53 protein-coding genes, 1 tRNA gene and 1 pseudogene (2 of these 55 running past the window's edge) are annotated in these 57,671 nt (G+C 35.9%); 24 read left to right on the plus strand and 31 right to left on the minus strand.

The genetic code is table 11. The features are described from left to right. The 4 genes from J2X31_RS07340 to J2X31_RS07355 form a co-directional block, all read left to right on the plus strand. Window positions 1-1,222: the 3' portion of a 3-hydroxyacyl-CoA dehydrogenase/enoyl-CoA hydratase family protein gene (locus J2X31_RS07340; RefSeq protein ID WP_310025648.1), read on the plus strand. It extends 1,169 nt beyond the left edge of the window; only the last 1,222 of its 2,391 coding nucleotides appear in the window; its start codon lies off the left edge, out of view; its stop codon occupies window positions 1,220-1,222. 145 nt (window positions 1,223-1,367) lie between these two features. Next, window positions 1,368-1,625 carry a four helix bundle protein gene (locus tag J2X31_RS07345; RefSeq protein ID WP_310025649.1) on the plus strand — a complete coding sequence of 86 codons (258 nt, stop codon included), beginning with the start codon at window positions 1,368-1,370 and terminating at the stop codon, window positions 1,623-1,625. Window positions 1,626-1,735: 110 nt separating this feature from the next. Then, a complete protein-coding gene (locus J2X31_RS07350; protein WP_310025650.1) occupies window positions 1,736-2,917 on the plus strand; it encodes an acetyl-CoA C-acyltransferase in 1,182 nt (393 codons plus the stop codon). Between the two features lie 175 nt (window positions 2,918-3,092). Continuing rightward, on the plus strand, window positions 3,093-4,898 hold the full coding sequence (locus J2X31_RS07355) for an acyl-CoA dehydrogenase FadE (RefSeq protein WP_310025652.1): 1,806 nt from the start codon (window positions 3,093-3,095) through the stop codon (window positions 4,896-4,898). A gap of 90 nt (window positions 4,899-4,988) precedes the next feature. Here J2X31_RS07355 and J2X31_RS07360 read toward each other — a convergent pair whose 3' ends face one another. Further along, window positions 4,989-5,159, minus strand: coding sequence for a lmo0937 family membrane protein (locus tag J2X31_RS07360; protein WP_310025653.1), 171 nt, complete (start codon window positions 5,157-5,159; stop codon window positions 4,989-4,991). A 134-nt stretch (window positions 5,160-5,293) separates the two neighbouring features. Continuing rightward, window positions 5,294-5,743: an META domain-containing protein gene (locus tag J2X31_RS07365; RefSeq protein WP_310025655.1), complete on the minus strand. Its 450-nt coding sequence runs from the start codon at window positions 5,741-5,743 to the stop codon at window positions 5,294-5,296. A 141-nt stretch (window positions 5,744-5,884) separates the two neighbouring features. Here J2X31_RS07365 and J2X31_RS07370 point away from each other — a divergent pair, with 141 nt between their 5' ends. Beyond that, complete coding sequence (locus J2X31_RS07370; RefSeq protein WP_310025658.1) at window positions 5,885-6,409, plus strand: DUF8685 domain-containing protein; 525 nt, start codon at window positions 5,885-5,887, stop codon at window positions 6,407-6,409. A 251-nt stretch (window positions 6,410-6,660) separates the two neighbouring features. Here the strand turns inward: J2X31_RS07370 and J2X31_RS07375 are convergent, their stop codons facing one another. From J2X31_RS07375 to holA, 9 genes and pseudogenes are all read right to left on the minus strand, one after another. Continuing rightward, window positions 6,661-6,822 carry a lmo0937 family membrane protein gene (locus tag J2X31_RS07375; protein ID WP_310025660.1) on the minus strand — a complete coding sequence of 54 codons (162 nt, stop codon included), beginning with the start codon at window positions 6,820-6,822 and terminating at the stop codon, window positions 6,661-6,663. A gap of 92 nt (window positions 6,823-6,914) precedes the next feature. Beyond that, the gene (locus tag J2X31_RS07380) at window positions 6,915-7,853 is read right to left on the minus strand and encodes a YihY/virulence factor BrkB family protein (RefSeq protein WP_310025661.1); all 939 of its coding nucleotides are present in this window, start codon (window positions 7,851-7,853) and stop codon (window positions 6,915-6,917) included. Window positions 7,854-7,955: 102 nt separating this feature from the next. Further along, window positions 7,956-10,130 carry a tetratricopeptide repeat-containing hybrid sensor histidine kinase/response regulator gene (locus J2X31_RS07385; protein WP_310025663.1) on the minus strand — a complete coding sequence of 725 codons (2,175 nt, stop codon included), beginning with the start codon at window positions 10,128-10,130 and terminating at the stop codon, window positions 7,956-7,958. Window positions 10,131-10,197: 67 nt separating this feature from the next. After that, complete coding sequence (gene ettA, locus J2X31_RS07390) at window positions 10,198-11,892, minus strand: energy-dependent translational throttle protein EttA (RefSeq protein WP_310025665.1); 1,695 nt, start codon at window positions 11,890-11,892, stop codon at window positions 10,198-10,200. 226 nt (window positions 11,893-12,118) lie between these two features. Next, window positions 12,119-14,917 carry a T9SS type A sorting domain-containing protein gene (locus tag J2X31_RS07395; protein ID WP_310025666.1) on the minus strand — a complete coding sequence of 933 codons (2,799 nt, stop codon included), beginning with the start codon at window positions 14,915-14,917 and terminating at the stop codon, window positions 12,119-12,121. Between the two features lie 257 nt (window positions 14,918-15,174). Then, the gene (locus J2X31_RS07400) at window positions 15,175-15,357 is read right to left on the minus strand and encodes a CAL67264 family membrane protein (protein ID WP_310025667.1); all 183 of its coding nucleotides are present in this window, start codon (window positions 15,355-15,357) and stop codon (window positions 15,175-15,177) included. A gap of 466 nt (window positions 15,358-15,823) precedes the next feature. Continuing rightward, window positions 15,824-15,967: pseudogene (locus J2X31_RS18225) on the minus strand (IS3 family transposase); the annotation flags it as partial. A 15-nt stretch (window positions 15,968-15,982) separates the two neighbouring features. After that, on the minus strand, window positions 15,983-17,278 hold the full coding sequence (locus J2X31_RS07405; RefSeq protein WP_310025668.1) for an immunoglobulin domain-containing protein: 1,296 nt from the start codon (window positions 17,276-17,278) through the stop codon (window positions 15,983-15,985). Between the two features lie 46 nt (window positions 17,279-17,324). After that, entirely contained in the window at window positions 17,325-18,326 is a 1,002-nt protein-coding gene (gene holA / locus J2X31_RS07410; protein WP_310025669.1) for a DNA polymerase III subunit delta, read from the minus strand. Between the two features lie 131 nt (window positions 18,327-18,457). Here holA and J2X31_RS07415 point away from each other — a divergent pair, with 131 nt between their 5' ends. From J2X31_RS07415 to J2X31_RS07425, 3 genes are all read left to right on the plus strand, one after another. After that, window positions 18,458-18,907: a type I restriction enzyme HsdR N-terminal domain-containing protein gene (locus J2X31_RS07415; RefSeq protein WP_310025672.1), complete on the plus strand. Its 450-nt coding sequence runs from the start codon at window positions 18,458-18,460 to the stop codon at window positions 18,905-18,907. A gap of 46 nt (window positions 18,908-18,953) precedes the next feature. Beyond that, window positions 18,954-19,946 carry a glycosyltransferase family 2 protein gene (locus J2X31_RS07420; RefSeq protein WP_310025673.1) on the plus strand — a complete coding sequence of 331 codons (993 nt, stop codon included), beginning with the start codon at window positions 18,954-18,956 and terminating at the stop codon, window positions 19,944-19,946. A gap of 83 nt (window positions 19,947-20,029) precedes the next feature. Continuing rightward, entirely contained in the window at window positions 20,030-20,863 is an 834-nt protein-coding gene (locus J2X31_RS07425) for an OmpA/MotB family protein (protein WP_310025675.1), read from the plus strand. A 124-nt stretch (window positions 20,864-20,987) separates the two neighbouring features. Here J2X31_RS07425 and J2X31_RS07430 read toward each other — a convergent pair. The 11 genes from J2X31_RS07430 to J2X31_RS07480 all read right to left on the minus strand — a co-directional run bounded on the left by J2X31_RS07430 (window position 20,988) and on the right by J2X31_RS07480 (window position 31,670). Beyond that, window positions 20,988-21,071: transfer RNA gene (locus J2X31_RS07430), tRNA-Tyr, on the minus strand. 176 nt (window positions 21,072-21,247) lie between these two features. Continuing rightward, window positions 21,248-22,369, minus strand: a complete 1,122-nt coding sequence (locus J2X31_RS07435) for a redoxin domain-containing protein (protein WP_310025677.1) — start codon at window positions 22,367-22,369, stop codon at window positions 21,248-21,250. 55 nt (window positions 22,370-22,424) lie between these two features. Next, window positions 22,425-22,838, minus strand: a complete 414-nt coding sequence (locus tag J2X31_RS07440) for a peroxiredoxin family protein (protein WP_310025782.1) — start codon at window positions 22,836-22,838, stop codon at window positions 22,425-22,427. After that, window positions 22,835-23,578 (minus strand): DUF4369 domain-containing protein, encoded by a 744-nt coding sequence (locus J2X31_RS07445; protein ID WP_310025679.1) that lies wholly within the window; start codon window positions 23,576-23,578, stop codon window positions 22,835-22,837. The genes J2X31_RS07440 and J2X31_RS07445 overlap by 4 nt, the downstream gene beginning before the upstream one ends. 101 nt (window positions 23,579-23,679) lie before the next feature. After that, window positions 23,680-25,092 (minus strand): MBL fold metallo-hydrolase, encoded by a 1,413-nt coding sequence (locus J2X31_RS07450; RefSeq protein WP_310025681.1) that lies wholly within the window; start codon window positions 25,090-25,092, stop codon window positions 23,680-23,682. Between the two features lie 118 nt (window positions 25,093-25,210). Then, the gene (locus tag J2X31_RS07455) at window positions 25,211-25,651 is read right to left on the minus strand and encodes a KTSC domain-containing protein (protein WP_310025683.1); all 441 of its coding nucleotides are present in this window, start codon (window positions 25,649-25,651) and stop codon (window positions 25,211-25,213) included. A gap of 146 nt (window positions 25,652-25,797) precedes the next feature. Then, window positions 25,798-26,751 carry a Fic family protein gene (locus J2X31_RS07460; protein ID WP_310025684.1) on the minus strand — a complete coding sequence of 318 codons (954 nt, stop codon included), beginning with the start codon at window positions 26,749-26,751 and terminating at the stop codon, window positions 25,798-25,800. A gap of 63 nt (window positions 26,752-26,814) precedes the next feature. After that, window positions 26,815-28,599: a chloride channel protein gene (locus J2X31_RS07465; RefSeq protein WP_310025685.1), complete on the minus strand. Its 1,785-nt coding sequence runs from the start codon at window positions 28,597-28,599 to the stop codon at window positions 26,815-26,817. Window positions 28,600-28,639: 40 nt separating this feature from the next. Continuing rightward, entirely contained in the window at window positions 28,640-29,362 is a 723-nt protein-coding gene (locus J2X31_RS07470; protein WP_310025687.1) for a DNA alkylation repair protein, read from the minus strand. Window positions 29,363-29,406: 44 nt separating this feature from the next. Then, the gene (gene ggt / locus J2X31_RS07475; RefSeq protein ID WP_310025689.1) at window positions 29,407-31,089 is read right to left on the minus strand and encodes a gamma-glutamyltransferase; all 1,683 of its coding nucleotides are present in this window, start codon (window positions 31,087-31,089) and stop codon (window positions 29,407-29,409) included. Beyond that, window positions 31,086-31,670, minus strand: coding sequence for an acyl carrier protein phosphodiesterase (locus J2X31_RS07480; protein WP_310025691.1), 585 nt, complete (start codon window positions 31,668-31,670; stop codon window positions 31,086-31,088). The genes ggt and J2X31_RS07480 overlap by 4 nt, the downstream gene beginning before the upstream one ends. 94 nt (window positions 31,671-31,764) lie before the next feature. Between J2X31_RS07480 and glmM the strand changes: the two genes are divergently transcribed. The 3 genes from glmM to def all read left to right on the plus strand — a co-directional run bounded on the left by glmM (window position 31,765) and on the right by def (window position 34,441). Then, the gene (gene glmM / locus J2X31_RS07485; RefSeq protein WP_310025692.1) at window positions 31,765-33,153 is read left to right on the plus strand and encodes a phosphoglucosamine mutase; all 1,389 of its coding nucleotides are present in this window, start codon (window positions 31,765-31,767) and stop codon (window positions 33,151-33,153) included. Window positions 33,154-33,274: 121 nt separating this feature from the next. Further along, the gene (locus J2X31_RS07490) at window positions 33,275-33,787 is read left to right on the plus strand and encodes a hypothetical protein (protein WP_310025694.1); all 513 of its coding nucleotides are present in this window, start codon (window positions 33,275-33,277) and stop codon (window positions 33,785-33,787) included. Window positions 33,788-33,790: 3 nt separating this feature from the next. Continuing rightward, window positions 33,791-34,441 (plus strand): peptide deformylase, encoded by a 651-nt coding sequence (def, locus tag J2X31_RS07495; protein WP_310025696.1) that lies wholly within the window; start codon window positions 33,791-33,793, stop codon window positions 34,439-34,441. 42 nt (window positions 34,442-34,483) lie between these two features. Here the strand turns inward: def and J2X31_RS07500 are convergent, their stop codons facing one another. The 5 genes from J2X31_RS07500 to J2X31_RS07520 form a co-directional block, all read right to left on the minus strand. Beyond that, the gene (locus tag J2X31_RS07500) at window positions 34,484-35,653 is read right to left on the minus strand and encodes a proline dehydrogenase family protein (RefSeq protein WP_310025698.1); all 1,170 of its coding nucleotides are present in this window, start codon (window positions 35,651-35,653) and stop codon (window positions 34,484-34,486) included. 75 nt (window positions 35,654-35,728) lie between these two features. After that, complete coding sequence (locus J2X31_RS07505; protein ID WP_310025700.1) at window positions 35,729-37,156, minus strand: SDR family oxidoreductase; 1,428 nt, start codon at window positions 37,154-37,156, stop codon at window positions 35,729-35,731. Between the two features lie 23 nt (window positions 37,157-37,179). Further along, window positions 37,180-37,317, minus strand: coding sequence for a DUF2256 domain-containing protein (locus tag J2X31_RS07510; protein ID WP_310025702.1), 138 nt, complete (start codon window positions 37,315-37,317; stop codon window positions 37,180-37,182). Next, window positions 37,314-37,745, minus strand: coding sequence for a DUF2452 domain-containing protein (locus tag J2X31_RS07515; protein WP_310025703.1), 432 nt, complete (start codon window positions 37,743-37,745; stop codon window positions 37,314-37,316). The genes J2X31_RS07510 and J2X31_RS07515 overlap by 4 nt, the downstream gene beginning before the upstream one ends. After that, a complete protein-coding gene (locus tag J2X31_RS07520; protein WP_310025705.1) occupies window positions 37,746-38,030 on the minus strand; it encodes a TIGR03643 family protein in 285 nt (94 codons plus the stop codon). 158 nt (window positions 38,031-38,188) lie between these two features. Here J2X31_RS07520 and aroB point away from each other — a divergent pair, with 158 nt between their 5' ends. From aroB to J2X31_RS07550, 6 genes are all read left to right on the plus strand, one after another. Next, a complete protein-coding gene (aroB, locus tag J2X31_RS07525; RefSeq protein WP_310025706.1) occupies window positions 38,189-39,256 on the plus strand; it encodes a 3-dehydroquinate synthase in 1,068 nt (355 codons plus the stop codon). A 57-nt stretch (window positions 39,257-39,313) separates the two neighbouring features. Beyond that, window positions 39,314-39,493: a hypothetical protein gene (locus J2X31_RS07530; protein ID WP_310025707.1), complete on the plus strand. Its 180-nt coding sequence runs from the start codon at window positions 39,314-39,316 to the stop codon at window positions 39,491-39,493. Window positions 39,494-39,549: 56 nt separating this feature from the next. Further along, window positions 39,550-40,956, plus strand: coding sequence for a type III PLP-dependent enzyme domain-containing protein (locus tag J2X31_RS07535; protein ID WP_310025710.1), 1,407 nt, complete (start codon window positions 39,550-39,552; stop codon window positions 40,954-40,956). A gap of 86 nt (window positions 40,957-41,042) precedes the next feature. Next, window positions 41,043-42,017, plus strand: a complete 975-nt coding sequence (locus J2X31_RS07540; protein ID WP_310025711.1) for a deoxyhypusine synthase family protein — start codon at window positions 41,043-41,045, stop codon at window positions 42,015-42,017. 7 nt (window positions 42,018-42,024) lie between these two features. Continuing rightward, on the plus strand, window positions 42,025-42,429 hold the full coding sequence (locus J2X31_RS07545; protein WP_310025712.1) for a DNA primase: 405 nt from the start codon (window positions 42,025-42,027) through the stop codon (window positions 42,427-42,429). Window positions 42,430-42,505: 76 nt separating this feature from the next. Further along, on the plus strand, window positions 42,506-42,982 hold the full coding sequence (locus tag J2X31_RS07550) for a DNA-deoxyinosine glycosylase (protein ID WP_310025713.1): 477 nt from the start codon (window positions 42,506-42,508) through the stop codon (window positions 42,980-42,982). Here the strand turns inward: J2X31_RS07550 and J2X31_RS07555 are convergent, their stop codons facing one another. From J2X31_RS07555 to J2X31_RS07565, 3 genes are all read right to left on the minus strand, one after another. Then, complete coding sequence (locus J2X31_RS07555) at window positions 42,983-43,501, minus strand: DinB family protein (RefSeq protein ID WP_310025714.1); 519 nt, start codon at window positions 43,499-43,501, stop codon at window positions 42,983-42,985. Window positions 43,502-43,511: 10 nt separating this feature from the next. Beyond that, a complete protein-coding gene (locus J2X31_RS07560) occupies window positions 43,512-46,094 on the minus strand; it encodes a phosphoenolpyruvate carboxylase (protein WP_310025783.1) in 2,583 nt (860 codons plus the stop codon). Window positions 46,095-46,176: 82 nt separating this feature from the next. Next, window positions 46,177-46,629 (minus strand): response regulator, encoded by a 453-nt coding sequence (locus J2X31_RS07565; protein WP_310025715.1) that lies wholly within the window; start codon window positions 46,627-46,629, stop codon window positions 46,177-46,179. A gap of 558 nt (window positions 46,630-47,187) precedes the next feature. On the opposite strand from J2X31_RS07565, the gene J2X31_RS07570 reads away from it, so the two are divergent. The 5 genes from J2X31_RS07570 to J2X31_RS07590 are packed head-to-tail and all read left to right on the plus strand — an operon-like array spanning window position 47,188 to window position 54,095. Further along, entirely contained in the window at window positions 47,188-48,747 is a 1,560-nt protein-coding gene (locus J2X31_RS07570) for a hybrid sensor histidine kinase/response regulator (protein ID WP_310025717.1), read from the plus strand. Window positions 48,748-48,771: 24 nt separating this feature from the next. Beyond that, complete coding sequence (locus J2X31_RS07575; protein ID WP_374725216.1) at window positions 48,772-52,347, plus strand: response regulator; 3,576 nt, start codon at window positions 48,772-48,774, stop codon at window positions 52,345-52,347. 9 nt (window positions 52,348-52,356) lie between these two features. After that, entirely contained in the window at window positions 52,357-52,719 is a 363-nt protein-coding gene (locus J2X31_RS07580; RefSeq protein ID WP_310025720.1) for a response regulator, read from the plus strand. A gap of 6 nt (window positions 52,720-52,725) precedes the next feature. Next, complete coding sequence (locus tag J2X31_RS07585; RefSeq protein WP_310025723.1) at window positions 52,726-53,535, plus strand: CheR family methyltransferase; 810 nt, start codon at window positions 52,726-52,728, stop codon at window positions 53,533-53,535. Next, on the plus strand, window positions 53,517-54,095 hold the full coding sequence (locus J2X31_RS07590) for a chemotaxis protein CheB (RefSeq protein ID WP_310025725.1): 579 nt from the start codon (window positions 53,517-53,519) through the stop codon (window positions 54,093-54,095). The genes J2X31_RS07585 and J2X31_RS07590 overlap by 19 nt, the downstream gene beginning before the upstream one ends. Before the next feature lie 33 nt (window positions 54,096-54,128). Here J2X31_RS07590 and J2X31_RS07595 read toward each other — a convergent pair whose 3' ends face one another. Next, the gene (locus J2X31_RS07595; RefSeq protein ID WP_310025726.1) at window positions 54,129-55,154 is read right to left on the minus strand and encodes a quinone-dependent dihydroorotate dehydrogenase; all 1,026 of its coding nucleotides are present in this window, start codon (window positions 55,152-55,154) and stop codon (window positions 54,129-54,131) included. A 263-nt stretch (window positions 55,155-55,417) separates the two neighbouring features. Between J2X31_RS07595 and J2X31_RS07600 the strand changes: the two genes are divergently transcribed. Then, window positions 55,418-55,885 carry an OsmC family protein gene (locus J2X31_RS07600; protein WP_310025727.1) on the plus strand — a complete coding sequence of 156 codons (468 nt, stop codon included), beginning with the start codon at window positions 55,418-55,420 and terminating at the stop codon, window positions 55,883-55,885. Window positions 55,886-56,135: 250 nt separating this feature from the next. Next, window positions 56,136-57,671, plus strand: the 5' portion of a protein-coding gene (locus tag J2X31_RS07605) for an alpha-ketoacid dehydrogenase subunit alpha/beta (protein ID WP_310025729.1). It continues 870 nt past the right edge of the window; the window shows 1,536 of its 2,406 coding nt (coding positions 1-1,536); it begins with the start codon at window positions 56,136-56,138; the stop codon falls past the right edge of the window.

Here is a 57,671-nt window from a genome sequence, read left to right on the forward strand (position 1 = left end):
GAAAGCCGGTTTTGGATGGGAAAATGGTCCGTTTGAAATCTGGGATGCCATCGGTGTTGAAAAAGGAATCGAATTGATGAAAGCCGAAAATCTGGAACCTGCAACTTGGGTGACAGAAATGCTGGCTTCTGGAAACAAATCGTTCTACACAATTAAAGACGGAGCTACTTATTATTATGATATTGCTTCAAAATCTCAAAAGAAAATTCCGGGACAAGATTCATTTATCATTTTGAATAATATCCGCGAAAGCAAAAAGGTTTGGAGCAACTCAGGTGCTGTAATCACTGATTTAGGTGACGGCATCTTAAACCTTGAATTCCAGTCTAAAATGAATACCATCGGTGGCGATGTATTGCAAGGAATCAACAAGGCAATCGACTTGGCCGAAAAAGAATATGCAGGTTTAGTTATTGGAAATCAGGCGGCGAATTTCTCTGTTGGAGCCAACATCGGAATGATTTTTATGATGGCTGTTGAGCAAGAATATGATGAATTGAATATGGCCATCAAATTGTTCCAAGACACGATGATGCGTGTTCGTTATTCAGGAATCCCAGTCGTAGTCGCTCCACACGGAATGACTTTGGGTGGCGGTTGCGAGATGAGTATGCACGCCGATAAGGTTGTCGCTGCCGCAGAAACGTATATTGGCTTGGTAGAATTCGGTGTCGGAGTAATTCCTGGCGGTGGTGGTTCTAAAGAAATGGCGTTGAGAGCATCGGATTTATTCCGCAAGAATGACGTGGAATTGAATGTTTTGCAAGAATATTTCCTAACGGTAGCGATGGCAAAAGTTTCGACTTCTGCACACGAAGCTTTCGATTTAGGCATCTTGCAACACGGAAAAGACATCGTAGTCATCAACAAAGACAGACAGATTGCCGAGGCTAAAAAACAAGCATTGATTTTAGCAGAAGCTGGATATACACAGCCTATCAGAAGAAAAGATGTAAAAGTTTTAGGCAAGCAAGCCTTGGGAATGTTCTTAGTTGGAACCGACCAAATGCAAGCGGGAAGCTATATCTCTGAACACGACAAGAAAATTGCAAACAAACTAGCCTATGTTATGGCAGGAGGCGATTTATCAGAAGCCACGTTAGTAACAGAACAATATTTATTGGATCTGGAAAGAGAGGCATTCTTGTCACTTTGTACAGAGAGAAAAACTTTGGAAAGAATTCAATTTATGTTGACGAAAGGGAAGCCGTTAAGAAATTAGTATTAAGATTTGAGTATTAAGACAATTAAGATAACATTTTAGCCATGCATAATTTCGAGAAGCTGAAGATTTGGCAAAAAGCAATGGACATAGCAGTTGGAGTTTATCAAGTTTCCTCGCTTTTGCCGAATGATGAAAATTCAATTTGATTCATCAGATTAAGAAATGTGCAGTTTCAATCCCTTCCAACATAGCAGAAGGTTCAGGAAGAAATCATAATAAAGAATTCATTCAGTTTTTAAGAATCGCAAACGGCTCAACATTTGAATTGATTACACAACTAATTTTAGCCAAACGGTTAAAATTAGCAAGTGAAGAAATAGTACAACCAATCATTAATCAGCTAGTCGAAGTTTCAAATATGAATTTCGCCTTTCAAAAAACATTAAACACAACAAAATAATAAAGACAAAGATTAAAAGTCTTAATTCTTAATACTCCAATCTTAATACCAATACAACCAAAGATTGAAAGTCTTAATACTTAATACTCTAATCTTAATACTCATAAATTATGAAAACAGCCTATATAGTAAAAGCATACAGAACCGCAGTTGGAAAAGCTCCAAAAGGAGTATTCAGATTCAAACGTCCCGACGAATTAGCAGCCGAAACCATTCAATATATGATGAATGAACTGCCTGATTTTGACAAGAAAAGAATAGACGACGTAATGGTCGGAAATGCAATGCCCGAAGCCGAACAAGGTTTGAACGTGGCTAGATTAATTTCCTTAATGGGATTGAAAATCGATGACGTTCCCGGTGTTACAGTAAACCGTTATTGTGCTTCGGGATTGGAAACTATCGCAATGGCAACTGCAAAAATCCAATCAGGGATGGCAGATTGTATTATCGCTGGTGGTGCCGAAAGCATGAGCTTTATCCCAATGGGAGGCTACAAACCAACTCCTGATTATGCCGTAGCAAAAGAAGGCCACGAAGATTATTATTGGGGAATGGGATTGACAGCGGAAGCCGTTGCAAAACAATTTAATGTTTCTCGTGAAGACCAGGATCAATTCGCTTTCAACTCACACCAAAAAGCTTTGAAAGCACAAGCAGAAGGTAAATTCGATAAGCAGATTGTTCCGATTACTGTAGAGCAAACGTATATCGATGAAAACGGAAAGAAAGCGACAAAATCGTATGTTGTTTCTAAAGATGAAGGTCCAAGAGCCGATACAAACTTAGAAGCATTAGCTAAACTAAGACCTGTTTTTGCAGCTGATGGAAGCGTTACAGCAGGAAGTTCTTCACAAATGAGCGATGGTGCTGCTTTTGTAATGGTTATGTCAGAAGATTTGGTAAAAGAATTAAACCTGGAACCGATAGCAAGAATGGTAAGTTATGCTGCCGCTGGAGTTGAACCAAGAATTATGGGAATCGGACCCGTGAAAGCAATTCCAAAAGCATTGAAACAAGCTGGAATGTCTTTAAAGGATATAGAGTTATTTGAATTAAACGAAGCTTTTGCATCTCAATCTTTGGCAGTTGTCAGAGAATTAGGGATCAACCCAGAAATTGTAAATGTGAATGGTGGAGCAATCGCACTTGGGCATCCACTAGGTTGTACAGGAGCTAAACTTTCTGTTCAATTATTTGATGAAATGAAACGCAGAGGAAACAAATATGGTATTGTAACGATGTGTGTGGGTACTGGCCAAGGTGCTGCAGGGGTTTATGAAATGTTGTAACTAGCTCCTGCCTTTTGTCATTCTGACGAAGGAAGACACGAGCGATAGCGAACTGGCGAAGCAATCTCCGTTACAATTTGAAATACTTGTGAAGATTCTTCCTTCGTCAGAATGACAAGATTGAGAAATTGGATTATAAATTACTTAGAAACAAAAAAACTAAACATAATAAGAAATGGCTGATACAATCGAAAAACAAGTTACACGAGGTGGTCAATTCCTTGTAAAAGAAACAAAAAGCGAAGACATCTTTACTCCAGAAGATTTTTCGGAGGAGCAATTGATGATGAAACAGATGGTCAAGGAATTTGTGGACAAAGAGATCTGGCCGAACAAAAACCGCTTTGAAAACAAAGACTACGCTTTCACCGAAGAGTGTATGAAAAAAGCAGGCGAATTGGGACTTCTAGGAGTTGCAGTTCCAGAAGAATATGGCGGACTCGGAATGGGATTTGTTTCCACGATGCTCGTTTGCGATTATATTTCGGGAGCAACAGGTTCGTTCTCGACAGCATTTGGAGCTCATACCGGAATTGGGACAATGCCAATTACCCTTTATGGTACCGAAGAACAAAAGAAAAAATATGTTCCAAAATTAGCTTCTGGCGAATGGTTCGGAGCCTATTGCTTGACAGAACCTGGAGCGGGTTCGGATGCTAATTCTGGAAAAACAAAAGCCGTTCTATCAGAAGACGGAACACATTACAAAATCACAGGACAAAAAATGTGGATTTCTAATGCAGGCTTCTGCAGTGTTTTCATTGTGTTTGCAAGAATTGGAGATGACAAAAACATTACCGGTTTTATCGTAGAAAACGATCCTTCAAACGGAATTTCGATGAACGAGGAAGAGCATAAATTAGGAATCCGTGCCTCCTCTACCCGTCAGGTTTTCTTCAGCGACACGAAAGTTCCGGTTGAAAATATGCTTTCTGAAAGAGGAAATGGTTTTAAAATAGCAATGAATGCTTTGAATGTGGGTCGTATCAAATTAGGTGCCGCCTGTTTGGATGCACAAAGGAGAGTAACTTCTGGAGCAATAAAATATGCAAACGAAAGAATCCAATTCAATACTGCAATTTCAAATTTTGGAGCCATCCGTGCTAAAATTGCCGAAATGGCAACTTCCTGTTATGCTGGCGAAAGTGCTTCCTACCGTGCTGCAAAAAATGTTGAAGAACGAATTGAAGCAAGAGTGGCAAACGGCGAAAGCCATCAAGATGCAGAATTGAAAGGTGTTGAGGAATTTGCCATTGAATGTTCTATTTTAAAAGTAGCGATTTCAGAAGATATCCAAAATTGTTCGGATGAAGGAATCCAAATTCTTGGAGGAATGGGCTTTTCTGAAGATACTCCGATGGAAAGTGCTTGGAGAGATGCCCGAATTGCCAGAATCTATGAAGGTACAAACGAAATCAACCGTATGCTTTCGGTAGGAATGCTGGTAAAGAAAGCCATGAAAGGTCACGTTGATTTGTTAGGTCCAGCGATGAAAGTACAGGAAGAATTGATGGGAATTCCTGATTTCAATACACCTGATTTCTCAGAATTATTTGCAGAAGAGAAAGGAATAGTAGCTAATTTAAAGAAAGTATTTTTGATGGTAGCTGGTGCCGCGGTTCAAAAATATGGTCCGGATTTGGATGCTCACCAGCAATTATTGATGGCCGCTTCTGATATCCTGATTGAAATCTATATGGCGGAATCGGTGATTTTGAGAACCGAGAAATTGGCAAAATCAAAAGGTGCTGAAAACGTAAAAGAGCAAATTGCAATGGCACAATTGTATCTGTACAAAGCAGTTGACATCGTGAACTCTAAAGGAAAAGAAGGAATTGCTTCGTTCTCTGAAGGCGATGAACAACGCATGATGCTGATGGGATTGAAACGTTTTACAAAATATACCAACCTTCCTAATGTTGTTGGTTTGCGTGAAACGATTGCATCAAAATTGATTGCCGAAAATGAATATTGCTTCTAGAATTTTTTAGTAGGTTTAATATAGTTTGTAATGAAAAAACCGTCTCGTTAAATTTAACGAGACGGTTTTGTTTATAATAGAAAGTGCTTATTATAGCGGTTTTCTACCTTGAATAACTCTTAGCAATACAATAATGATTGCGATTACTAATAGAATGTGGATTAATCCTCCAGTGGCAATTCCAGCTCCAAGAACTCCGAAGAATCCCAATGCCCAAATGATTACCAAAATAACTGCGATTGTGTAAAGTAAATTTCCCATAACTTTAAATTTTATTGGTTTTAGTTTTGATTTTTTAATGCATTTTATTGCATCATTTTAATACTACTAAATTATACTATTACTACAGTTTTCTTTTTACAGTATTAACTTTTAATGTTACAGAATTAGACCACTTAATTCATCACCGCATATTTTCTTTCAAATCGCATCATGGCAACATCACCCGTAAGCAACGTTAGCGTCTTGCCATCCTCGCTGATCGAATAGCCATTTATTTTCTGAAGGGTATTCATATAAGTACTCTCCCCTGCACCTTCGCAGAACATTTTGGTAGAAACCATACCACTTTCGTTAAAAGTAATCTTGCTGGCCTCTGCCTTGAAGGAACCAGAGTAATTGTTGCAACTGTTTTTTCCCACTACCAGATTTTCGTTGATATTGAAGGTGATGTTGGGTTTCTCATTCGGATACAAACCATCAAATGCAATCCTCGGTCCTGAAATATACGTCAGTTCCCAATTTCCCTCTAATGATTGAGAGCCACTTGGTACAACTGCTTTCTTAGAGTTGCAGGAAGTCAAAAGTCCTAAAGTAATGGACAATAGTAAAATAAGCTTTTTCATAATGTTGTTTGTTTTTATGTTTATCTGATAAATCTATTTCTTAAAATTACATCTTTTTAAATGAAAGAGTTTTAAAATAAATACAAATTTTGGATTCCTTGAAATAGATTTCTACTTTCGTAAAAAACTAATACAAACGATATGAAAATACTTGGCATAGGCTCCAGAATAAACCATCCAGAATATGGGAAAGGTGTTGTTACAAATGTTTCAACCAAAGAATATTGGGTTACGTTTATAGAAAACGGACTAGAAACCATCGCTTTAAACAGTGAATTTGAAGTGATTGAAGCGGCAGAGAACGAAGTGGACACCATTAGTTTTTATGATGTTGAAACGAGCCTGAAAAAGATCTTGAGAAAATGGTCGGATGTGACGGAAATAGTTCCAATTGCCGATAAATGGAAAGGTGGCAATCTGGTTTTAGCACCCGGACAAGCAGGCGTTCAAGGAAAAGAAGTTCCAATTGATACCTTCTTCAATAAAATTGTGATGGTTCGCGACCGATTGAGGGTGATGGAACAAAAGATAAACGCCAGCAACTTGGACAACAGTGAGAAGGTTGATCTGCAGCAATACATCACCAGAATTTATGGCAGTCTCACTACTTTTAATGTATTGTTTAAATCGAACTCCGATTATTTTGTTGGAGAAAAATCAAAGTAATACTTGAATAGAATTTAAATTAAAGCTTCTATTATATTGTTTTAGAAGCTTTTAATTTTAAGCAATATTTCAAACAAAAAGTGTTTTGCAAATACCTATAAAAAAACGACCCCCCGATAAAATCGAAGGGTCGTTCACCAAAAACAATTAAAACATAATCTTTATAAAAAAATACATTTATAGGGATATTAATGTATCTAGTTACGTCCAATTAGGTTTATCTACAAAACAAAAATGTACGTTTCAAATGCTTAATCAATTGGCCTTCTGCCTTGAATAAGTCTAAATAGTATTGCGATTACCGCAATTACCAACAACAGGTGAATAATGCTTCCTGTAACCAATCCTCCAAGGAATCCAATTGCCCAGATGATTACTAAAATTACTGCTATCGTGTATAATAAATTTCCCATGGTGTTGTGTTTTATTTGTTGGTTTATCTATTACAAAGTTGGCTTTTTAGTGCCTCTAATTTGTTATAGAATATTTTCAAAAAGTTATAAGATTAATTGTTGGGCTTATTTTCTTCTACAGGTTCTATCTCGAAAATTTCCTTCTGGATTTCTACGGCATAATCATTTGGGATGATTTTTTTGCCATACATTCGGGCATAAACCTTTGTAAACTCTGCTCCAAAGTATAATATAATGGCTGAATAATAGACCCAAACCAAGATGATCACCACCGAACCTGCCGCTCCATAAACTGTTGCAACAGTTGAATTTCCTAGATAGAATCCAATGGCAAATTTACCTATCATAAAGAAAACCGATGTAAAACTGGATCCAATCAGGGCATCTTTCCAGGCGATATCGCCATCGGGCAAAGTTTTGAAGATGATAGAAAACAATATGGTTGTGCTTGCAAATAAAATCAGGATATTAAGGATGTAAAAAAGGTAAACCGTTGCGTCTGGAAAATACAATACCAATCTTGCATTCAAGACATCCATTACAGTATTGACAGTCAAGCTGACCAATAACAGGAATCCAACTGCTGCTATCATTGAAAAGGACATCAATCTGTTTTTTATAAATTTCATGATTCCCTTGTTTGGTTTTGCCTTTAATCCCCATATAAAATTGATGGAACTTTGTATCTCTGCAAAAACCCCAGATGCTCCAATGAGCAACATGACACCTCCAAAGACGGCTGCAAAAATGTTACTGTCTGAAAGCTCGATGTTCTTGATGGTTTCTTGAATTTGAATGGCTGCATCGTTCCCAACCATTCCGTTTATTTGTCCGAAAAATTGGCCACTAACGGCGTCTTTTCCGAAGAAAATTCCACAAATGTATAAAATGATGATGCACAAAGGCGGTAATGAAAAAATGGTATAATAGGATAACGAAGCACTAAGTTTGATTGCATTATCTGTATCAAATTCGGTAAAAGTAGATTTTAATAATCCCCAGGATTTCTTGAACAGTGTTTTTCTTTTCATGTTGTAAAGGTTTTACGCTGTAAAAATAAATATTAGACCACAGGAATACATTACACAATAAAAAATTATAGTTATAAGATTTTTACTTCTAAAACAATTATATCATTCCTGATTTTTTTGAATATGGGCAAAAATCACTTCGAACAATTCAGTAGGGCTAAATGGTTTTATGACCACATCGTCTATGCCTGATTCGGTAGCCTTTTTTAAAACTTCATTCTTATCGAAAGCTGTTAAAGCAATGATTGGAATTTTCATTCCCAGGTTTCTGATGTTTCTAGCTGTTTCATACCCATCAATGATAGGCATATTGATGTCCATCAGGATAGCGTCGAATGTTTCCTGCTGTACAATTTCTATAGCTTCATGTCCGTTGTCAACGATTTTGCAGGTATGCTTTTGCCTTTCGATAACTTTTTGTGTCACCATTTGGTTGATTTTGTTGTCTTCTACAACTAAAATATGCAGGTTAGAAATTGGTTGTTTCATCTTTTTTGATGGTTGCACTTTTTCTACAGCCAGTTCAAAACCAATTGTAAAGGTAAACTGTGTGCCTTTGTTCTCCTGACTTTCAACTTCAATTTTGCTTTCAAAAAGTTCAATGAGCCTTTTTACAATCGTTAGTCCGAGACCGGTTCCTTGATAATCGCCACTTCTTCGATCGAGCTGCACAAACTTCTCGAAAATCTTCTCTTGGTTTTCTTTGGTAATACCTACACCGTTATCCTTTACTTTGAAGGTAATAAAATAAACATCGCCTTCAATCCTATCCAACAGGACAATAATCTTTACTTCTCCCTTCAATGTGAATTTGAGTGCATTACTGATAAGGTTCATCAAAATTTGCGACAAACGCAATTCATCGCCAATGAGGTATTTAGGAATTCTTGGATCTAATTCAACTGTAAGTGTGTTTTCATTTCCATCGGCAATAAAATGGAGCGAGTTTTTGATGGTATTGATTTCTTCTTTCAAATTGAATACACTGTTTTCCAAGACGATTTTGTTTTCTTCCATCTTGCTGATCTGCAAAATATCGTTGACCAAAGCCAAAAGATACCTTGCCGAAAACCGCAACGAATGCAAATGGTTGTTGTTGACCAATTTTTTATGTTCTTCCAGAATAATACTTGCAATACCCACCACTCCATAAAGAGGTGTCCTTAATTCATGGCTGACAGTTGATATGAATTGATTTTTTAGTTCGGCATTTTCCTCTGCTTTCTTGTTGGCAAGTGTTAGTTCCTCATTGGCTTTTGTGAGTTCGGCATTGAGTTTTTTTCTCAATTTGTTGCTTTTATAAAAAGTATAGAGCAATAACAGCATAACAATCAAAATAACAAACATCAGCAAGCTCACCGTTTTGGTTATGGATATTTTTTCCTGCTGTGTGGCATTCTCTACTTCAATGCGTTCAAACTGGCTTTTATATTCGTCGAGTTCAATTTCTATGGCATATTTTTCAAGGCTTTGCAGTTTTTTTTCTGAAAAAAGTGTGTCGTTAACCGCTTTTCGCTTTTTTTCATATACAAATGCCAACTTCGGTTGGTTGTATTTTTTATAATGCTCTGAAAGGTTTTCGTATACATCCATAACCAAGCCGTCCATTTGCTCTTTTTTTCCAATTTTTAACGCCTTGAAAAAAAAGTCCTCTGCTAGCTCGTTTTGCCCTTGGCTGCTGTAGTAAACACCAAGACAGTTAAACAGGTAGAATTTCCCTTCTGCATCGCCTTTATTCTCAAAATATGACCTGATTTGGCTCAAGTATTCATACCCTATATCAAAATCATCATAGGAAAAATAAGCATTGGCAAGGTTCAGTTTCGTATAGGCAATTTCCGTACTGTCTTTGATCTTTTCTGCATAGAAAAGGGATTTCTTGTAGTAGGCAATTCCCTTTTTGACATCAATTTTATTATAATAGTAGGCACTTCCCAAATTGCTGTAGACCCAATCCTTCAAGGAATCATTTTCTGTTTTATTGGCATATTTCAGGGCCTTGTCATAAAACTCGATTGCCCTTTTGGATTGAGAAAAATCATCGTAGATAACACCAATAGAGTTATATGAATGTGCTATCAGATAGGGGTCATTGATTTTGAAAGATCTCACAAGAGCCTGTTTGGAAAGCTCCAATGACTTTTCGTAATTGTCTTTCCTGTAATGCACACCTGCTTCTATAATTTGCTTTTCTATACTCTTCCTTTCACGCTCTGGTGTTTGGGAGTATAAAAAGGAGATTGCAAAAAATAACAGTGTGGTAATGAATCTTTTCACTTCAGCAAAATTTCGAATGAAAATATAAAAATAATCCCAACATTAAGTCGGGATTAGTATAAAAAATTTAGTTTCTGATTAATTTTCTGTATTTGATTCGCTTTGGGGTCAAATCGCCACCAAGACGTTTCTTTTTATTTTCTTCGTATTCAGAGAAGCTTCCTTCAAAGAAATACACTTCAGAATCGCCTTCAAAAGCTAGGATATGAGTACAAATTCTGTCCAAAAACCATCTGTCGTGCGAAATTACAACGGCACATCCTGCAAAGTTTTCCAAACCTTCTTCCAAGGCACGAAGCGTGTTGATGTCCAAGTCATTCGTTGGCTCATCCAGTAGCAACACGTTTCCTTCTTCTTTTAGAGTCATGGCAAGATGCAAACGGTTTCTTTCCCCACCCGAAAGCATGGATACCTTTTTGTTTTGATCGCTTCCGCCGAAATTAAAACGGGATAGATAGGCTCTTGAATTTACTTGTCTTCCACCCATCATGATCAATTCCTGTCCGTCTGCGAAGTTTTCCCAAATGGATTTATTCAAATCGATATTAGAATGCGATTGATCTACATAGGCAATCTTCACCGTTTCGCCGATAGAGAATGCACCTCCATCAGGTGTTTCCTCGCCCATGATCATTCGGAAGATGGTAGATTTTCCGGCACCATTTGGCCCGATGATTCCAACGATTCCTGCTTGTGGCAAAGTGAAATTCAAATTATCGTATAATAATTTTTCGCCATATCCTTTTGCAACGCTAGAAGCTTCTATCACATTTGTTCCCAAACGTGGTCCGTTCGGGATATAGATTTCCAGTTTCTCGTCGAGTTGCTTTTGATCTTCGTTTAATAATTTATCGTAGTTCTGCAAACGTGCTTTTTGCTTGCTTTGTCTTCCTTTTGCTCCTTGACGCACCCAGTCCAACTCACGTTCAAGTGTTTTTCTTCTCTTCGAAGCCACTTTTTCTTCCTGAGCCATACGCGTTGATTTTTGATCCAACCAAGAAGAATAGTTTCCTTTCCACGGAATACCTTCTCCTCTATCCAACTCTAAAATCCAACCGGCAACATTGTCAAGGAAATAACGGTCGTGGGTTACGGCAATTACGGTTCCTGCATATTGGGCCAAGTGTTGTTCTAACCAAAGTACGCTTTCGGCATCCAAGTGGTTGGTAGGCTCATCAAGCAATAATACGTCTGGCTGTTGCAACAACAATCTACAAAGTGCCACACGACGACGCTCTCCTCCCGAAAGCACCTTGATTGGTGTGTCTGGATCTGGAGTTCGAAGGGCATCCATTGCTATTTCTAATTTCGTATCTATTTCCCAAGCACCAAGAGCATCAATCTTGTCCTGCAAGGCCGCTTGACGGTCCATTAGCTTGTCCATTTTATCTGGATCGGAATAGTTTTCCTCAAGTCCGAACAAATCATTAATCTGGTTGTATTCTTCCAAAACTGCCATTGTTTCGGCAACACCTTCACGAACAATCTCGATAACGGTTTTACTTTCGTCCAATTGTGGTTCTTGCTCCAAATATCCAACTGTATAACCTGGCTGGAATACTACATCTCCTTGGTAGTTTTTATCGACTCCTGCAATAATCCTCAAAAGGGAAGATTTTCCAGAACCGTTAAGACCCAAAATACCAATCTTTGCTCCGTAGAAAAAGCTCAAATAGATGTTCTTTAATACCTGCTTGTCGCTGCTTGAGTAGGTCTTACTCAATTTCTGCATCGAAAATATTACTTTCTTATCGTCTGACATGTTTTTTTATTTCTTATTGTTATTACTTATTTTTTTATTATCTATTTTTTATTTCTTATTGCTATTGTTTAATTCTTGAGCTACAAAGATAGTTTTAAATAAAAACAATGCAAAGATGATTTTGCAATATTAGGAACTCACTTTCTAATGGTATTGGAGTCATTATAAAAAAGCAAAAGCCCTGCAATTTCTTACAGGACTTAAGCACCTAAAAACAATTAACAAATTATTCTTTTATAATCTTGATGGTTTGTATAGCATTATCAGATGATATTTTTACCAGATAGGCTCCCGTTGTCAATTGTGACAAATCCAGTTGGGCATTGTTGGCATTTACTGCTTTTGCAACCACCTCCTGACCTAGAAGGTTGAATATTGCAACATCTCTAATTTCTGATGCATTACTCAAATTCAATAAATTTTTCACAGGATTTGGATAGGCCTTCAACGTATTTTTCTCGAAATCATCCTTTGATAGGTTTTCATTTGTTGTAACTTCTAAACAGAAATTACCTTCATCTAGTTGTGAATATCCCACCACTCTCACATAATAGGTTTCGCCAACATTTACTTCGGCACCTTCAATAGTTGACATTGCAGAATTTCCGTCGTTGTCGTTACATTCCATTTCTGTTAAATTGCCACAAGCTCCATTATATAAGGCAATAATAGTATTGCTGATGCTTGCTCCTGTAAAATTGGTCGAGATATTTACAGAGGCAACATTTGCAGGAACGGTGAAACTGAACCAAACGTCATTTTGCGGATCATTCATACAAATTGACGAATCCCAGTCGGAACCTGTACTTCCCAGATTGGTTCCGTTGTTTAAAACACCATTACAATAGTCTGCATCAACAGTTAGAGTAACTGCACCTTCACACTCATCGTTTACTGGAGCTACCTGTCGTTGGGTTAAACAGATTCCGAAAGTTGTGTTCACAGGTTCCTGTGAAAAGGAAAATACTCTAACATAATAAGTGGTTCCAATCTCAAGATCATCTACAAAAGGAGATTCTGGATTACTGATAAGGATGAACTCTCCACAAGTTCCATCAAAGACTTCGATTGACAAAGTTTCAAAATCATCCTGTTCTGTTATCAACAATTTATGGCTTGTTCCCGTTGCAACAAATGAAAACCACACGTCATCATCAGGGCTTCCTTGTTCGCTTTCAATACCAGAATAGGTTGCAGCGGCCAAAGAAGAGGTAGTAGTCACTTCGCAAAGTCCGTTCGTGTTTACTGTCAATGGTATAGCATCCTCACATTCGTCGTTTGGTTGTGATTGGGGCATTGTTCCGATACAAATATCAAAATTGGCAAAGTGGAATTCAGAACTGTATGTAAAAACACGAAGGAAATATTCTGATCCAACAAAAAGTTCATCCACCACAAAGGTTTGAGGATCGCTAGACACTATAATTTCTCCTCCACATTCGCTATCAAATATTTCAATGACAAAATCGGATGTAGTTCCTACTATATTTAATAAAGACACCTTTTGCGTATCAGAAAGAGCGGTAAACCGGTACCAAACATCATCATCTGGATTTCCTGTATTGGTTTCAATATCGGAATCTGTAGCAAATGTTATTGTTCCCGAAGTGATGGACTGGCAGTTATAATCTTCATTAACCGTTAGTTCTATTGCAGCATCACACTGATCGTTTACTGGTGGTGGACCTGGAGTAGAAATACAGATAGAGAAAATAGTATTTGGATTTGGGTTATCGTAATAGGTATAAACCCTCACATAATAGGTGTTGCCGATTTCAAGTTCATCTACAATTCCGTTATTGGCATAAAATCCTTGAACACTGTTTTGTTCGCCACAAATTCCACCAAGCACTTCAAAAGCCAGATCGGTATCATTTCCTTGAATGTTTTGGAGAAATATCAGATGTGAGGTTGATAAAGCTACAAAGGAATACCAAACATCGTCGTCTGCATTTCCTTCTTGCCATTCAACCCCAGAATCGGTTGCAGATTGTAATGTTCCTGATGTAGGCGATGAACAAAAAACCGCTTGGCTAACAGTTAAAGCTACAGCTCCCGAACATTCATCATTGGCGGGTGGTGGTGGTGGTGTTCCAATACAGATATCAAATGTTGTATCTACAATGTAATCATAAAAGGAATAAACCCTAACATAATATACGGTTTCTGGCACCAGATTAGAAACAATGAAAGTTTCAGGATCACTGCTTACTACCAAATTACCCGTACATTCTGCTGCAAATACTTCGATTGCAAGATCCATTCCTTGCCATGTACTTGCTACAATATTGTTAACTTGAATTTTATGTGTGGATGCTAATGCTGTAAAAGAGAACCACACATCATCATCGGCTTGGCCAAAATCGGCTTCAATTCCAGAATCAGTAGCTGAATGAATAGTACCTCCTGTTACTGTTCCGCAAAGGTAATCGGTATTTACAGTAAGGGGTATTGCATTTGCACAATCATCGTTTGATGGTGGTCCTGGAGGCGTTCCTACACAGATGTCAAAAGTAGTTTCTTGAGGTTCGTCCGAAGATGAATATACCCTAACATAATAAGGAGTTCCCACCTCAAGATTTCCAACAACCAACATAGTTGGAGAACTGGTGAAGGCAATAACATTCAAATTGCTGCAAGTTCCACTCATAAGTTCCATTACCACACTGCCTTGAACATTTTCCAATGAAACTTTATGCATTTCGTTTGTTGCGATAAAAAAGAACCACACGTCATCGTTGGCAGTTCCTATTTCCCCTTCAATTCCAGAGTCTGTTGCTTCAAAAAGCGTTCCCGGAGTAACGGTTCCGCAACTGTAATCATTGTTTATTGTGAGTTCTATAGCGGTATCACATTCATCATTTGTAGGAGCTAAATCAAGATTGGAGTTTCTGCCGTCATAAAAAGGAGTGTCTTTAAGAGCTAAAGCTTCCTTATCAGAGTCCTGTACTTCCACCAGCCTACTCTCTTGGGAACTCACATACAAGAAGGACAAGAGTCCTATTAAAAATAATTTTGTTTTCATGTTATATTAGGTTTTAGGTTTAAAATAATTCCGAGAAAGAGGAAGTATTTCCCTATTACAACAAATTAGCTATAAAAAACCCTACCCGACTTTGAACACGCCTCTAAAAGATAGCCACTAATTTTTTAGAATGGTGAAAAATTTATGCAGAGCCACCGATTGAAATAAAGAATGATATTAAATGTTTTGAATACCCATGAACTATAAGACAAAAAAATCCGCTCGAAAGCGGATTAGAAGATTACTTGAGTTGTTTTTTAGACCCTGCCCTTGAGTGAGCTGAATACCCAAGCAATGCAAAAAAAGCCAATTCCTACAGCTGCAAAACCCCAGCCTGCCACATCATCATATCGGAAAGCTCCAAGTCCAATCAGTAAAAGTCCCATCATTATCATTATAAAAGTTGCCCATCCGAGGATGGTGTTTTTATTCATTCCCATAGTTTTTGTTTTAGAGGGGCAAATATCGGGAAATAATTAAGGAAATAAAAAGTTTTATGTTTTTGTAAAATTTCAAGAATTAATGTGAATCATCTTTTAAGAACTAATCGAAATAGTGATTTTAGACTCCCAATTTGAATCTTTAAAACATTGAATTATGATCGCATTGGCAGATACTAAATTCTACTTTACAAAAAAAGAGCATCCCCTTTAGCCATTAGGATGCTCTAACAAAAACTATAACTAAACAAACTGTATATTTTTCAAAAGTAACTTACAAATTCACAAACCACAATACCTAATTATAGGTATTTTATATAAAAATTAGGTATCAAGATGTATTTCTAAAAATGTACAGTTATCCTCCTTTTGAACAAAAAGTGATATGATAGGGTCTGTTATTCCTATTTAAACAAAAAATGCGTCCTTAACTAGACTGCACCCAAAAGTTTAGACAAATTTATAATTAATTTTGATAATAGTGAGCTCGATATTTTATCGGGCTCATTTTGTTTAAATTTGACTTGATCCGTTCGTTATTGTAATAGTCGATATACTGCTTTATTTCTTGCTTTAGATGTTTAATTGATTTGAATTTCTGAGTATAAAAGAGTTCTGATTTTTCTTATTCCTTTAAAATTTTAAAATTTTGTTCCCCTTCCATTGTGTTTACTTTCAGGATATAATGTCCTTGTGGAAGTGCATCCATATCTAAAATACCTGATTGATTATGGATGTTTTTATACATCATCACTTGCCCCACCATATTATACAACGCAATAGTGTTGATAAAGCTTTCGGTTTTGAAGTTCAAGGTATTCTTTACCGGGTTTGGATAATACTGCAATGCTGATTTGTTTAGGCCGTTTATACCTAATTCAAGATGTACTGTAACAGCCAAAACATCCGACATACATAACGATTGCAATGATTCAGCAAAAGCATAATAAGTGGTTCCATCTACTAGCGGGGTTGTGGAAGGCAAAAGGTCTTCGAAGTTTATTTGCTCAGTAGCAGACCATTTTATCAAATCACCTGCAACTTCCAAATCGGCCAAGGTTTGCCCAGCAATAAAGGATTGATTGGCTTCGGCATCAATTGTAGCAGATGGCGCCATGAAGACATTAAAACTGGTAACAGTCGGAGGACAACTTGGAGTAATCACTGTCCAAGAATATTGACCTGCGGTATCTTCTGCAAGCGTAATGCTGTGCATGTTGCCTGTTACTCCTTCAACAAGCTGATTATTTCGATACAATTCATAGCTCGCTACAGTTCCTACCGTTTCTATGTAGGCAATAAAAGTTGCTCCCTCACATCCTACAAAGTCAATTGGAAAGCTAGTAATAGTGACGTAATTAACACTAATATGAGCAACGGCAGAATTCACAGAGCATCCCGAAGACACTTTGCAGTAATAATCCCCAGCATCAGCCTGCGTCACTGTATTAATTGTCAAATACATTGAATCAGCTCCTATAATTGGTAGATCATCATGGAACCATTGATAGGTTAGGTTTTCTCCAATAGCACTAACGGACAAGAAAAGTGGGCCTCCCTGGCATACCGTTGGTGAGGTAGGCTGACTGGTGATGATGGGTATAGTTGCCGCCAAAACGGTAAAGTTTACATATTCGGAACACAGTTCACTCGTAATCACACAATCGTATAATCCGGGAACAGTTGCAACAATTGTATTTGCAGTTTCATTACTAATAGGTAAAAAATTAAAAAACCATTGATAAGTAAGCATAGAACCTGTTGCAGCAACACTTAATGTAACTGACTCATCACAAATATAAGCTGTGTTGGAAATGGGTGTATTGATTACTAAATCACAATCTAATTCTGAAAGATTTGTATTACAATAGCTTGAAGAAACTATAAATAGAACTGCAATAAAAAGGTAAAGTTGTTTCATATTTGTGGGTTTGGGTTAACTTAAATTATTCTGTCTTCAGGGTGTGTCAATTAAAAATCTTCACCAGCATCTCTTTCAATAAATCACTTTCCTTTAAAGAAGCCCCAACTCCTTTGCTTTTTACATCCGTGTCACGAAGCGTGGCTACAATCTGGCTAACTTTTTTCATAGGATAATTTTTTAAAGCTACGTCATAATCCTTTACGAAATAAGGATTCACTTTCAGTACAGAAGCCACATTTTTTGGTGTTTTGTCCTTCAATCCGTGGTATTGCAAGAGTTGCAGAAAAAAACCAAATACTAGCGAAGTCGTCATGACCATCGGGTGATCTTTCGGGTTTTCAGCAAAATATTGTGCAATCTGATAGGACTTCAATTGGTTTTTCTCTCCAATGGCTTTACGAAATTCAAACACATTAAAATCCTTGCTAAAGCCAATGTTTTCCTCAATAACTTCAGGGGTTACGGTACTGCCTTTCGGCAAAACAATCGCAAGTTTGTCCAATTCATTTGCAATCTTGCTCAAATCGGTTCCCAAAAAATCAACCAACATTGCAGAAGCTTTTGGTTCGATGTTGAGTTTTTTTCCGGCCAAAACACGTTTCAGCCAATCGCCAACTTGGTTCTCGTAGAGTTTCTTGCTTTCGTAAACGAGTCCGTTTTTTTCGAGCAATTTGGTAACTTTCTTCCTCTTGTCAAGCGTTTTATATTTGTAGCAAAACACTAAAACCGTTGTTGCCATTGGGTTTTCGGCATAGCTTTCAATCTTGTCGATGGTTTTGGTCAAATCCTGTGCCTCTTTTACAATCACAATTTGACGTTCGGACATCATTGGGTAGCGTTTTGCCGTTCCGATAATGTCTTCCATCGAAACATCCCGACCATAAAGCACGGTTTGATTGAAACCTTTCTCGTCTTCCGAAAGGATATTATCTTCTATATAATCCGATAATTTATCGATATAATAGGGCTCCTCACCCATCAAGAAATAAATTGGCTTGATGTTTCCAGCCTTTATATCGTTTACAATTTTTATAACCTCGTCCATTTTTTAGTGTTCAGTGTTCAGTCACAGTGTTCAGTCGCAGTCACAGTTTTCAGCCTTAGTGAATTTCAAATTTTCAAATTATCTCATTTTCAAATTACAAAATTTCCGAATTATCAAATTATATTTGCCTCATGCAACAGCTCAATTTCCCTGTCTATAACTTTCGATTCAAAAATAGCGAAAATAAAACAGCTATCTTCGATGAAATTCGGAAAAAATTCATCATTCTGACACCAGAAGAATGGGTGAGGCAAAACGTTGTACAATATCTGCTTCAAGAAAAAAAGTATCCGAAATCTCTAATCAATGTAGAGAAATTACTGAAGATTAATGGTTTGGTAAAACGCTACGATGTAGTGGTTTTCAACAATGATGGTTCGATTTTTATCCTGGTGGAATGCAAGGCACCCGAAATCAAGGTTTCGCAAACCACATTTGACCAAATTGCACGTTATAACATGACGCTTCAAGCTGAATATTTAATGGTTACCAACGGTCTTAATCATTACTTTTGTCAAATGGATTTCGAGAATGAAAAATATACTTTTTTGAGGGAACTTCCGGATTATAGTAATCAGTGATCAGTTTTCAGTAGAGCTTTTTAATAAATAATTGTAAATATACACAATGAACATAGCAGTAGTCATCTTAAATTGGAATGGAGTACAGCTTTTGGAAAAGTTTTTACCATCGGTAATCACCTATTCTCCGGAAGCGACTGTTTATGTTGCCGATAATGCTTCGACAGATAATTCGGTTGAATTTGTAAGGGCGAATTTTCCTTCGGTGAAAATCGTCATCAATAATAACAATTATGGGTTTGCAAAAGGCTACAACGAAGCGTTAAAACATATTGATGCTGAGGTCTATGCTTTAGTCAATTCAGATATTGAAGTGACCGAAAACTGGCTTTCGCCGATAATTGAAACTTTTGAAAAAGATTTCGATACAGCCATTATTCAACCGAAAATCCTGGACTACAAAAACAAGGAATATTTTGAATATGCTGGTGCTGGAGGTGGTTTTATAGATAAATTTGGTTTTCCTTTTTGCCGTGGAAGAATTTTCGACACCATCGAAAAAGATGACGGGCAATATGATGATGATATAGAAATCTTCTGGGCTTCGGGAGCGTGTTTTTTCATAAGAAGTAAAGTCTATAATGAACTCAATGGTTTTGACGCAGATTTCTTTGCCCATCAAGAGGAAATCGATTTATGCTGGCGTGCTTTTAATATGAATTATAAGGTTCGATATTGCCATTCTTCAAAGGTTTTCCATGTTGGAGGTGCTACTTTAAACGAAGGTAACCCTAGAAAAACGTATTTAAATTTTAGGAACTCACTCTTGATGCTAACGAAGAATTTACCCGCTTCTTCCCTATTTCCAACACTTTTCTTGAGGCTATGTCTTGACAGCCTTGCTGGAATAAAATTTTTAACACAAGGTAAATTTGCTCATTTTTTTATGATTTTAAAAGCACATTTTTCATTTTACCGAAGGTTCATTAAAAATCACAGGAAAAGAGAAAGAAAACAATATTCAAATTACTACTTAATAAAAAGTGTAGTTTACCGCTATTATACTGGAAGTGGCAAGGTATTTGACAAGCTTTTTTAACATTAGTTTAGGTATCATTATGAATCTTTAAACTTTTTAAGCCCTAATTTTGTAAATAAAAAAAATTAAAAACAAATCAAATTATGAAAAAAGTATTTCTGGCATTATCAATTATTGCCCTACTGACCACTTCGTGTGGATCCAAAAAGAAAATCGCTGAACTGGAAAGTAAAAATAAAGAAATCCAAGATTTATTGAATTCAGCTACAATAAAATTGAATACTTGTTTGACAGAGAAAGAAGGATTGGCAAGTCAAATGGAATTTTTAAAGAAAAATAATTCTGATTTGATCAATAACATGGGCAATATGACAACTTTGTCAGCAAAAGGTGCCGAGAATATTGAAAAAGCACTTGAATCTATCAAAGAAAAAGATTTGAAAATCACAAGAATGCAGGATGCCTTGACTAAAAAGGACAGCGTTACGTTGGCTTTGGTTACGAGCTTGAAACGTTCGGTAGGTATTTCTGATCCGGATATTGAAATCAACGTTGAAAAAGGGGTTGTTTTCATCTCTATCGCTGATAAACTTTTATTCAAAAGCGGAAGCTACGTTGTAAGCGACAGAGCCAAAGAAATTTTAGGCAAAGTTGCAAAAGTAGTAAACGACAAACCTGATTTTGAATGTATGGTTGAAGGACACACCGACAACGTTCCTTTCATCAGCAACGGAACTTTATTAGACAACTGGGATTTGAGTGTTAAACGTTCAACAGCAATCGTTAGAATCTTGACAAAAGATTTTGGAGTAAGCCCAAGACAATTAATCGCAGCCGGACGTGGAGAATTTGTTCCATTGGTAGAAAATAATTCTGCTGAAAACAGAACCACAAACAGAAGAACACGTATCGTGGTGATGCCAAAAATCGATCAGTTCTATGATATGATTGAAAAAGAAATGAAGAACAAGAAATAAGTTCAGTTCTAGAATTTTATAAAAAATAATAGGCCTGAAACAATTCAGGTCTTTTTTATATCCATTTCTAAACGCCACTAAATAAAACAAAAAAACTCTTTAGTTTCCTAAAGAGTTTTTTGTTTGGTGGGGAGAGCAGGATTCGAACCTGCGAAGTTTTCACAGCAGATTTACAGTCTGCCCTCGTTGGCCGCTTGAGTATCTCCCCCTCCTATAAACAAACACTAGTATTTGTTCCAAGCGGTTGCAAATATAGGAACTGTTTTCATGTTTGCAAACTAAATTTAAAGATAAATTTCAATTAATTTTTAAACTATTGGTAGTGAATAAAATAAAAAACCTCCACTAGGGAGATTTTTTATACAAATTCTACAAAAGAGCTAATTACTTCAATATTTCGGCAACTTTTGCTCTTAATTCTGCTCCTCTCAAGTCGCGAGCGATAATTTTTCCATTAGCATCCAAGATAAAAGTAGCTGGAATACTTTTAACATTATAAAGTTCTGCAATTGGATCACTCCAGAATTTCAGATTCGAGATATGATTCCATGTGAGGTTATCTTTTGCTATCGCTTCTTTCCATTTCGTAGCATCTTTATCCAAAGAAACACCAATGATGTTTAAGCCTTTTGCATGATATTCGTTATAAAGTGCCACAACGCTTGGATTTTCCTGTCTACAAGGTCCACACCAAGAAGCCCAGAAATCGATTATTGTGATTTTACCTAACGATTCTTTCAGAGAGATTACTTTTCCGTCAGGGTTTGGAGCAGAAAACTCTGGAGCCAAACTTCCAACTGTTATTGACTTAAAATTATCAATCTTATTTTTTACAGTTTTACCTGGTTTAGTAGCTTTTAAAGAGGCATCCAAATTATTATAAACCTTCTTTATTTTTTCGATATCCACATCTTGTTGGTTGAACATATTATCCAAAAACAAAATAGAAAGGAATGATTTCGGATTTTTTTCAGGAAATACAGAAGTCATTTCCATAATTTCAGACTGCATCTTTCCAAACTCATCCATTAGAGCATTCATTGTAGCTTCATCATTACTGGCTTGAGCATCCTGCATCTTTTTCATATTGGCAGCCTGGAAATCTTGCATCTTCTTTTGCACTTTCATCGCAGCACTATTGAAATTTTGCAAATCCTCATTGTTTTGTGTGCCTCCAATTCTACTTTTTGCAACACTATCTTTATAGATAGTGAAATTGATTTTACCGTTTTCTAATATAAAGGCTACTTTACCTTGAATATCCTGAACTTGGATAAAATGGATCGAAGGCTCTAAAGTTTTTCCCTTAAAGGTAAATTTCTCGTTTTCTACTTTAACACTGTCAACAGCAACCATTCCCAGAATTTCATCTTGTTTTTCTAGTACAACTGTTTTTCCGTTTTCTAAACCTTTTACTGTTCCTGTAAGAGTATAGTCCTTATTGATAATTGCTTGGAAAGAAACCAATCCCACAGCAAGGAAAAGAATAAAAAATACTTTTTTCATGTTTATTTTTTTTAATTATTAATACAAAAATAGCCATGTTTCCATGGCTATTTATTTATTTTAAGAGTGAAGCTACTTTTGTTTTTAGCTCTTCACCACGAAGGTCTTTTGCAATAATTTTCCCAGATGCATCTAGCAATAAAGTTGCTGGAATACCTTCAATTTCATATTGTTGTGCAATTGGATCCTCCCAACCTTGAAGGTTTGAAATCTGTGTCCATGTTAGCCTATCCTTTGCAATTGCTTCTTTCCATTTACTACCATTTGTATCAAGAGAAACTCCAATTATATTCAATCCTTTTGAATGAAACTCATTATAAAGAGCTACAACGTTTGGATTTTCTTGTCTGCATGGTCCACACCAAGAAGCCCAAAAATCTATAATTGTTATTTTTCCTAAAGATTCTCTTAAAGAAACTTTCTTACCGTCAACATTTGGTGCAGAAAAATCAGGAGCAATACTTCCTATTGCTGTGGAAGTGCTGGCATTACTGGGCTTTTTTTTTCAGCTTCAGCAATTTCAGTAAGTGTTTTTTTCAATTTCTTACCTTCTTTAGTAACTTTTAAATCAGCATCCAATGAATCGAAATATTTGTTAAGCTTTGCTAAATCACGGTCTGGTTGATTGATAAGTTGGCCAATAAATAAAAGTGATAAATAAGATTTTGGATGTTTTTCAATATGATCAACAGTCAATTTCATGAACTCGTCTTGAAAAACTTTGTTCTCCTTGATCAAAGCATTTCTTGTAACAGTATCTTGAGTCATTTGAGCTTGTTGCCATTTCTCCATATTAGCTTTTTGGAAAGACATCATTTTCTTTTGAACTTTTTCGTATTCTTTAGAATAAGTAGCCAATTGATCGTTGCTGTAAGTTCCACCTACAACACTTTTATTGATGCTATCCTTATCTACTTTCAAATTGATTTCACCATTTTCAAGAACTAAAACAATTTTACCTTGTGTTTGGTCAACCTGAACGAAATGCAAACCTGGTTCAGTAACGTTACCTTCAAATTTAAATTTTCCTTTTTCAACTTTTACAGTATCAACTTGCACCAATCCAGTTGAATCTTGTTTTTGAAGATAAACAGCCACACCGTCTTTCACACCTTCAGCATTACCTTCAATAATAAATTCATTTTTTCCAACCTTATTACAAGAAACCAAGGTTGCTACAGCAAGTAACGATAAAAATATTTGTTTCATCTTTTTTAATTATTTTTTTATGATTTTAGTTTGCAAAAGTATTTAATTTTATAAGGTTCACCTATAAAACCGACTAAATTTTATGCTTAATTTAATTTTTTTTATTTAATGGTTGATGGACAGACGAAATTTGTCAGTTTCAAGCCAGCATTTCTGATACCGCTGATGCCTTTTTCGACATTTATAAAGTTATGAATACCCCTGGATTTCAGGATGGAACCCATAATCACAGAACGGTAACCTCCAGCACAATGCAGATAAAATTGCTCGTTTTTAGGTACTTCACTGAAATTCTGATTAACCGTATCCAAAGGAATATTTAATGCATTTTCAACGTGTTCTGCCGAAAATTCTCCTGGTTTTCTTGCATCTACAACTATACTTTTTTCAGATAATTTAGAAGTAAATTCTTCTGGGGAAATGGATTTCATTGAATCAACTTCAAAACCTGCTTCTTGCCAAGCCGTAATTCCGCCTTCAAGATACCCTAAAACATTATCAAACCCAACTCTTGAAAGTCTTGTGATGGTTTCTTGTTCTCTCCCTTCTGGCGTTACCAATAGCAAAGGCTGTTTCACATCCATAATCAAAGCACCCACCCAAGGAGCAAAATTTCCTTGGATTCCAATGAAAATTGAATTTGGAATATGGCTTTTCACATAATCATTTTCAAGACGAACATCTAAAACAATTGCTTCCGCTTGATTAGCCAATGTTTCAAACTCATTTGGTTTTAAAGCCTTGAAACTTTTTTCGATGATGGTATCCAAACTTTCATATCCTTGAATGTTCATCATCACATTTTGAGGAAAATATGCCGGTGGAAGTCCCAAACCGTCTAATAATTCGGCTGTAAATTCTTCACGAGTCATATCTTCGCGTAAAGCATAATTTGTTTTCTTCTGATTGCCTAAAGTATCTGTCGTTTCCTTGCTCATATTTTTTCCGCAAGCACTTCCAGCACCGTGACTCGGATAAACAATCAAATCATCGGATAAAGGCATGATTTTATTGCGAAGCGAATCAAACAAATAGGAAGCTAATTTCTCCTGTGTCAAATCTTCAACCATAGCTTGAGCCAAATCTGGACGGCCTACATCACCAATAAACAAAGTATCTCCAGTGATGATTCCGTGTTGTTTTGCGTTTTCATCAATTAGCAAATAACAAGTACTTTCTAAAGTATGTCCTGGTGTATGAAGAGCTTTAACCGTATAATTTCCAACTTTAAATTCTTGATTATCCGTTGCAATTACAGCTTCAAATTCTGGTTTTGCAGTTGGTCCATAAACAATTTGTCCGCCCGTTTTCTTGGCCAAATCCAGATGTCCTGAAACAAAATCGGCATGAAAATGCGTTTCGAAAATGTATTTTATCTTGGCATTGTCCTTATTTGCTTTTTCAATATAAGGTTGCACTTCTCGCAAAGGATCAAAAATTGCAGCTTCGCCGTTGCTTTCAAGATAATAAGCTGCTTGAGCAATACAACCAGTATATATTTGTTCGATTTTCATTGTATAGTTTTTAGTTGTACAAAATTAAGTATTTGTTTCTATATAAAAACTTAAAGTTCGGGTATAAAAAAAGGCTTAGATAAAATCTAAACCTTTACTTTTTATTTTTCTTCGAAAACTATTCTTGGTTAGTCGTTTTTCTCCAAGTAAAAGAATTCAAGATATGTCTTTTTGCAAATCTTCCTGGTGAATCAGCGTTTACCATTTTCACATAAGTTGCTTTTGGCACACTGATGTATTCGTAAATACTACCATTAGAAAAAGTGATTTTCAACCTTCCGTCAACAAAATTATAATCGGTAATCGTTGCAGTTGCAATAGTTTCGTTATATTCAGGTAATAATTGCTTTGTTGTTTCTGGATTGATGCTAACCAAATGATGATAGGCCTCAATGATTTTTTTACTTGTTTCTTCAGCAGCTGCCAATCCAGCATCATCGCCTACGTATTTATCTGGATGAGCATCCTTCATTGCGTTACGGTAAATCGTTTTTAGTTCTTTCAACTCAACCGTCTTATCAACATTTAATAACTTTCTGTATTCAACTATTCTTTTCATAAATAAAATATAACTCATTGCCGTTTAGGGTAAAAGATATTCTTTATCTTTCAAAAATCGACAAATTTTTTGCAAAGGTACATTATAAAAGAAGAAAAAAAATAAAAATTAATTATTTCAACATAAAAAAAACGTTAACCAAATGGTTAACGCTTTCTTTTTCTGTTTAAAATATAGTCTTCAACGGCTTCTCGGGTAGTCAGCCAATTTCGACCTTCTTTGTAAGCATCAATCTTTCCTTGACGTGCCAAAAGACTAATGTATTCCTGACCATAAGGCATATCAGGCTCTTTCACTAAATTTGAAATTTCAATGTATTCCTTATCATTATCAGGCATTGCATTCAAATAAATATTCAAAGTTCGTTCCAAAGCTTGGGTCATCAACACAGTTAGCTTTTGATAATTGCCTTTATTTGCCTGGTTCAAAGCCTCATAATATTTTTTTCGATCATTTTTGAGAATGATTGCTGGAGGAAAACCACATCGCATCAAAAGTAAATTCATTGCAAGCCTTACCGTCCTTCCGTTTCCATCAAAAAAAGGATGAATGTAAACCAATTTATGATGAAAAACGGTAGCCAACTCAATATCATTAAGTTGCAAAGGATTTTCATTGATAAAAACAATTAATTCATCAAGCAAATCCGAAACTCTATTTGCATTTGGCGGAACAAAATTCGCACCAGTAATCCTCACACCACCATTTCTAATCCTACCTGCAAAATCATCTTCGATGGAGCGTAGAACAAAACCATGAAGCGAAAGAATATCAATACTTCTTAATTTATATTCATCATTAACAATAGAAAACAAATAATCGATAGCCTTGTCGTGGTTATGTGTTTCGAAATGTTCCCGAAGCGATTTTCCCTTTACGGTAATTCCCTCTTGCAAAACCATTTGCGTTTCACGAAGACTCATGGTGTTTCCTTCGATACTATTGGAATTATAGGTCCATTCAATGGAAAGACTTTCTCTGATTTTGTTCAAAGCGATATTTGGCAAAGGCCTGCTGGTTTGCAAGACTTGCTTTTTTTCATACAATCTATCAAAAGTTGTTTGAAGTTCTTCTCTATATGTCAAATCGATTTCCCACATAACCAAACAAAGGTATTCTTATTATCGGATATAACAAAATTTAACTCTATCCGATATTAAGAATTATTCAATCGTCATGGATTTGAGTTTTGTTCGATAGGCTTCAAGAGCAATAGATTTAGAGATAAAACCGATATATTTTCCTTTTTGTATAACTGGAAGAAAGGCAACTTTACTGGTTTCAAACTTGTTCATAACCGTTTCCATGCTATCGGTTGGATAAACAATTTCGATTGGAGCGGTCATCACCTCTTTCACGGAAGTGTACTTTACCTTGAAATTACTGAAGATAATTTCACGAATATCATTGAAATGAATTATTCCGACAAGATTCTTTTCCTTATCAACCACACCAAAAATTACTTGATTGGAATGTGAAATCAAATCGACTAACTTCTCAAGATTTTCATCAGGAGAAACCGTCAAATAATCCGTTTGGATGATTTTATTGGTATCTAAAGTTGATAAAATATTTGTGTCTTTATTGCTTGTAAAAACATGGCCTTTTTTCGCCAAATGTTTCACATCCATCGAATGTTTTTCGAATCTTTTGGAAACTGCAAAACTTATTGACGAAACAATCATCAATGGAATCATTAAATTATAACCTCCAGTAATTTCAGCAATAAGGAAAATCGCAGTCAATGGTGCATGAAACAATCCGCTCAAAACGCCTGCCATTCCTACGATTGTGAAATTACTGATTGGTAATTTCGATATTCCTGTCAAGGTTATGAATTGCGAGAAAAAGAAACCTACATAAGAACCTAAAAACAATGATGGAGCAAAGTTTCCTCCATTTCCACCACTTCCAAGTGTGAATCCTGTTGCAAAAACTTTCAACATCGCCGCCAAACCTACAAATAATAAAAGTACCCATTTGTTATCCCGGAAACCGCCAAACAAAGTATCTTCAAGTAATTTTCCCGGATCATTTTCTGATAGTGTTTTGATACTTTCATAACCTTCACCAAAAAGTGTCGGGACAATAAAAATTAAAACCGCCAACATCGAAGCTCCTATCATTGCTTTTTTATACGGCTTATCGTTATATCTGATAAAATATCGCTCAATTCTTTGAAACCATCTAGAATAATAAATGGTGATCAAACCCGTCAACAAACCTAGAAAAACATAAAAAGGAACATTGTGATAATCAAAATCTTGCTGTTTGCTAAACGACAGTAAAACATTTTCTTTCAAAAGCACAGCCGAAACAATAGCTCCCGTTGCAGCAGCAATCATAATTGGCGTAAATGCCGCAATACTGACATCTACCAATAAAACTTCTATTGCAAACAAAACTCCAGCAATTGGAGCGTTAAACGCCGCTGCGATTCCGGCGGCAACCCCACAACCAATGAGCAAAGTTCTATCCTTATAACTTAGTTTATAGGTTTGAGCAAAATTAGAACCGAAAGCAGCTCCAGTAATTGTAATTGGTGATTCCAAACCAGCTGAACCTCCTAAACCAACAGTCAAGGAGCTGGTAATTATTTGAGCATACATTTGTTTTCGAGGGATGATACTTGCCTTTTGGGCAACGGCATACATGATTTGGGAAGTCCCTTTTTCTATTTTTCCTCCTAAAACTTTTTTGATGACAAAGACAGTCAGCAATATTCCAATGATAGGAAGAATACTGTTTATATAACTCAATTTGATGATTCCGTTGATATAAGTCGCAAAAACAAAAACCCAGTGTGCAAAAGCCTTCAGGACAATTACCGCCAAAGCCACGGAAATTCCAACCAAAACACTCGCTAAAAAGATAAACTGTTTGTTGGTCAGTTTGGTTTGTCCCCAGGCGATTAGTGATTCTAGTCGTTGTAAATATTTTTTCAGCATTTTTTTTGTCTAAGAATTCACAAAATTAACATTTTTATCTTCAAACGATATTTTTCAAAGCTTCCTTTTCGCTCAAAGGTTTTAAATTATTGGTTTCAACAAATCTTATCACTGCAGAAGGATTTGTTTTCGCATATTCCCGCAAAGCCCAACCAATTGCTTTTCGGATAAAAAATTCATTGGAATCCGAATGTTTCTGACATAAAGCGAACAACAAATCGGCATCTGTTTTTTGTTTGTACCCTAATTGAAATAAAATCGCACTTCTGTTCAGCCACATATTTTCGGAATTTGAAAACTTCTCGATTACTTTTTCAGTTTCATCGGGAAATTGTATCAAATATTCGCCTAAAAGATATTTGGCAATTACATCCACACTGTCCCACCAAGAATTTGTAACTATCAAAAATTCAATCAGCGAAATATCTTCTTTCTGGTACTTTTTCTTTAACTCTTTCATCAAGATTTCGATGCCACAATAATGCAATTCTCTTTGACTTTTCGAAAATAATTCTTTTGCTATATTTCGAGCCTTTTCAGCAACTTCTTTTTGATGTTCCTTCCAAATGGTTTTAAAAATCAGTCTTCTATTTTCAGTTTTTATACCATAAAAAGAAAAATGATTCTTCATATAATTTTCCATTGCAACTGCATCTTCTGGATTACTGTTTTCTTGAAATACTTTTTCTAAATTTTTAATAAAACTCATTTTCACTACACTATTTTTGTTGCCACAGATTAAAATGATTTTCACAGATTTCATTTAAAATCCTTTTAATTCTTTTAATCTGTGGCAAATAATTTTAACTAATATCCAACCGCTTTATCATCGCCTCTCCTATCCGCTCCGCCTTCCAACTTTCCATCAGGCAAAACCAAAATCGCATCTACTTTTCCAATAATGGGTGTATTTCCTTCATTAATAATGAATCCTTTTTGCTTTAGATTTTCCAATAAAGTCGAAGAAAAGGAATTGGGTTCAAAAATCACTTCATCCGGCAACCATTGATGATGAAAACGTGGTGCATTCACTGCTTTTTGCATACTCATATCAAATTCATAGACATTCAAAATCGTCTGCAACACCGAAGTTATAATCGTTGAACCACCTGGAGTTCCCAAAACCATACTCAATTTTCCGTCTTTTTCCACAATTGTTGGCGTCATCGAACTCAACATTCGCTTTTCTGGGGCAATGCTGTTGGCTTCAGCTCCAACCAATCCGTAGGAATTTGCGAATCCAGGTTTCGAACTGAAATCATCCATTTCATTGTTCAAAAAGAAACCCAATTCCTCACAATATAATTTGGAACCAAAAGCACCATTCAGAGTCGTAGTAACCGAAACTGCATTGCCAAATTGGTCCACAATCGAATAATGTGTTGTTTCATCGCTTTCATAAGCCGAAACATTCCCTTTTGAAACATCGGAAGATTTTGTTGCTTTTTCAAAACTAAAATCCTGCATTCTTTTTTTTAAATACTGTTTATCCAATAAAGATTTCACTGGAACTTTCACAAAATCTGGATCGCCCAAATAGTAACTTCTATCAGCATACGAACGCCTTTCGGCTTCGGTAATGACTTGAATACTTTCCAACGAATTATGCCCGAATTGCTTCAAATCAAAAGGCTCAATCATCCTCATAATCTGTCCCAAACAAACACCTCCACTACTTGGTGGTGCCATCGAAATAATGTTTAGATTCTTATAGTTGAAAGTGATTGGAGTTCGCCATTTGGCTTCGTATTTTGCCAAATCCTCCATCGTGATAATCCCACCTTTTTGATTCAGATAATCAATTAATTTTTGAGCCGTTTTGCCTTTGTAAAATTCATCCCGACCGTTTTTGGAAATCCTTTTTAAGGTTTCGGCTAAAGCAAAATATCGAATCGTGTCGTTTTCTTTGTAATTTTTGGTTACTAACGACCTTTTGCCATTCGCATTTACTAATTCAAAATTGAAAGAAGTAAATTGTTTTTCTTGATTTTTGGTAACCAAAACACCTTTTTCGGCTAATTCAATAACAGGTTTTAAAATAGTTTCAATTGGCAAGGTTCCAAATTTTTTATGCACTTCGAAAATTCCTGCAATCGTTCCGGGAATTCCAACAGACAAAGCCGTTTCTGTACTTTTATTTGGAATGACATTCCCTTTTTTGTCCAAAAACATGTCTTTTGTCGAAGCCAAAGGAGCTTTTTCGCGATAATCCAAACTGCCAATTTCGCCGTTTGCTTTTCGATACACCATAAATCCGCCACCACCAATATTTCCAGCATAGGGATAAGCTACTGCCAAGGCCAATTCGGTTGCAATCATAGCATCGAAAGCATTTCCTCCTTTTTTCATAATAGCAATTCCAATCTTTGAAGCTTCTTCTCGGGCGGAAACCACCATTGCTTTTTCAGCCACCAAACCCGTTGGGATGATGGCTTTTTCTGTTTTACAACTCAAAAAACAAAGCGTCATCAAAAGATAAAATTTTCTCATAACAACGCTAATTTTTCTTTTACAAAAGCTCTCATTTCTTCAAAAAATAACGTAAACTCTTCTTCAAAATCTGTATAAAATTCTTGCAGTTCTTTTACCGAAAATTGCATACCTGATTTATTCTTAGTTCGATGGTCCATTTGAAATAAAATCCTCGAGATTCCTTCGATTGTAGCATAACTTGTCAACCAATCATATTTAATCATATACGGCATCAATCCCTTTGTTTTCTCGGTAAGAATGCTATAATTATCTTCTAAAATTTGGTAAAAATGTGCCGTGAAATCTTCGAGCTTTTCATCTGAATACTTTTTCCAATTTTTGGCCAAAAAATGGTCGTAGAAAATATCGATAATCACACCTGAATAATGTCCATATTTTCCGTGCAAACGATGCTTGCTTTTTCTAAATATCGGATGAAAATCCGTGAACGTGTCAATTTCACGATGAAGCGTTATTCCTAAACCGACTTCCTTGGGAAAATCCTCAAAATTTTTCCCATGAATGCCATCGGCCATGAAATTGCCAATTTTAATGAAATCGTTTTCTCCCGAAAGATAGATGTGTGCTAAAAAATTCATTCGTCTAATTTAAAGAATTATCAACGATGATTTTTAATTTTTAAATTATATTTGTTTCATCTAAAATTTAACATTCAAAATTTAAAACATAAATATGACCTTAATAAAATCAATTTCAGGAATTCGTGGCACAATTGGCGGAAAAGTCGGCGATAATTTAACTCCGGTTGATGCCGTAAAGTTCGCTTCGGCTTATGGAACCTGGCTGAAATCCTATTCTAATAAAGAAAAACTAATTGTCGTTATCGGCCGTGATGCCAGAATTTCTGGACCAATGATTCATAATTTGGTCGTGAATACCTTAATAGGATTAGGAATTGATGTGATTGACTTGGGTCTTTCTACAACTCCAACGGTTGAAATTGCCGTTCCGTTGGAGCAAGCCGATGGCGGAATTATTCTAACAGCAAGTCATAACCCAAAACAATGGAATGCCTTGAAATTGCTCAATGAAAAAGGAGAATTTTTAAGTGGTGCCGAAGGTGCAAAAATCTTGGATATTGCCGAAAGGGAAGCTTTTGATTTTTCTGATGTGGATAATTTGGGAGAAATTACTTCGAACGATGCTTTTATGGACATCCATATTGATGAAGTTTTGAATATGCCTTTGGTGGATGTTGAAGCTGTAAAAGCAGCAAAATTTAAAGTGGTGGTTGATGGTGTGAATTCTTCTGGTGGAATTATTATACCTAAATTATTGGAATTGATGGGAGTTGAAGTAGTAAAATTATATTGCGAACCAAACGGACATTTCCCTCACAATCCAGAACCTTTGAAAGAACATTTGACGGATATTTCTGAATTGGTGGTAAAAGAAAATGCCCATCTTGGAATTGTGGTGGATCCAGATGTGGATCGTTTGGCTTTTATCAGCGAAGACGGCGAAATGTTTGGAGAAGAATATACCTTGGTGGCGGTAGCCGATTATGTTTTGAGCAGAACACCAGGAAATACGGTTTCGAATATGTCGTCTTCTCGTGCTTTGCGTGACGTGACCATCAAACACGGTGGAACATACGAAGCAAGTGCTGTTGGAGAAGTGAATGTGGTGGAGTTGATGAAAAAAAACAATGCTATAATTGGTGGCGAAGGAAACGGCGGAATCATTTATCCTGAATCACATTATGGTAGGGATTCTATCGTTGGAACTGCTTTATTCTTGACACATTTGGCTTATAAAAAAATGAAAGTTTCAGAATTGAGAGCTTCCTATCCTGAATATTATATGAGTAAAAATAAAATTGAATTGACCCCACAAATTGATGTTGATGCGATTTTGAAAGCGATGACCGAAATGTATAAAATGGAAGAAATTTCTACAATTGACGGTGTAAAAATTGATTTTGCCGACAATTGGGTACATTTAAGAAAATCGAATACGGAACCGATAATCCGTATTTATACCGAAGCTTCTTCTCAAGAAAAAGCCGATGATTTGGCTTTGAGAATTATTGATGAAATTAAAGCTGTGGCTGGGATTTAAATTTATAAAGATGAATTTCCATATCAAGCTCATTTTCATTTTATTGTTTTTTACAAGCAGTTATGCCCAAGAAATAAAATGTGGTTGGTATGGAAAGAAATCCATTGCCGAAAGGGATAAAATGTTTCCTTTCAGTGAAGCAAAAAAAGTGTTGCTGATTTCATTTATATCAACTGACGGAAGTAACATTTTAGTTCTTGATGATGACACTAGAATACCTTTAGATACTACTAACATCGATAAATATGAAGTAAAATATTTAAAGTCGTTTACTTTTTATCAAAACAAGGCTATCAAAAAATATTTTGCTCAGGAAATTGTTGAAATTGACAAAAATCAGATTGATATATTAAGCAATTTGATGTTTAATTATAAAATTAAAAAACTTCCAAAACTTACAGTCGAAAGTCCTATGGGATGCTATATTCCCAGAAATGCGATTTTATTTTTAGACGGCAATGACAATGTTATTTCAAATTTGGAAATTTGCTTTGAATGCTTACAAGCTTATCTTTTTCCCGATCCCTATAACACTAATGAGCTGGCAAACAAAGAAAGCTGTTATGGAAGGATAGATTTATTAAAAGCTTTTTTTGACAAAAACGGCATCAAACTTGGTATTGAAAAACTTTAAACAATGAAAAACACAACCCTAAAACTCCTATTCCTTTTCATAGCAACCAATCTTTCTGCACAAAAATTTACAAAGGAAGAAAAAAAGCTCATCCAATCCGGAGATGCAAAAACGATGATGAAAGTCATTCAAATCACGGATGAAAAAGAGCTCAAAATCTTGACAAGTGTTTCTACAGATGTTGATCCGAAGGATGAATTATTGCCTGTTTTAGCCGAAAGAATGTTCCTCTCGATGCGTGATCCTACCAATCCGGGAATTGGAATCGCGGCACCACAAGTTGGGATTAACAAGAATGTGTTTTGGGTACAGCGTTTTGACAAGGAAGGCGAACCTTTTGAGTTCTATCTGAACCCGAAAATTGTTTGGCGTTCGGCATTATTGCGAAAAGGAATGGAAGGCTGTCTTTCTATTCCCGATATTGATGGCGAAGTTTTGAGAAATTACACTATCAAACTGAATTATTTGGATAAGGAAGGGAAATTCCATGAAGAAATGATGGAAGGCTTCACGGCTGTAGTTTTCCAGCATGAATATGACCACTTGAACGGAATTTTATTCACTGACAGAATAAAGGAACAAGAAAATATTGAAGTATCGAAAGTGAATGGCGAGATGAATTTGTTTTTAGAAAAAAAATTAAGAAGACAATAGTAAAAAGGCTGAACAATTAAATTCAGCCTTTCTTTTTATTTCTTATTTTCCTTTTCTACGATTACGTTCCGTTTTAATAAGCGTCAGCTCACGGCTTGTTTGTCCGGCAACTGAAGTATTTTCTTCCGCTCGACGAATCAAATACGGCATCACATCTCTCACTGGTCCGAATGGTAAATATTTCGCGACATTATATCCGTTTTCTGCCAAGTTATAACTGATATTGTCGCTCATTCCATACAATTGGCCAAACCAAATTCTATCGTCATTCTTAACGATATTATTGATTCGCATCAAATCCATCAATTTATACGAACTCAATTCGTTATGAGTTCCTGCAAAAATGGACATTTTTTCCAAATGTTCCACCATGTAAACAACCGATGCATCATAATTTTCATCCGTAGCTTCCTTTGTTGCACAAATTGGCGATGGATATCCTTTTTCTTCGGCACGCTTGATTTCCTTTTCCATATAGGCTCCACGAACCAATTTCATTCCGATATAAAAACCGTCTTGTTTGGCTTGCTCGTGCAATTTCTTCAAATAATCCAATCGGTCCCAACGGTACATCTGCAAGGTATTGAACACAATTGCTTTTTCTTTGTTGTACTTCTTCATCATTTCAGCCACCAAATCATCAGCGGCATCTTGCATCCAGCTTTCTTCACCATCAATCAACAAGGCAACATCTTTGTCGTGAGCGGCTTTACAAACAATATCAAAACGCTCCACTACTCTATTCCATTCTGCTTGTTCTTCTGTATTCAACGTTTGACCTTCGCCTAATTTTTCATACAATTCAAAACGGCCAAAACCTGTTGGCTTGAAAACTGCAAACGGAATCGATTTTTTTTCTTCGGCAAAATCAATCGTTTTCAAAGTCATTTCCAAAGCAGCATCAAATTGAGCTTCTTCTTCTTTTCCTTCAACCGAATAATCCAAAACCGAAGAAACGCCTTTGGTAAACATTTTATCTACGACCGGCAAACAATCATTTTCACTTACACCACCACAAAAATGGTCGAAAACCGTGGCACGAATCAAACCTTCAACTGGCAAATGTGCTTTTATGGCAAAATTGGTAACCGCTGTCCCAATTCGAACCAACGGCTGGCTATCAATTAATTTGAATAAAAAATAAGCCCTGTCGAGTTCGGTATCACTTTTTAAAGAAAAAGCAACTTGTGTATTATTGAAGATTTTATCCATTGGTTTGCAGTGAAAACTGATAAATTAATAATGAAAATTTAAGATTGTGCAAATATAATTAGAATTCGATATTTTTTATTCAGATTGGGCTATTCTTTTTATCATTCCGTTAAAAATGAAAAAATGAAACGGCAACATACTGTACCAATACAATCTGCCGAAAATTCCTTTTGGTCGAAACGTGGCAATTTGATGCAAATAATTGTCTTCATCGATTCGGAATTCAAGCCAAGCTTCGCCTGGAAGTCGCATTTCTGCAAAAAGCAAAAGACGCTTGTTTTCCCTATCAGCCAAAAGAACACGCCAAAAATCTAATGAATCGCCATTGTCTAAATTCGTAGGACTTGTTCGACCACGACGTAAACCTACTCCTCCAAAAAGCTTGTCAATCATACCTCTTGTTTGCCACATCCAATTCCCATAATACCAGCCTTTTACTCCACCAATCGACCAAATATTATCCAACACTTGGCTCGGATTTGAAATCTTTATTTTTTTGCTGTCTTTCAAGCATCCGAATTTTGGAATTTGAATATAATTTTTCAAATTGGTTCCAAATCGGCTGGTGGTCAAACTGTCTTTCCAACTTGAAATTACCAGATTTTGCTCTATTTTTTGAAAGGCAAGCAGAATGGCTTCAACATAGGAAATCGGTTTGATGTCGAGCATTTTTTGTAAACGATTGTCTTTGCAAATCACTTCCACCTTCATACTATCTACCAAATTCATTGCTAATTTATAAGAAGTAGACGTCACGAAATACAACCAGTAAGAAGATAATTTTGGCGTCATGAACGGCAAAGTTACAATAGCCAGTTTGATGCCTCGCGTTTTGGCATACAATTGCAACATCTGTTTGTAGGTAATTACGTTTGGCCCTCCAATATCAAAGGCTTCGTCAAAACAATCGGTTCTGTTTTGAACGCCAATCAAGAACTTCATCACATCCCGAATGGCGATGGGTTGCGTTTTGGTCAGAACCCATCTTGGCGTGACCATAATTGGCAGTTTTTCGCATAAATCTCGGATAATTTCAAAAGAAGAACTGCCAGAACCTACAATGATTCCTGCTTTTAAAACCGTTAAATGATGTTTTCCGCTAGATAAAATCTTCTCGACATTATTTCTCGAAAGCATGTGTTTGGAAAGGTTTGGGTCGTTTACAATTCCGCTTAAATAAATCACTTGTTTAACGTTCATGTGTTTCGAATACAAGTTGAAGTTTTCGGCTGTTTTGACTTCCATCACATCAAAACTTTCGGTGGAACTGGACATTGAATGAATCAAGAAATAAGCAATATCAATATCTTTCGGACAATTATTAAAATTAATTTCATCCAAAAAATCAACTTCCCAAATGGTGATTAACGATGCCGTTTCTGGAGCTAAACCTATCCGACTTGCATCTCTAACAGCACAAATGATTTCGTGTCCTTGGTTGAGCAATTCTGGAAGCAATCTTCGTCCCACATAGCCATTTGCACCTGTTAGTAAGATTTTCATTTTTAAATAGTTAGTATTTGTTTCTACTTTTTACCTCTACATTTATCACTGCAATATTTTACGTCTTTCCAAACTTTTTCCCACTTTTTCCGCCAAATGAAAGGTCGGTTGCAAACCAAACAGATTTTAGAAGGCAAATCTTGTTTTTTTACACCTTTCATCTCACATCAAATCTAAATTTAGAAGAATTTTCATGAAGCAAAATCCACTTCTTATCACTGTTCAGTTTGAATGTTCCAATGTGTTCCTTGTTCCATTCATGTGGTGCTATCAAGGACAGGAAATGTATTCCGTCTTCGCCTAAATACAAATGATAAATTTCGCCAACCACTGGTTCAAATGAAAATTTGGCATTGTAAATCAACTCATTCCATTCATATTCTCGCATCAAATTTTGATACTGCAATTTGAGTTCGTCAAACTTGCTTTGAAACTCTTTGTTCACGTTATGAATGCCTCTACTTTTCCAGCCTACAACATCATCCAACTTAATTGCTGGAGCACCAACATTTGTTGAATATGGCAAAATTCCTGCATTATATTTGCCTTCGGCTGAAAAAACCACATTATCAGGTTTCTTATTTTCCATTTAATTACGCTTTGAAATTTTATTGTTCGAAATAGCCCGTTGCCTGTTGCATTTGAATCTGTCGATTTCCTGAATACGTTTAGAAGCATGTTTTGTACTGCAATTTTCAACCCTTTTCCTCCACAATTTATAACTGCTAAACCTCAATTCTTTTTTCATCAATACTTTTACATCGGCTTCTGCCAAACCAAATTGAAATCTTATTGCTTCAAACGGTGTTCGATCTTCCCACGCCATTTCGATGATTCTATCAATTTGTATTGACGTTAAATGTACTTTTTCCATAAAACAAAAGGAATTACTTTGTTTAACTTTTTTAAATTATAATTAAACAAAATTACATCTTTTTTAAAGACGAATCTTAAAACGACACAAAAACATCTTGCGATACTTTAATGATGCAAAATAATATGTCTATTTTTGCTCAAATTTTAAACATCACTATGCAATCGATCGAAGCCGAAGGATATTCCATTCATTTTAATGGAAAAGGATATGAAATCATCAATGAACTTGTTGCTGAAAAAAATTATTCCTCCATCTTTATAATTGTAGATAGTAATTCCAATGAAATTTGCCTACCCAATTTTCTTCCAAACCTTTCAACAGATTCTAGAATCGAAATTATTGAGTTTGATGCCGGAGAAATTAATAAAAACATTGAAACTTGCCTTGGAATTTGGAATGTCTTGACAGAACTCCGAGCTGACAGGAAAAGCCTTATCATCAATCTTGGTGGAGGTGTTGTTACGGATTTGGGCGGATTTGTTGCTTCAACCTTCAAACGAGGAATCGACTTTTTGCATGTTCCAACAACACTTTTGGCAATGGTTGATGCTTCGGTTGGAGGGAAAAACGGAGTTGATCTTGGTAATTTGAAAAATCAAATAGGAACGATTACCATTCCAAAAATGGTTTTGATAGATACTTCCTTTTTAGAAACGCTTCCGCAGAATGAAATGCGTTCCGGTCTAGCTGAAATGCTGAAACACGGATTGATCTACGATAAGGATTACTGGGAAAAATTTCTTGATTTGAGCCAGATTGATTTTGCCGATTTTGATACCTTAATATATGATTCGATTTTTATTAAAAATGAAATCGTAAAACAAGATCCAAGAGAAGACGGAATCAGGAAAGCCTTGAATTTCGGACACACTTTAGGTCATGCCATCGAAAGTTATTTCTTGGAAAGTGAAAACAAGAAAAATTTGCTTCACGGCGAAGCCATTGCCGTCGGGATGATACTGGAAAGTTATATTTCGTGGAAAAAAGGATTACTATCGGCCGAAGAATATCTTCAAATAAAAACAACCATAAAGGGTATTTATGATGAAGTTGTTTTTGATGAAAATGATTTGATTCCAATCGGAGAATTGCTGATTCACGACAAGAAAAATGAGTACGGAAACATTCAATTTGCATTAATTGAAGGTGTAGGAAATATCAAAATCAATCAATCCGTTGAAAATAAACTCATTAACGAGGCATTTGAAGATTATAAATCTTAATATTTTTTTAATTAAAAGCGTTGCATTTCGCTTAAATATTTTTTTACATTTGCCCTAATGAACAAGACTTCAAATACAGGAAATTATTCTTTCGAAAGCAATGAAAACAATAAATCGTTTATACGATTATTGAAGCAGTTTTTTGCAGGAAATGGAGTAATAAATCCAGACACTTGTTCGCTTTCAAATAACTATCACGAAAAATTGCCTATCATTTATGCAAATATTAGGGTTTGAATGGTAAGATTAAATAATTTTTACACTAATTTTAATCTTAAAACCTTGACAAATAAATGAATACTAAATATTTCGACTTAATAAACCAGACTTTTTACTTTCCTCAAGAAGAATTTACTTTAAACAAAGATACACTTCAGTTCCACAACATCGATTTGATGAAAATTGTAGAACAATATGGAACTCCATTGAAGTTTACCTATTTGCCACAAATTTCTAACAACATTAACAAAGCCAAAAACTGGTTTCGTAAGGCGATGGAAAAAAACAAATATGAAGGTAAATATTACTATTGTTATTGCACCAAAAGCTCTCATTTTGAATTCATTATGAATGAAGCTTTCAAAAATAACATCCATATTGAAACTTCTTCGGCTTTTGACATCAACATCGTTGAAAATCTGTTGGAAAACGGAAAAATCAACAAAAGTACTTATGTAATCTGCAACGGTTTCAAAAGAGACCAATACATTACAAACATTGCCCGTTTGATCAATAACGGACATAAAAATACGATTCCAATCATTGATAATTACGAAGAATTGGATTTGCTTCAAGCGGAAATTCCTGGAAAGATGAAAATCGGAATCAGGATTGCTGCAGAAGAAGAGCCTAAATTTGAGTTTTACACCTCTCGTTTAGGAATCGGATACAAAAACATTGTTAGTTTTTATAAGAAACAAATTCAAGAAAATCCAAATCTTGAATTGAAGATGTTGCACTTTTTTATCAATACCGGAATCAATGACACTTCGTATTATTGGAACGAATTGGTAAAATGTATCAAAGTGTATATCGCTTTGAAAAAAGAATGCCCAACATTGGATGGATTGAATATTGGCGGTGGTTTCCCTATCAAAAATTCATTGGCTTTTGAATTTGACTATCAATATATGATTGACGAAATCATCAACCAAATCAAGATTGCTTGTGATGAGGCAGAAGTTGATGTTCCAAACATTTTTACAGAATTTGGTTCGTTTACAGTTGGTGAAAGTGGTGGAGCAATCTATCAGGTTTTATACCAAAAACAGCAAAACGACAGGGAAAAATGGAACATGATTGATTCCTCTTTTATCACAACTTTACCGGATACTTGGGCCATCAACAAGCGTTTTATTATGCTTGCTGTAAACCGTTGGAACGATCAATACGAAAGGGTTTTATTGGGTGGAATGACTTGTGATAGCGACGATTATTACAACTCTGAACAAAATATGAATGCCATTTATCTGCCAAAATACAATAAGGAAAAGCCGTTATACATCGGATTTTTTAACACGGGAGCCTATCAGGAAACTATTGGAGGTTATGGAGGATTGCACCACTGCTTGATTCCGCAACCAAAACACATTTTGATTGACAGAGATGAAAATGGGATTTTGGCTACAGAAGTTTTCTCGGAACAACAAACTTCCGAAGATGTCTTGAAAATATTGGGATACAGCAAAAAAGAATCTTAAAATTAAATATACAAAAAACAGTTTGCCGTTTTAAAAAAAAAGTTTTTCTTTGAACTTCAAACTACACAAACTAATATATAAACAAAATGAGCAAAGGTCCAATAAGTCAGTTTATTGAGAAGAATTACCTTCATTTCAATGCGGCAGCTTTAGTAGATGCGGCAAAAGGATATGAACAACATCTTCTTGAAAACGGAAAAATGATGATTACTCTTGGAGGTGCAATGAGTACTGCAGAACTGGGAAAATCGTTGGCAGAAATGATTCGTCAAGATAAAGTACATATTATTTCTTGCACAGGAGCAAATCTTGAAGAAGATATTATGAATTTAGTAGCTCACAATTCATACAAAAGAATTCCAAATTATAGAGATTTAACACCTCAAGAAGAACGAGATTTATTAGACAATCACTATAACAGAGTTACTGATACTTGTATTCCAGAAGAAGAAGCTTTCCGTAGATTACAACAACATTTGTATGATATTTGGCACAATGCAGATTCCAAAGGCGAACGCTATTTTCCCCATGAATTTATGTATCAAATGATTAATTCTGGCGTATTAAAACAATACTACGAAATTGATCCTAAAGATTCTTGGATGGTTGCTGCAGCAGAAAAAAATCTTCCAATTGTAGTTCCAGGTTGGGAAGACAGTACAATGGGAAATATTTTTGCTTCCTATTGTATTAAAGGTGAATTTAAGCCTACTACAATGAAAAGTGGAATTGAATATATGATGTGGCTATCGGATTGGTACCCAAAAAATTCATCTGGAAAAGGAGTTGGTTTCTTTCAAATTGGAGGCGGAATTGCAGGAGATTTTCCAATTTGCGTGGTTCCGATGTTGTATCAAGATATGGAAATGCACGATATTCCTTTTTGGAGTTATTTCTGTCAGATTTCTGATTCAACAACAAGTTATGGTTCGTATTCTGGAGCAGTTCCAAACGAAAAAATTACTTGGGGAAAATTAGATATTGATACTCCTAAATTTATTATTGAATCGGATGCAACGATTGTAGCCCCGTTAATTTTTGCTTATTTGTTAGATTTATAATATTGTTATGAAAAGAATTATAGTTGATTACTCCAAACTTACCAATGAGATTTTAAACCTACTTGTGGAGAAATTTCCTGATGGATATGATGATTCCGATATCATCCGTTTTAAAAATCACAAGGACGAAACGATTGAAGCTGTTGAAGTTCGTACAGAAGACACCATTTATCTGGTGAAAATCAGTACAAAATTATCTGACAGAATGGTTAATTTTGATGATGATGAAGATGTAATTGTGCCACTGGAAGCCATCAAGGGTATTGATTTAGATGAAGAAGACGACGATGCTCCTTCAGACGATGATGATATCGATGATAATTTGGACAAACCAGAAACCGATGATGAAGACGATGATGAAGACCGAAACGACATCGCCGACGAAGAAGATGAAGACGACGATGAAGATTAATTTCTGTCGTTAAAAAATATAAAAAAGGAACTCTAATGGGTTCCTTTTTTAGTATATTTAACTTAAAACCATACTAATGATAAGCTCCTTTCCTCCTATTATCGATCAAAACGCCGAAACTTTGATTCTGGGAACAATGCCAGGAGCGACTTCTCTATTGAAGCAGGAATATTATGGTTATCCTCAAAATGCGTTTTGGAAAATCATGTTTTCGATATTTGACAAACTTCCCGTTTCTGAAGCTTTTCAAGAAAAAGCTAATCTTCTGATCAAAAATAAGATTGCCCTGTGGGATGTTTTGCAACATTGCGAAAGAAAAGGAAGTTTGGACATTCACATCAAGAATCATATTGAGAATGATTTTGATTCCTTATTTACTGAATATCCAAATATCAAGAGAATTCTATTTAACGGAAAGGAAAGCCATAAATATTTTATCAAGAAATTTGGGCAAATTGAAGGCATTACTTATTATGTCATGCCTTCAACAAGCCCTGCAAATACGGTTGCTTTTGAAAAGAAACTGCAACTTTGGTCGGAAGTTTTAAAATAGCTACAAATATCGTTCTTGAAAGACCTTCTGATGATGGTTTTGATGCCCAATAATTACAAATCCCAAAGCACGAACCGACATATTATTGTTGGATGCAATTCCACTTCTCAAAAGTTGCTCTTCCTTAAAAGTCTTGTAAAGTGACAATGTTGACTGTCTTACAACGGCCAATTCAGTCAACAAATCCATAATGCTACGTTTGTCTCCGTTTGCAATATCGGCATAATTATTTTCCTCGAAACCCGGCAATTCTGTTTTATCGTTTCTGGCAAATCGCAAAGCCCTGTATGCGAAAATCCGTTCTGCATCAATCAAATGTTGAAGGATGTCCTTAATTGTCCATTTCCTTTCGGCATATCGATAATCATATTTGTCCATCGGAATGTCCTGAACAAATTTTATAAGCCGATGAACCGAAATTTCAAGTTCTTCCATTAAAGTATATTCATCCGAAACTTGAGCAATATAATTTGCATAAAAAGAGGCATATTCATCAGAATGCAATTGTGTAACTTTCATTTTTTATAATTTATGCTGAATTTCTACTTGCGTTTGTATTTCCAAAAAGGGAACGCGTCACCAGCTTTTCATAAACTTTAACCAACTCCTCGTCTGGATTTTCTTGCTTGTTCAACTCTTTAATTTTCAACAAAGCATATTGTTGTATTACCAACAGTGGCAATACAATATGTTCTCTCATTAAAATAGAAGCTTTACCATCAGGATAGTTTTCCATCAGCTCTGTATGTCCCGCGATTTTCAATAAAAGACGTTTTGTTTCAGTGAATTCATCAGAGATAATTTGCCAAAAATCTCCAAATTCAGGATCCTCTTTCATGTAAGCCGTCAAAGGTAAAAATGATTTGGCCAACGACATCATGCTGTTTTCCAAAAGCGTTTTAAAGAACAATGAATGGTCATACAAATCTTTAATCTTATCCCACTGATTAGTTTCTTCAAAATGCTTCAAAGCCGAACCAACTCCGAAAAACCCTGGGACATTTTGTTTCAATTGACTCCATGAACCCACAAACGGAATCGCTCTCAAAGCTGAAAAATCAAGCTTTTCCGATTGATTTCTTTTTGCAGGACGGCTACCGATATTGGCTTTTGCATAATATTTCAAAGTACTCATGTGTTCCAAATAAGGAATAAACTTGGGATGATTCTTGAAATCCAAGTACTTTTTGAATCCTATTTCGGCCAATTCGTCCAAAATGTGGATTTCATTTTCCGAAAGTTTGTTCTTGTTTTTATCAAACAATTGATTCGCAACTCCGGCCGTCAAAAGATTTTCTAAATTAAATCGGCACGAATCCATAGTTCCAAAATTTGAACTTATCGTTTGACCTTGAATTGTAACTTGGATTTCCTTATTTTCGATTTCCGGTCCAAGTGATGCGTAAAACTTGTGGGTCTTTCCTCCTCCACGGGCTGGCGGACCACCTCTACCGTCAAAGAAAATGACTTTTATACCATATTTTCTAGACATTGCACTAATAGTTTGTTTCGCCTTATAAATGCTCCAATTTGCCATCAAATAACCACCGTCTTTTGTTCCATCCGAAAAACCTAGCATTACAGTTTGCTTGTTGCCTCGACTTTTCAAATGTTTGGCATAATTTTCATCCGTGTACAATTGCTCCATGATCTTATCGGCTTTTTTCAAATCATCAATCACCTCAAAGAGAGGAACAATATCAACGGTTGGATTTTCCCAGCCCGATAATCGAAACAATGTTAGAGCTTCAATCACATTGAGAGCACTTTCATTGTTGCTGATGATGTATCGATTCGAACCAAATTCGCCATTTTTTTCTTGTATGGTTTTTATTGCATGAATGGAACTTAAAGTGGATTGTGTTTCGTCCTGAAAATCATCTGGATTCAAATTGGTTTTTATGGTTCCTAAAACTTTCATTTTTTCTTCTTCCGAAATATTTGAATAATTTTCAGGAAATATTTGAGTCTTATTTTTTGAATCTTTCTCAACTATATCAGTGAAAACAGCATCATGAATCTTACTGTTCTGACGAATATCCAAGGTTGCAAAATAGAACCCGAAAAGATTCACTTTGTTGATTAGAGCTTCCAATTCATTCAAATAAAGCGATTGATGTTCGTTTATAATTACGGTCTTAATCTGTTCTAGTGTTGATTTAAACTCATCCAAATTGATGAAAATTTCTCCAGTGGAATAGAAAACAGAACGATAAAGTTTTACTTCAATTTCAGCTATAAAACTATCTACACCATAAAAAGTTAGCTTCCTTTTTAAATCCCTAATATCATTGTAATAACATTTCAGAATTGAGGTTCTCAATCGGTCGGCAACTTTCAGGGTAATCTCATTGGTGACAAACGGATTTCCATCACGATCACCTCCGGGCCAGAATCCAAAATTGATGATTGGATTGTTGATTTCTTTACCTTTGAAGATATTATTCTGAAGGTAATGCACCATTTCACCAGCCGTTTGATAGAATACATTTTCGAGATACCAAATCAAACTAACAGCTTCATCAAAAGGAGTCGGTTTTTCCTTTTTAATGAAAGGTGTTTTTCCAAGTTGTGAAAGTAATTGCTTGATGACAAATAAATTATTTTGACGAATAGCTTCTGTCAAATCTGTAATAATTCCTAAAACAGAACCTGGGTAAAATTGTGTAGGGTGTGCCGTCAAAACTGTCCTTACACTAAAATCCTGCAAAAGCGACTTTAATTCATTCAAAACATCTTCAGAATCTGCCCTTTCTTTTATGTAGCGTAAAGAACCTTTTCCTTCCAAATTATTCACAACTGGAAAAGCGGCGTCTTCAATTGCATCAAACAAAACCACCTGACGCTCGACATATTGAATAAACCGAAACATCAAGCTTATTTTGTTTTCTTCCGATTGATCGTCAAGATATTTTTCCGAAAAATGATCAAATATTTGATTTGGATTCCATCCTTTTTTGAAACCAGTTTCACAAACCTCTGCAAACAAAGGAAGTAAAACTCCTGTATTGTCGATTGCATCAAAAGGCAAAGTGATAAAAACACTGTTGTAGATATGGTATTTCGAGAGTACGTTCTGATTGAAACGCTCAATTTTTGGGGGTGTGTACATCATTTTAAATTTGGCTTTAAATTAATAAAAAAATCCTCAAAGTGTTTGCCTTGAGGATTATTTTATTGTGATTGAATATTTTTTACACCGAAATCAGGAAATTCGACATATCCAGTCCGTTACTCGTATGGTATTGCCACTGAAGGCTCAACACATATTTGAGCGTGCTTTTTAGATTCTGAAAATCATTTGGCTTCACGATATAGCAATTCGCACCATTTGCAAGTGTGTTTTCAATGTCTTTGTTGGCCGACGAAGTTGAATAGATCGCTACAGCAATACTATTGTATTTTTGATTTTGCTTCAGCTTTTTCAGAGTTTCCAAACCATTCAGGATAGGCATATTCAAATCCAGAAATATAATATGCGGAATATCAGCGTTTTCCAGATGATCCAGAAGTTCTTTTCCATTCTCTACGGTGGTAACTTTAGATTCAAAATCTAACTGTTTTATAGCTTCTTCAAAAAAATTACGATCATCCGGATCGTCATCAGCTAAAAGTACTTTAATTACTTTCTGATTGTGTTTAAGCATATTTGGTTTGTTTTATTTTGGGGTGTTGTAAACTTTAATAATCAGGACTATTTGTTAACTAATGTTTAACCCTAAAGATTACTAGTGCAATTTCTAAAAAATAATCATTTTAATTAAAAAATAATTTTATAAGATATTTTCAAGATGTTATAAGATTCCCATGTTGCTTTACGGCACTTGATTATGAAACTTAATATTGCTTTCGTAAATAATCATCAATAAAAACATTGCTTCACAGGTTATTAGGTTTACTACTATTATTTGTTATGAACAATTTTGTTGCGAGATAGTTTTTGATTAAAATAAATTCAACAATTTTTAATTACATCTTAATGCAGTTAGTTTTTGGGTTCTTTAACATTTTTTAATACTTTTGGATGGTCAGATGAAAAGATGTATTCAACATCATTTTCAAATGGACTTACTCCCACTTACCCCTAGAAATATGTATCCGATTCCGAGTTATCATAAGGAAAAACACGCAATACACCATTATATTATGGTAGATAGCTGTATTTCTGAATGTTCATTTCCAAGTCAAATTAACAAGTTTAAACCATGATTTTAATTGTTGATGACATAAGTGCCAATATCATAGCGCTAAAAAAAATATTGGAACTCCATAATTTACCTGTTGATACGGCTAATTCTGGCGAGGAAGCGTTAAAAAAGATCCTCAAAATCGAATACTCCTTAATTATAATGGACGTTCAAATGCCGGGAATGGATGGTTTTGAAGTGGTTGAAACTCTTTCCGGAAGCAACAGGACAAGGGACATTCCTGTTATTTTCCTTTCTGCAATCAACAAACAAAAAAAATATATTTCCAAAGGCTATGAAACCGGTGGTGTAGATTATATTACAAAGCCTGTAGATCCGGACTTGTTTATACTCAAGGTAAAAACCTTCCTGAAATTATCCGAACAGAAAACGGAACTAAAAAACATCCGCGACATCCTATCAAAGGAAATCGAAATCAGGAAGCAGGCCCAAGAAAATCTTTCCAATCAAATGGAAGAACTCCGTTCAGTATTGCAATCTTTGCCTGAAATTGCTTTTATCATTTCCAAGGAAGGTCCGATTGAATATGTAAACGACAAATGGTTTCAGTATTCAAGTGACCCCGCTTCTTTTCCAGAATCGCATCCTGATGACCATCATTTGTGCACCAGCTGGGAAGATCATTTCAAAGAAGGAAAAGAATTTGCCTGCGAAATGAGAATCCGTCATTTGGCTACAAATGAGTTTCGTCATTTTAAGATGAAAATCCTTCCTATATTACACAACGATGCTATAACGCGTTGGGTTGGAACTTTTACAGATATTCAGGAACAAAAACTTGCGAATGAAATCCTGGAAGAAAAAGTGGCCGAACGAACAAAGGAATTGATTGTGAAAAATCAGGAGTTGGAATTCAGCAACCATGAATTGCAACAGTTTTCTTGGGTAGTGTCACACGATTTGAAAGAACCTGTTCGAAAAATTGAAATGTTCATCAAGCTTTTAAAGGAAAAATACCTTGTAGAAGATGAAAAGGCTACTAATTATGTAGATCGTGCATTGGCTTCGGCTGGAAGAATGTCTAAACTTATTACCGACCTGCTCGATTATTCAAGATTATCTGCCAAAGTGCCTTTTGAAAAAACTGATTTGGATGAAGTTGTTCATGAAGTCCTTTCGGATTTTGATTATCTCATTGAAGAAAAAAATGCAATTATTAAAATCGAAAAACTTCCTGAAATCAGCAGTATTCCGAGTCAGTTGCGTCAAGTTTTCCAGAATCTGGTTGGTAATTCATTAAAATTTTCCAAGAAAGACATTCCTCCCGAAATTGAAATACAATCAGAATTTATTGAAGAAAAAGAGTTTGGAAGCAAGCCTTCTCCAACAGGAAAATATTGCAGAATTACTGTAAAAGACAACGGTATTGGTTTTGATGAAAATTATCTGAACAAGATTTTTATCATCTTCCAAAGCTTAAATGACCGTCAGGCCTACGAAGGAACCGGAATTGGATTGGCAATAGCTAAAAAAATAATTGAAAAACACAACGGGTTGATTACTGCAAAAAGCGAAATTGGAATCGGATCTTGCTTTATCATCATTTTACCTGTTTAAAACTATATTTAATCGCATTTTTATATGGATAGCAATTTTAAAAGAAATTTATTAGTAAGCTCTAGCCTTTCCATGCTGTTGCTAATTGTCAGTTCAACAGCATCTTATTTGAGTATTAGAAGCCTTATAGAAAGTAACCGAATGGTCAATCACACTCATGAAGTACTTTATAACATCAACGATACATCCTTATTTTTGCTCGATGCCCAAACAGGAATGAGAGGTTTTCTTATTGCAGGAAGGGAAGATTTTTTGAAACGTTATGTCAATGCAGAAGCCGAAAGCAATTCATCAATAGAAAAACTTCAAATCCTGACGCAAGACAATGCATCACAGCAAAAAAGCCTGGAAGAACTGAAAAAACTAAAAAAGAAATTTTTTGATTATTTGGCCATTCGTATTGACGAAAAGCGAAAAGGACATACTGTTGAGGCAACCGAACTTGATGAAGGTAGAAGACAGATGGACAACATCCGAAGTCTTTTTAAGATTATGGAAAATCAAGAGCAAACACTCTTGAAAGAACGAATTGCTACTTCTGAACGATACGGAAACTACAGTTTGATTCTAATTATTATAGCTTCTATAATTGCAATTATCAGCAGTGTCTTATTTTTCGGAAGAATATTAAACGACTTTACGGCAAGGGTCAAATTGCAAAGAGATTTAGAAAAAAGCGAAGAAGAAACTGCCGAAAGAATCCGAATCATTAGTGGCGTTGCAGGTCAGATTTCTGAAGGAAACTATAAAATAAGGGTTGACGCTACTAAAAGTGATGCTTTAAGTAGTATTGGCGATTCGCTTAACAACATGGCACAATCGCTCCACCATTCTTTTACTAATTTATCCGATAAGGAATGGCTTCGAGCTGGAATTGCCGAATTGAATATGGTAATGATTGGCGAAAAAACTTTGGAACAATTAACCAAAGATATTGTTGAATATCTCGCCACATACACAAACAGTAATGCCGGTGTGATGTATCTTGTAGAAGGCGACGAATTGAAAACTGCTGCAGGCTACAGCTATATTTTGAACCAAGGAAGAGAAAGCTTTAAAATTGGAGAAGGCCTAACCGGACAAGCAGCTTCATCGGGCAGACTTATGGAATTGAAATCAATTTCTCCCGAAGATATCAGGATTTCTTATGCTTTAGGCGAATTGAAACCAGGGCATGTTGTGGCAGTTCCAGTTATGGAAGACAAGATTAATGGCGTGATAGAACTTGCAACTTTAAAGCAATACAGCAAACGCGACATTGAATTTTTATCTTCCATATCAAACAATATCGGAATAGCGATAAAAGCGGCCCAAAACCGAAAACGCGTTCAGGAACTTTTGGAGGAAACCCAAGCCCAATCGGAAGAATTGCAAACACAACACGGCGAATTGGAAAGCATGAATGCCGAGCTTGAAGCCCAAACGGAAAAACTTCAAGCGTCGGAAGAAGAATTGAGAGTGCAACAGGAAGAATTGCAACAAACCAACGAGGAACTTTCAGAAAGAAGTGTCTTATTGGAAGAAAAAAATATGGAAATCCAAAAGAAATCCGAAGACTTGGAGCTTACAACGCGTTACAAATCGGAATTCCTAGCCAATATGTCGCACGAATTGAGAACACCTTTAAATTCTATTCTGCTGTTGAGCCGTTTACTATCGGAAAACAACGACAGTAATATGAACGAGGAACAGATTGAATTCGCAAAAGTGATTCAAAGTTCTGGAAATGGGTTGTTGGGATTGATTGATGAAATTCTGGATTTATCTAAAATTGAAGCAGGAAAAATGGAACTTGAATTGTCGGATATTACCATCAGTGAAGTAACCGGAAGCCTGAATGACCTGTTTAATGAAGTTGCAAAAGAGAAAGGAATTGAATTCAAAATTATAGCTAACGATGCTCCATTGGTCATCAAAACCGACAAGATGCGACTGGAACAAATCTTGAAAAACTTGATTTCGAATGCCATTAAATTCACGTCGGAAGGATCCGTTACGTTAGAAGTCAAGAAAAATCCAAATGATCCAAGATTCATCTGCTTTGTTGTAAAGGATACAGGAATTGGAATTCCAAGGGAAAAACAACCGCTCATTTTTGAGGCCTTCCAGCAAGCCGATGGTTCTACAAAACGAAAATATGGCGGAACCGGTCTCGGACTTTCCATAAGCCGTGAACTGGCCAAATTGCTCAAAGGCGAAATTATGCTATCAAGCACTGTCAATGAAGGAAGTGAATTTGCTCTTTCCATTCCAATCATTGGTTCATCTGCAGGGCAATTGATCGAAAAGTCACAAACCTATTCTCCTTCACAGGAAATTGAAGAAGAAGAAAAAGAAGAAGAAAAGAAAAATAAGCCAAAGGACAATAAATATTTAAGTGCTCATATTCCAGAAGATGTTCCCGACGACAGGGAAGCCATCCAGGAAGGCGACCGTGTTATCCTGATTGTGGAAGACGACATTAATTTTGCAAAATCGTTATTGGAATTTGCCCGTCAAAGAAAATACAAAGGTATTGTGTCGGTTCGGGGAGATCATGCCCTGAATCTTGCCATTGTTTACAAACCGGTTGGAATCCTTTTGGATATTCAATTGCCAATAAAAAGTGGATGGGAAGTGATGGAGGAATTGAAAAACAATTCGCAAACAAAGCACATTCCTGTTCACATCATGTCTTCTCATAAATTAAAGCAAGAAAGCCTTTTGAAAGGAGCTGTGAATTTCCTTGACAAGCCAGTTGCTTTTGAGCAGATGCCAGAAATCTTTAAAAAGATTGAACACATCATCAACCGCGAATCGAAAAAAGTATTGATTATAGAGGATAATTCCAAACATGCCAAGGCCCTCGCCTATTTCTTGGAAACCTATAACATCAATTCTGAAATTAAAAGTGACGTATCAGATGGTTTGGATGCCTTGCAAAAATCAGATGTGGATTGCGTGATTTTGGACATGGGAGTTCCCGACAAGCAAGCCTACGAAATCCTTGAAAATGTTAGGAAAAATCCAGAATTGACGAATCTTCCTGTAATTGTTTTTACAGGAAAAAGCTTGTCGATGAAAGAAGAATTGAAGATTAAAAAATATGCCGATTCTATTGTAGTAAAAACAGCTCATTCTTATCAGAGAATGCTCGATGAAGTATCACTTTTTATGCATCTTATGGAAGAAAATAAGACAACAAGTGCTCCAAAAAAACGCAACCTTCTGAACAACATTTTAAACGACAAGACGGTTTTAGTGGTAGATGATGATGTTAGAAACATTTATTCTCTGACAAAAGCACTAGAAGCCTTAAAGATGAATATTATTACAGCCATTGACGGAAATGAAGCCATTTCAGCATTAGAAAAACATCCAGAAATTGATGTAGTCTTGCTGGATATGATGATGCCAAATATGGACGGTTATGAAACAGCATCCATAATAAGACAAAATCCTAAATTGAAAAATCTTCCGGTAATTGCTGTTACAGCCAAGGCTATGACTGGTGATCGGGAAAAATGCATCAATGCAGGAGCTTCAGATTATATTACAAAACCTGTAGATGTCGATCAATTATTGTCGTTGTTGAGAGTTTGGCTTTACGATCGCTTTTAAGTTCTAGATATGAAAAAAAGAGTCTTAATAGTTGATGATGATACACGGAATATTTTTGCGCTTTCGGCCGTTATGCGTTCGAGATCATTTGAATGTATTTCCTGTTTGAGTGCCCGTGAAGCTTTACGGATACTAAAAGGTGATGATCATTTTGATGCCATCCTACTCGATATGATGATGCCCGATATTGACGGATATGATGCCATACCCCTGATAAAAGAAATTCCAAACCGACAATCTACAATGATTGTTGCCGTTACAGCCCAAGCCATGATTGGTGATCGAGAAAAATGTATTGAGGCTGGAGCCGATGAGTATGTTGCAAAGCCTGTTGATATCGATAAACTGTTCAAAATATTAAGTCATATATAAACCAAAATGATAAACGATCGAGAGCTGGAAATACTCATCAATGAGGTGTATGAAAACTACGGATATGATTTCAGTGGTTATTCTATGGCATCCTTCAAACGACGTGTTGACAGGCTCTATCAGCTTGACGGCTTTACGAACTTTCCTGCATTTCTGGAAAAAATAATTGATGATTCGGATTATTTCAGTCGAATGGTCGAAGAAATTACGGTAAACATAACCGAGATGTTTCGCGACCCACATTTTTATAATATCCTTAGAAACGAAATATTGCCTGTTTTGGCAACAAAACCTTTTATAAGACTTTGGCATGCAGGATGTTCCACTGGAGAAGAAGTATATTCGATGGCCATTTTGCTCAAAGAAGCCGATTTGTTGCATAAGTCATTGCTGTATGCCACCGATATTAGTCCAATGGTTTTAGAAGTGGCCCGAAAAGGGGTTTTTCCTTTACGGATGATGAAACAATATTCTGAAAATTATATGGCTTCGGGCGGAAAAAAAGACTTCTCCCATTATTATACCGCCAATTATGGACTGGCGAAATTTGGCGAAGACCTTTCTTCAAAAATGGTTTTTTCGCAGCATAATTTGGTTTCCGATCGATCTTTTAATGAGTTTGATTTAATTTTATGCCGAAACGTACTGATTTATTTCGATAAGGATTTGCAAGAAAGAGCCCTGCATCTTTTTGATGATAGTTTGTCGAAATTGGGCTATTTGGCTCTTGGAAGCAAGGAAACCATAAAATTCACTTCGATGCAAAAAAGATACAAACAGTTTGAAAAAGAAAAAATATGGAGAAAAACAAATTAATTTCCGACTGTAAGGTCTTGATCATCGGCGGTTCTGCTGGAAGTCTCGATGTGCTTCTCAAAATCCTGCCTCACCTTGAAATCCCTTCATTTGCAATCGTAATCATACTTCACAGAAAGCATACCGAAGATACAACCTTGGAAGAATTGATTGCAGTGAAAACCAAGATTCCTGTAAAAGAAGTCGAAGATAAAGTGGTATTGGAAGCTGGTTTTATCTATATCGCTCCGTCCGACTATCATTTGCTATTCGAAAAAAATGATTTGCTTTCGCTTGACACATCCGAAAAAGTTAATTACAGCCGTCCGAGTATTGATGTAGCTTTTGAATCTGCTTCGGACATTTACGGCAAAGCACTTGTTGGAATCCTACTTTCTGGAGCAAATGCCGATGGAACCGATGGACTAATCGCCATCAAAAACAATGGCGGAACCATCGTAGTTCAAAAACCTGAAACTGCCGATATGCCTTTTATGCCAAATAATGCGATTGAACATACTTCTCCCGATTATGTTTTGGATGTTTCGGAAATATTGGAATTTATTAGCCGTTTAAAGTAATAAGTGAAAAACTGACGTACTTTATTAGTAAATTTAGACTCGTTTTTCTTTTAAAATCTTCTGATTAATGGCTTTTACCAAAGCTGGTCCTTCGTAAATAAAGCCTGTATAAAGTTGCACCAAACTCGCTCCAGCTTCTAATTTTTCAATAGCATCTTCGGCAGTATGAATTCCTCCTACTCCAATAATTGGAAACGATTTGTTGCTTTTTTCCGATAAGAATCGGATAACTTCCGTAGAACGTTTTGTCAAAGGTTTTCCCGAAAGCCCACCCATTTCTATTTTGTTGATGGATTTCAAACCTTCTCTAGAAATAGTTGTATTGGTTGCAATTACACCCGCTATTTTAGTTTGATTTACAATATCAATGATGTCCAAAAGTTGTTCGTTGGTCAAATCTGGAGCAATTTTAAGCAGAATTGGTTTTTGTTTTGGTCGAGCCAAATTTTTATCCTGCAACGTTTGAAGCAATTGCGTCAAAGGTTCCTTATCCTGCAAAGCACGAAGATTTGGCGTGTTTGGCGAACTCACATTCACCACAAAATAATCCACAAAATCATACAAGGCATCAAAACAAATTTCATAATCCTTGACAGCATCTTCATTTGGTGTCAATTTATTTTTTCCTATGTTTCCACCGATTAAGACGCCATTATTTTGCTTCAATCGTTCAACCGCTTCCTTAACTCCACCGTTGTTGAATCCCATTCGGTTCACGATTGCCTGATCTTCTTTTAAACGGAAAAGACGTTTCTTCGGGTTTCCCTCTTGTCCTTTTGGCGTAAGCGTCCCGATTTCAATGAATCCGAAACCAAAATTCGAAAGTTCCTTATATAATTTGGCATCCTTGTCGAAACCTGCAGCCAATCCGACAGGATTTTTAAATTTCAAACCAAAAACTTCTGTTTCTAATCGTTTGTCGTTTACTTCATATAAAGATTTGAAAAGCGAAGTAAATCCTGGAATTTTTGATAGCGTTCGAATTAAAGAAAAAGTAAAATAATGCACTTTTTCAGGGTCAAACCAAAAAAGTATCGGACGAAGTATAAGTTTGTACATTGTTGTTGAGTTGTTGTTTTGCAAAAGTAAAAAATAGTATGCGGTTTCGCTATAAGAAGTCAAAAAAGAATAAATTTGAGAATTAATTTTTTATGACATAGAAACTAATCAGAATTTCACACATTTTGTCATTCCGACGGAGGAGGAATCTCCGTTAGTTGCTCTCGTTGTTGAGATTCCTCCTCCGTCGGAATGACAAGCTCAACTCTAAATTATTGCTTTCTATGTTTCTATGCGATAAAAATAATTAAATTTTTAAGTCTATGAACCTACAACACAACTACAAACTAACAGTCAAATGGACTGGAAACAAAGGAACTGGAACGTCTTCCTACCGAGCTTATGATAGAAATCATATTATTTTAATTGAGGGAAAACCAACACTCGAAGGTTCGGCAGATCCTACTTTTCATGGCGACAAAACCAAGCACAATCCCGAAGATTTATTGGTTGCCTCACTTTCGGCTTGCCACATGATGTCCTATTTGCACGTTTGCGTAAAAGCGGGAATCACAGTGGTTGATTATGAAGACAACGCCACAGGAACCATGATTACCGAAGGCGATGGTGGACGTTTTACGGAAGTAGTGTTACATCCTGTCGTAACCATTACCGATGCTTCTCAAATTGATTTGGCCAATGAATTGCATAAAAAAGCGAATGAACTATGCTTTATTGCGAATTCGGTTAATTTTCCGGTTAGGCATGAGGTAATTTGTGTTGTTGGATAACTACATTAAAATTCAAAATTATTGTTACTTTTCCTCTTCTTAATACATTTATTTTCTAACAAATGATTAATCAATAACAGAGCAGATATAAACATTTATCATATTACAGAAATAATTACTAAATATTATTCAAAAAATTAATCATTCAAGCCTTTTTCATTATCAATAATCAAATTATATTTTCCTTACCCTATTATGATAAATCGATAGTTTTAATTAAATTTGCTTGAGAATCCTTAAGAAGACCATTATGACAAACCCACAAACCAAGAAAGAAATTTCGTTTGAAGATTTTAAAACCGAAGTTTTAAACGACTATAAAATTGCCATAACCAGTAGAGAATGTAGTCTTCTTGGGAGACGTGAAGTATTGACCGGAAAGGCCAAATTCGGGATTTTTGGCGACGGAAAAGAAGTGCCGCAACTTGCAATGGCTAAGGCTTTCAAGAACGGCGATTTTCGTTCAGGATATTATAGGGATCAGACTTTTATGATGGCGATTGGTGAGATGAGCATTCAGCAATTCTTTGCAGGTTTGTATGGTCATACTGATATTGAACACGACCCAATGTCGGCTGGACGTCAAATGGGTGGTCACTTTGCAACCCATAGTTTGAACGAAGACGGTTCATGGAAAAACCTGACGTTGCAAAAAAATTCAAGTGCTGATATTTCTCCAACTGCTGGACAAATGCCACGTTTGTTAGGTTTGGCTCAAGCTTCAAAAATCTACAGAAACGTTACAGGAATTCATAATAAAACTAATTTTTCAATCAATGGAAACGAAATCGCTTGGGGAACAATTGGTAACGCCAGTACTTCCGAAGGTTTGTTTTTCGAAACTATTAATGCTGCCGGAGTTTTGCAAGTTCCGATGGTAATGAGTGTTTGGGACGATGAATACGGAATTTCGGTTCATGCCAGACATCAGACTACAAAGGAAAATATCTCTGAAATCTTAAAAGGTTTCCAACGTGATGAGAATGGAAATGGATACGAAATCATTCGTGTGAAAGGTTGGGATTATCCAGCCTTGGTTGACGCTTATCAAAAAGCAGCACAAATTGCAAGAGAAGAACACGTTCCGGTTTTAATTCACGTTAATGAATTGACACAACCTCAAGGACACTCTACTTCTGGTTCCCACGAGCGTTATAAAAATGCCGAACGATTGGCTTGGGAAAGCGATTTTGACTGTGTTCGCCAGATGAAATTATGGATGATTGCTTTGAACATTGCCTCTCCAGAAGAATTGGACGAAATGGAAAATGCCATCAAGAAAGAAGTACTCGATGGAAAAAAAGCAGCCTGGGAAGCCTTCGTTACTCCAACAAAAAACGAACAAAAAGAACTAATAGCCTTGTTGGATAAAATTGCTGAAACAAGCGAAAAAAAGGATTTCATCAACAAGCATACTACTGAATTAAAAGGTATAAAAGAACCTATTAGAAAAGAAATCCTGATTACGGCTCGTAAAGTTTTACGCCGTATTGTAAACGAAAGCTCTAGAAAAGAATTGGCCGATTGGATTGTGAATTATACCGAAAAAATACAACCAAAATTCAGTTCACACTTGTTTTCACAATCAGAACAGAATGTTTTTTCTGTAGAGGAAGTGTTACCAACTTATAACGAACCTGCCGAGGATGCTGATGCCCGTTTGATTTTGCGTGACAATTTTGATGCTATTTTCAGCAAATATCCTGAAGCCTTGATTTTTGGTGAAGATGCCGGAAATATTGGGGATGTAAACCAAGGTCTCGAAGGAATGCAGGAAAAATACGGA

The organism is Flavobacterium arsenatis, assembly GCF_031456785.1.
Lineage (GTDB): Bacteria > Bacteroidota > Bacteroidia > Flavobacteriales > Flavobacteriaceae > Flavobacterium > Flavobacterium arsenatis.

Excerpts from the sequence above, each read along its gene's own strand:
- J2X31_RS07375 (WP_310025660.1), bottom strand. The coding sequence starts at position 6,822 with ATGGGAAATTTATTATACACGATAGCAGTAATTTTAGTAATCATCTGG.
- J2X31_RS07590 (WP_310025725.1), top strand. The coding sequence starts at position 53,517 with ATGGAGAAAAACAAATTAATTTCCGACTGTAAGGTCTTGATCATCGGC.
- J2X31_RS07460 (WP_310025684.1), bottom strand. The coding sequence starts at position 26,751 with ATGTGGGAAATCGATTTGACATATAGAGAAGAACTTCAAACAACTTTT.
- J2X31_RS07575 (WP_374725216.1), top strand. The coding sequence starts at position 48,772 with ATGGATAGCAATTTTAAAAGAAATTTATTAGTAAGCTCTAGCCTTTCC.
- J2X31_RS07370 (WP_310025658.1), top strand. The coding sequence starts at position 5,885 with ATGAAAATACTTGGCATAGGCTCCAGAATAAACCATCCAGAATATGGG.
- J2X31_RS07550 (WP_310025713.1), top strand. The coding sequence starts at position 42,506 with ATGATAAGCTCCTTTCCTCCTATTATCGATCAAAACGCCGAAACTTTG.
- J2X31_RS07540 (WP_310025711.1), top strand. The coding sequence starts at position 41,043 with ATGAGCAAAGGTCCAATAAGTCAGTTTATTGAGAAGAATTACCTTCAT.
- J2X31_RS07355 (WP_310025652.1), top strand. The coding sequence starts at position 3,093 with ATGGCTGATACAATCGAAAAACAAGTTACACGAGGTGGTCAATTCCTT.
- def (WP_310025696.1), top strand. The coding sequence starts at position 33,791 with ATGAAAAACACAACCCTAAAACTCCTATTCCTTTTCATAGCAACCAAT.
- ettA (WP_310025665.1), bottom strand. The coding sequence starts at position 11,892 with ATGTCAGACGATAAGAAAGTAATATTTTCGATGCAGAAATTGAGTAAG.
- J2X31_RS07515 (WP_310025703.1), bottom strand. The coding sequence starts at position 37,745 with ATGGAAAATAAGAAACCTGATAATGTGGTTTTTTCAGCCGAAGGCAAA.
- J2X31_RS07445 (WP_310025679.1), bottom strand. The coding sequence starts at position 23,578 with ATGAAACAAATATTTTTATCGTTACTTGCTGTAGCAACCTTGGTTTCT.
- J2X31_RS07560 (WP_310025783.1), bottom strand. The coding sequence starts at position 46,094 with ATGTACACACCCCCAAAAATTGAGCGTTTCAATCAGAACGTACTCTCG.
- J2X31_RS07510 (WP_310025702.1), bottom strand. The coding sequence starts at position 37,317 with ATGAAAGGTGTAAAAAAACAAGATTTGCCTTCTAAAATCTGTTTGGTT.
- J2X31_RS07395 (WP_310025666.1), bottom strand. The coding sequence starts at position 14,917 with ATGAAAACAAAATTATTTTTAATAGGACTCTTGTCCTTCTTGTATGTG.
- J2X31_RS07500 (WP_310025698.1), bottom strand. The coding sequence starts at position 35,653 with ATGGATAAAATCTTCAATAATACACAAGTTGCTTTTTCTTTAAAAAGT.
- J2X31_RS07570 (WP_310025717.1), top strand. The coding sequence starts at position 47,188 with ATGATTTTAATTGTTGATGACATAAGTGCCAATATCATAGCGCTAAAA.
- J2X31_RS07420 (WP_310025673.1), top strand. The coding sequence starts at position 18,954 with ATGAACATAGCAGTAGTCATCTTAAATTGGAATGGAGTACAGCTTTTG.
- J2X31_RS07545 (WP_310025712.1), top strand. The coding sequence starts at position 42,025 with ATGAAAAGAATTATAGTTGATTACTCCAAACTTACCAATGAGATTTTA.
- J2X31_RS07380 (WP_310025661.1), bottom strand. The coding sequence starts at position 7,853 with ATGAAAAGAAAAACACTGTTCAAGAAATCCTGGGGATTATTAAAATCT.
- glmM (WP_310025692.1), top strand. The coding sequence starts at position 31,765 with ATGACCTTAATAAAATCAATTTCAGGAATTCGTGGCACAATTGGCGGA.
- J2X31_RS07425 (WP_310025675.1), top strand. The coding sequence starts at position 20,030 with ATGAAAAAAGTATTTCTGGCATTATCAATTATTGCCCTACTGACCACT.
- J2X31_RS07400 (WP_310025667.1), bottom strand. The coding sequence starts at position 15,357 with ATGGGAATGAATAAAAACACCATCCTCGGATGGGCAACTTTTATAATG.
- J2X31_RS07580 (WP_310025720.1), top strand. The coding sequence starts at position 52,357 with ATGAAAAAAAGAGTCTTAATAGTTGATGATGATACACGGAATATTTTT.
- J2X31_RS07365 (WP_310025655.1), bottom strand. The coding sequence starts at position 5,743 with ATGAAAAAGCTTATTTTACTATTGTCCATTACTTTAGGACTTTTGACT.
- J2X31_RS07535 (WP_310025710.1), top strand. The coding sequence starts at position 39,550 with ATGAATACTAAATATTTCGACTTAATAAACCAGACTTTTTACTTTCCT.
- J2X31_RS07555 (WP_310025714.1), bottom strand. The coding sequence starts at position 43,501 with ATGAAAGTTACACAATTGCATTCTGATGAATATGCCTCTTTTTATGCA.
- J2X31_RS07455 (WP_310025683.1), bottom strand. The coding sequence starts at position 25,651 with ATGAAAAGAATAGTTGAATACAGAAAGTTATTAAATGTTGATAAGACG.
- aroB (WP_310025706.1), top strand. The coding sequence starts at position 38,189 with ATGCAATCGATCGAAGCCGAAGGATATTCCATTCATTTTAATGGAAAA.
- J2X31_RS07480 (WP_310025691.1), bottom strand. The coding sequence starts at position 31,670 with ATGAATTTTTTAGCACACATCTATCTTTCGGGAGAAAACGATTTCATT.
- J2X31_RS07450 (WP_310025681.1), bottom strand. The coding sequence starts at position 25,092 with ATGAAAATCGAACAAATATATACTGGTTGTATTGCTCAAGCAGCTTAT.
- J2X31_RS07470 (WP_310025687.1), bottom strand. The coding sequence starts at position 29,362 with ATGAAATCTGTGAAAATCATTTTAATCTGTGGCAACAAAAATAGTGTA.
- J2X31_RS07530 (WP_310025707.1), top strand. The coding sequence starts at position 39,314 with ATGAACAAGACTTCAAATACAGGAAATTATTCTTTCGAAAGCAATGAA.
- J2X31_RS07405 (WP_310025668.1), bottom strand. The coding sequence starts at position 17,278 with ATGAAACAACTTTACCTTTTTATTGCAGTTCTATTTATAGTTTCTTCA.
- J2X31_RS07505 (WP_310025700.1), bottom strand. The coding sequence starts at position 37,156 with ATGAAAATCTTACTAACAGGTGCAAATGGCTATGTGGGACGAAGATTG.
- J2X31_RS07565 (WP_310025715.1), bottom strand. The coding sequence starts at position 46,629 with ATGCTTAAACACAATCAGAAAGTAATTAAAGTACTTTTAGCTGATGAC.
- J2X31_RS07520 (WP_310025705.1), bottom strand. The coding sequence starts at position 38,030 with ATGGAAAAAGTACATTTAACGTCAATACAAATTGATAGAATCATCGAA.
- J2X31_RS07600 (WP_310025727.1), top strand. The coding sequence starts at position 55,418 with ATGAACCTACAACACAACTACAAACTAACAGTCAAATGGACTGGAAAC.
- J2X31_RS07360 (WP_310025653.1), bottom strand. The coding sequence starts at position 5,159 with ATGGGAAATTTACTTTACACAATCGCAGTTATTTTGGTAATCATTTGG.
- J2X31_RS07350 (WP_310025650.1), top strand. The coding sequence starts at position 1,736 with ATGAAAACAGCCTATATAGTAAAAGCATACAGAACCGCAGTTGGAAAA.
- holA (WP_310025669.1), bottom strand. The coding sequence starts at position 18,326 with ATGGACGAGGTTATAAAAATTGTAAACGATATAAAGGCTGGAAACATC.
- J2X31_RS07415 (WP_310025672.1), top strand. The coding sequence starts at position 18,458 with ATGCAACAGCTCAATTTCCCTGTCTATAACTTTCGATTCAAAAATAGC.
- J2X31_RS07465 (WP_310025685.1), bottom strand. The coding sequence starts at position 28,599 with ATGCTGAAAAAATATTTACAACGACTAGAATCACTAATCGCCTGGGGA.
- J2X31_RS07585 (WP_310025723.1), top strand. The coding sequence starts at position 52,726 with ATGATAAACGATCGAGAGCTGGAAATACTCATCAATGAGGTGTATGAA.
- ggt (WP_310025689.1), bottom strand. The coding sequence starts at position 31,089 with ATGAGAAAATTTTATCTTTTGATGACGCTTTGTTTTTTGAGTTGTAAA.
- J2X31_RS07435 (WP_310025677.1), bottom strand. The coding sequence starts at position 22,369 with ATGAAAAAAGTATTTTTTATTCTTTTCCTTGCTGTGGGATTGGTTTCT.
- J2X31_RS07490 (WP_310025694.1), top strand. The coding sequence starts at position 33,275 with ATGTTTCCTTTCAGTGAAGCAAAAAAAGTGTTGCTGATTTCATTTATA.
- J2X31_RS07595 (WP_310025726.1), bottom strand. The coding sequence starts at position 55,154 with ATGTACAAACTTATACTTCGTCCGATACTTTTTTGGTTTGACCCTGAA.